The sequence below is a fragment of the Chloroflexota bacterium genome (assembly GCA_016219275.1).
Lineage (GTDB): Bacteria > Chloroflexota > Anaerolineae > UBA4142 > UBA4142 > JACRBM01.
Window position 1 is genome coordinate 1 of sequence record JACRBM010000036.1, and the last position, 56,656, is coordinate 56,656.

55 protein-coding genes are annotated in these 56,656 nt (G+C 57.5%); 21 read left to right on the forward strand and 34 right to left on the reverse strand.

Annotated features, from left to right (window positions below):
• Positions 1-515: 515 nt before the first annotated feature.
• The 8 genes from HY868_07575 to HY868_07610 all read left to right on the forward strand — a co-directional run bounded on the left by HY868_07575 (position 516) and on the right by HY868_07610 (position 8,297).
• Positions 516-1,916: an efflux RND transporter periplasmic adaptor subunit gene (locus tag HY868_07575; GenBank protein ID MBI5301981.1), complete on the forward strand. Its 1,401-nt coding sequence runs from the start codon at positions 516-518 to the stop codon at positions 1,914-1,916.
• Between the two features lies 1 nt (position 1,917).
• Positions 1,918-2,586: an ABC transporter ATP-binding protein gene (locus tag HY868_07580; protein MBI5301982.1), complete on the forward strand. Its 669-nt coding sequence runs from the start codon at positions 1,918-1,920 to the stop codon at positions 2,584-2,586.
• Positions 2,587-2,734: 148 nt separating this feature from the next.
• The gene (locus tag HY868_07585) at positions 2,735-3,970 is read left to right on the forward strand and encodes an ABC transporter permease (protein ID MBI5301983.1); all 1,236 of its coding nucleotides are present in this window, start codon (positions 2,735-2,737) and stop codon (positions 3,968-3,970) included.
• 118 nt (positions 3,971-4,088) lie between these two features.
• Complete coding sequence (locus HY868_07590; protein ID MBI5301984.1) at positions 4,089-4,787, forward strand: hypothetical protein; 699 nt, start codon at positions 4,089-4,091, stop codon at positions 4,785-4,787.
• 83 nt (positions 4,788-4,870) lie between these two features.
• Positions 4,871-5,347: a hypothetical protein gene (locus tag HY868_07595; protein ID MBI5301985.1), complete on the forward strand. Its 477-nt coding sequence runs from the start codon at positions 4,871-4,873 to the stop codon at positions 5,345-5,347.
• A gap of 73 nt (positions 5,348-5,420) precedes the next feature.
• Positions 5,421-5,798 carry a response regulator transcription factor gene (locus HY868_07600; protein ID MBI5301986.1) on the forward strand — a complete coding sequence of 126 codons (378 nt, stop codon included), beginning with the start codon at positions 5,421-5,423 and terminating at the stop codon, positions 5,796-5,798.
• A gap of 10 nt (positions 5,799-5,808) precedes the next feature.
• A complete protein-coding gene (locus HY868_07605; GenBank protein MBI5301987.1) occupies positions 5,809-6,783 on the forward strand; it encodes a hypothetical protein in 975 nt (324 codons plus the stop codon).
• Positions 6,784-6,806: 23 nt separating this feature from the next.
• Entirely contained in the window at positions 6,807-8,297 is a 1,491-nt protein-coding gene (locus tag HY868_07610; GenBank protein MBI5301988.1) for a PD40 domain-containing protein, read from the forward strand.
• Between the two features lie 63 nt (positions 8,298-8,360).
• Here the strand turns inward: HY868_07610 and HY868_07615 are convergent, their stop codons facing one another.
• The 9 genes from HY868_07615 to HY868_07655 form a co-directional block, all read right to left on the reverse strand.
• Positions 8,361-9,050 (reverse strand): response regulator, encoded by a 690-nt coding sequence (locus HY868_07615; protein MBI5301989.1) that lies wholly within the window; start codon positions 9,048-9,050, stop codon positions 8,361-8,363.
• Positions 9,043-11,715, reverse strand: a complete 2,673-nt coding sequence (locus tag HY868_07620; GenBank protein MBI5301990.1) for a sensor histidine kinase KdpD — start codon at positions 11,713-11,715, stop codon at positions 9,043-9,045. The genes HY868_07615 and HY868_07620 overlap by 8 nt, the downstream gene beginning before the upstream one ends.
• Positions 11,716-11,909: 194 nt before the next feature.
• Positions 11,910-14,018 carry an APC family permease gene (locus HY868_07625; protein MBI5301991.1) on the reverse strand — a complete coding sequence of 703 codons (2,109 nt, stop codon included), beginning with the start codon at positions 14,016-14,018 and terminating at the stop codon, positions 11,910-11,912.
• Positions 14,019-14,271: 253 nt separating this feature from the next.
• Complete coding sequence (locus HY868_07630; protein MBI5301992.1) at positions 14,272-15,159, reverse strand: dihydrodipicolinate synthase family protein; 888 nt, start codon at positions 15,157-15,159, stop codon at positions 14,272-14,274.
• A gap of 260 nt (positions 15,160-15,419) precedes the next feature.
• Positions 15,420-16,262: a class I SAM-dependent methyltransferase gene (locus HY868_07635; GenBank protein MBI5301993.1), complete on the reverse strand. Its 843-nt coding sequence runs from the start codon at positions 16,260-16,262 to the stop codon at positions 15,420-15,422.
• Between the two features lie 38 nt (positions 16,263-16,300).
• Positions 16,301-17,389 (reverse strand): ABC transporter ATP-binding protein, encoded by a 1,089-nt coding sequence (locus HY868_07640; protein MBI5301994.1) that lies wholly within the window; start codon positions 17,387-17,389, stop codon positions 16,301-16,303.
• On the reverse strand, positions 17,382-18,041 hold the full coding sequence (modB, locus tag HY868_07645; GenBank protein ID MBI5301995.1) for a molybdate ABC transporter permease subunit: 660 nt from the start codon (positions 18,039-18,041) through the stop codon (positions 17,382-17,384). The genes HY868_07640 and modB overlap by 8 nt, the downstream gene beginning before the upstream one ends.
• Positions 18,038-18,850: a molybdate ABC transporter substrate-binding protein gene (gene modA, locus HY868_07650; GenBank protein MBI5301996.1), complete on the reverse strand. Its 813-nt coding sequence runs from the start codon at positions 18,848-18,850 to the stop codon at positions 18,038-18,040. Before modA ends, modB begins: the two co-directional genes overlap by 4 nt.
• A 25-nt stretch (positions 18,851-18,875) precedes the next feature.
• Positions 18,876-19,409, reverse strand: a complete 534-nt coding sequence (locus tag HY868_07655) for a PadR family transcriptional regulator (GenBank protein MBI5301997.1) — start codon at positions 19,407-19,409, stop codon at positions 18,876-18,878.
• Positions 19,410-19,773: 364 nt separating this feature from the next.
• Here HY868_07655 and HY868_07660 point away from each other — a divergent pair, with 364 nt between their 5' ends.
• Positions 19,774-20,268: a hypothetical protein gene (locus HY868_07660; GenBank protein ID MBI5301998.1), complete on the forward strand. Its 495-nt coding sequence runs from the start codon at positions 19,774-19,776 to the stop codon at positions 20,266-20,268.
• A 103-nt stretch (positions 20,269-20,371) separates the two neighbouring features.
• Here the strand turns inward: HY868_07660 and HY868_07665 are convergent, their stop codons facing one another.
• The 15 genes from HY868_07665 to HY868_07735 all read right to left on the reverse strand — a co-directional run bounded on the left by HY868_07665 (position 20,372) and on the right by HY868_07735 (position 38,720).
• Entirely contained in the window at positions 20,372-22,036 is a 1,665-nt protein-coding gene (locus HY868_07665; GenBank protein ID MBI5301999.1) for an AAA-like domain-containing protein, read from the reverse strand.
• Positions 22,026-25,790 carry an AAA family ATPase gene (locus tag HY868_07670; GenBank protein MBI5302000.1) on the reverse strand — a complete coding sequence of 1,255 codons (3,765 nt, stop codon included), beginning with the start codon at positions 25,788-25,790 and terminating at the stop codon, positions 22,026-22,028. Before HY868_07670 ends, HY868_07665 begins: the two co-directional genes overlap by 11 nt.
• Before the next feature lie 290 nt (positions 25,791-26,080).
• Entirely contained in the window at positions 26,081-26,482 is a 402-nt protein-coding gene (locus tag HY868_07675; protein MBI5302001.1) for a Zn-ribbon domain-containing OB-fold protein, read from the reverse strand.
• A gap of 72 nt (positions 26,483-26,554) precedes the next feature.
• Entirely contained in the window at positions 26,555-27,706 is a 1,152-nt protein-coding gene (locus HY868_07680) for a thiolase domain-containing protein (protein MBI5302002.1), read from the reverse strand.
• Positions 27,707-27,761: 55 nt separating this feature from the next.
• Positions 27,762-28,820: a hydroxymethylglutaryl-CoA synthase gene (locus HY868_07685; GenBank protein ID MBI5302003.1), complete on the reverse strand. Its 1,059-nt coding sequence runs from the start codon at positions 28,818-28,820 to the stop codon at positions 27,762-27,764.
• Positions 28,821-28,911: 91 nt separating this feature from the next.
• Positions 28,912-30,165: a hydroxymethylglutaryl-CoA reductase, degradative gene (locus HY868_07690; GenBank protein ID MBI5302004.1), complete on the reverse strand. Its 1,254-nt coding sequence runs from the start codon at positions 30,163-30,165 to the stop codon at positions 28,912-28,914.
• A 176-nt stretch (positions 30,166-30,341) separates the two neighbouring features.
• Positions 30,342-30,632 (reverse strand): hypothetical protein, encoded by a 291-nt coding sequence (locus tag HY868_07695; protein MBI5302005.1) that lies wholly within the window; start codon positions 30,630-30,632, stop codon positions 30,342-30,344.
• Between the two features lie 244 nt (positions 30,633-30,876).
• Positions 30,877-32,778: a hypothetical protein gene (locus HY868_07700; GenBank protein ID MBI5302006.1), complete on the reverse strand. Its 1,902-nt coding sequence runs from the start codon at positions 32,776-32,778 to the stop codon at positions 30,877-30,879.
• A 73-nt stretch (positions 32,779-32,851) separates the two neighbouring features.
• Positions 32,852-33,640, reverse strand: a complete 789-nt coding sequence (locus tag HY868_07705; GenBank protein MBI5302007.1) for a phosphatidate cytidylyltransferase — start codon at positions 33,638-33,640, stop codon at positions 32,852-32,854.
• 18 nt (positions 33,641-33,658) lie between these two features.
• Entirely contained in the window at positions 33,659-34,378 is a 720-nt protein-coding gene (gene uppS, locus HY868_07710) for a di-trans,poly-cis-decaprenylcistransferase (GenBank protein ID MBI5302008.1), read from the reverse strand.
• Positions 34,379-34,440: 62 nt separating this feature from the next.
• Positions 34,441-34,998 (reverse strand): ribosome recycling factor, encoded by a 558-nt coding sequence (frr, locus tag HY868_07715; protein MBI5302009.1) that lies wholly within the window; start codon positions 34,996-34,998, stop codon positions 34,441-34,443.
• Between the two features lie 90 nt (positions 34,999-35,088).
• Entirely contained in the window at positions 35,089-35,808 is a 720-nt protein-coding gene (locus HY868_07720; GenBank protein MBI5302010.1) for a UMP kinase, read from the reverse strand.
• A gap of 89 nt (positions 35,809-35,897) precedes the next feature.
• Entirely contained in the window at positions 35,898-36,494 is a 597-nt protein-coding gene (locus tag HY868_07725; GenBank protein MBI5302011.1) for an elongation factor Ts, read from the reverse strand.
• A gap of 2 nt (positions 36,495-36,496) precedes the next feature.
• Positions 36,497-37,327: a 30S ribosomal protein S2 gene (gene rpsB / locus HY868_07730; protein MBI5302012.1), complete on the reverse strand. Its 831-nt coding sequence runs from the start codon at positions 37,325-37,327 to the stop codon at positions 36,497-36,499.
• A 313-nt stretch (positions 37,328-37,640) separates the two neighbouring features.
• Positions 37,641-38,720 carry a glycosyltransferase gene (locus tag HY868_07735; protein MBI5302013.1) on the reverse strand — a complete coding sequence of 360 codons (1,080 nt, stop codon included), beginning with the start codon at positions 38,718-38,720 and terminating at the stop codon, positions 37,641-37,643.
• Positions 38,721-38,962: 242 nt separating this feature from the next.
• Between HY868_07735 and HY868_07740 the strand changes: the two genes are divergently transcribed.
• The 5 genes from HY868_07740 (at position 38,963) to HY868_07760 (ending at position 43,588) form a co-directional block, all read left to right on the forward strand.
• Positions 38,963-40,429, forward strand: coding sequence for a hypothetical protein (locus tag HY868_07740; protein ID MBI5302014.1), 1,467 nt, complete (start codon positions 38,963-38,965; stop codon positions 40,427-40,429).
• Positions 40,430-40,634: 205 nt separating this feature from the next.
• Positions 40,635-41,852: a glycosyltransferase gene (locus tag HY868_07745; GenBank protein MBI5302015.1), complete on the forward strand. Its 1,218-nt coding sequence runs from the start codon at positions 40,635-40,637 to the stop codon at positions 41,850-41,852.
• A gap of 31 nt (positions 41,853-41,883) precedes the next feature.
• Positions 41,884-42,279 (forward strand): VOC family protein, encoded by a 396-nt coding sequence (locus HY868_07750; protein MBI5302016.1) that lies wholly within the window; start codon positions 41,884-41,886, stop codon positions 42,277-42,279.
• A gap of 88 nt (positions 42,280-42,367) precedes the next feature.
• Positions 42,368-42,640, forward strand: coding sequence for a hypothetical protein (locus tag HY868_07755; GenBank protein MBI5302017.1), 273 nt, complete (start codon positions 42,368-42,370; stop codon positions 42,638-42,640).
• Between the two features lie 300 nt (positions 42,641-42,940).
• On the forward strand, positions 42,941-43,588 hold the full coding sequence (locus HY868_07760; GenBank protein ID MBI5302018.1) for a hypothetical protein: 648 nt from the start codon (positions 42,941-42,943) through the stop codon (positions 43,586-43,588).
• 288 nt (positions 43,589-43,876) lie between these two features.
• Here HY868_07760 and HY868_07765 read toward each other — a convergent pair whose 3' ends face one another.
• The 4 genes from HY868_07765 to HY868_07780 form a co-directional block, all read right to left on the reverse strand.
• Positions 43,877-44,599: an ATP-binding cassette domain-containing protein gene (locus HY868_07765; protein ID MBI5302019.1), complete on the reverse strand. Its 723-nt coding sequence runs from the start codon at positions 44,597-44,599 to the stop codon at positions 43,877-43,879.
• Between the two features lie 3 nt (positions 44,600-44,602).
• On the reverse strand, positions 44,603-45,301 hold the full coding sequence (locus HY868_07770; protein ID MBI5302020.1) for an ABC transporter permease: 699 nt from the start codon (positions 45,299-45,301) through the stop codon (positions 44,603-44,605).
• Between the two features lie 26 nt (positions 45,302-45,327).
• The gene (locus HY868_07775; protein ID MBI5302021.1) at positions 45,328-46,464 is read right to left on the reverse strand and encodes a YibE/F family protein; all 1,137 of its coding nucleotides are present in this window, start codon (positions 46,462-46,464) and stop codon (positions 45,328-45,330) included.
• Between the two features lie 267 nt (positions 46,465-46,731).
• Positions 46,732-48,036, reverse strand: a complete 1,305-nt coding sequence (locus HY868_07780; protein MBI5302022.1) for a substrate-binding domain-containing protein — start codon at positions 48,034-48,036, stop codon at positions 46,732-46,734.
• Positions 48,037-48,285: 249 nt separating this feature from the next.
• On the opposite strand from HY868_07780, the gene HY868_07785 reads away from it, so the two are divergent.
• The 4 genes from HY868_07785 (at position 48,286) to HY868_07800 (ending at position 50,307) form a co-directional block, all read left to right on the forward strand.
• Positions 48,286-48,570, forward strand: a complete 285-nt coding sequence (locus HY868_07785) for a MoaD/ThiS family protein (GenBank protein ID MBI5302023.1) — start codon at positions 48,286-48,288, stop codon at positions 48,568-48,570.
• Between the two features lie 104 nt (positions 48,571-48,674).
• Positions 48,675-49,400: a FixH family protein gene (locus HY868_07790; GenBank protein MBI5302024.1), complete on the forward strand. Its 726-nt coding sequence runs from the start codon at positions 48,675-48,677 to the stop codon at positions 49,398-49,400.
• Complete coding sequence (locus HY868_07795) at positions 49,391-50,143, forward strand: sulfite exporter TauE/SafE family protein (GenBank protein ID MBI5302025.1); 753 nt, start codon at positions 49,391-49,393, stop codon at positions 50,141-50,143. Before HY868_07790 ends, HY868_07795 begins: the two co-directional genes overlap by 10 nt.
• On the forward strand, positions 50,137-50,307 hold the full coding sequence (locus HY868_07800; protein MBI5302026.1) for a heavy metal translocating P-type ATPase metal-binding domain-containing protein: 171 nt from the start codon (positions 50,137-50,139) through the stop codon (positions 50,305-50,307). Before HY868_07795 ends, HY868_07800 begins: the two co-directional genes overlap by 7 nt.
• Positions 50,308-50,407: 100 nt before the next feature.
• On the opposite strand, the gene HY868_07805 is transcribed toward HY868_07800, so the two are convergent.
• From HY868_07805 to HY868_07830, 6 genes are all read right to left on the reverse strand, one after another.
• Positions 50,408-50,839: a hypothetical protein gene (locus tag HY868_07805; protein ID MBI5302027.1), complete on the reverse strand. Its 432-nt coding sequence runs from the start codon at positions 50,837-50,839 to the stop codon at positions 50,408-50,410.
• Positions 50,840-50,841: 2 nt separating this feature from the next.
• Complete coding sequence (locus HY868_07810; GenBank protein MBI5302028.1) at positions 50,842-51,111, reverse strand: hypothetical protein; 270 nt, start codon at positions 51,109-51,111, stop codon at positions 50,842-50,844.
• 59 nt (positions 51,112-51,170) lie between these two features.
• Entirely contained in the window at positions 51,171-52,151 is a 981-nt protein-coding gene (locus tag HY868_07815; protein ID MBI5302029.1) for a GNAT family N-acetyltransferase, read from the reverse strand.
• A 184-nt stretch (positions 52,152-52,335) separates the two neighbouring features.
• Entirely contained in the window at positions 52,336-53,331 is a 996-nt protein-coding gene (locus tag HY868_07820) for a sigma-70 family RNA polymerase sigma factor (protein ID MBI5302030.1), read from the reverse strand.
• 87 nt (positions 53,332-53,418) lie between these two features.
• Positions 53,419-53,799, reverse strand: coding sequence for a cytochrome c maturation protein CcmE (locus HY868_07825; protein ID MBI5302031.1), 381 nt, complete (start codon positions 53,797-53,799; stop codon positions 53,419-53,421).
• Between the two features lie 143 nt (positions 53,800-53,942).
• The gene (locus HY868_07830) at positions 53,943-54,254 is read right to left on the reverse strand and encodes a hypothetical protein (GenBank protein ID MBI5302032.1); all 312 of its coding nucleotides are present in this window, start codon (positions 54,252-54,254) and stop codon (positions 53,943-53,945) included.
• Positions 54,255-54,442: 188 nt separating this feature from the next.
• Here HY868_07830 and HY868_07835 point away from each other — a divergent pair, with 188 nt between their 5' ends.
• The 3 genes from HY868_07835 to HY868_07845 all read left to right on the forward strand — a co-directional run bounded on the left by HY868_07835 (position 54,443) and on the right by HY868_07845 (position 56,557).
• Complete coding sequence (locus HY868_07835) at positions 54,443-55,180, forward strand: CPBP family intramembrane metalloprotease (protein MBI5302033.1); 738 nt, start codon at positions 54,443-54,445, stop codon at positions 55,178-55,180.
• A gap of 76 nt (positions 55,181-55,256) precedes the next feature.
• Positions 55,257-56,177, forward strand: a complete 921-nt coding sequence (locus tag HY868_07840; protein ID MBI5302034.1) for a 4Fe-4S binding protein — start codon at positions 55,257-55,259, stop codon at positions 56,175-56,177.
• Positions 56,178-56,209: 32 nt separating this feature from the next.
• Positions 56,210-56,557, forward strand: coding sequence for a hypothetical protein (locus HY868_07845; protein ID MBI5302035.1), 348 nt, complete (start codon positions 56,210-56,212; stop codon positions 56,555-56,557).
• The last annotated feature ends 99 nt before the right edge of the window (positions 56,558-56,656 follow it).

Sequence of the window (56,656 nt, forward strand, 5' to 3'; positions counted from 1 at the left end):
CTCGGACAAGCCGAAACCAAACAAATTATTGGACGCGGATGAACGCGGATGAACGCGGATATTTTTCTTATCCGCGAAAATCCGCGTGAATCCGCGTCCCAAAATTCTTTGCTTTTTGTACAACGATTTCATTGGATAGGTACTATCGCGTTTACGGCAGACCGGTCAGGTTCGCTTCGCGGAAACCTGACCGGTCTTGGATGCAACGCATACCGTAAATCGAATCGGAATTCGCTCTAGATGAAAATTTGTTAAGAATATTCCGGGATTCTCTCAGCATTCTCTCAGCATTGGCTTGGCTTGCTTTAAGGCGCTGCGACTAGAATGATGGTAGAATGCCATTGAGTTTTGATTTTCAATTCCGGTGATCGGTCGGCGTCGGGAACGGACGCCGTTCCGTTCCCGTATTCTAGCGCACCGATGGGAACGCTCCGGCGAGCGCGCCCTACCAGTATACCAATTTTGATCGTCACAATCCATTTGATTCGCAAGCCGAACTTTTCAGGAGGCAGAATATGAAACGACGAACTCTGATTATCGTCAGCGTAGTGGTCGTCGGACTGATCGTCGTTGGCGCGCTCGTTTGGCAGAATTTCAATTCGCGCCCGACCGCAAGCGCCGCCAGCGTTCAAACCAGCCAGGTTCGACGCGGCACGCTCGTAGCCACGATCAGCGCGGCGGGCAACGTTTCGGCGATCAATGAAGTCGCGCTGCCGTTTCAAACGAGTGGACGCGTGGCGAGTGTGCCGGTGCAGGTGGGCGATGCGGTCAAAGCCGGTCAGGTATTGATGCAATTGGACACGACCGATCTGGAGCTTGCGCTCAAGACCACGCAAACGAGTCTCGCCAGCACGCAAGCCAGTTACGATCAAACCAAAGCCGATTTGGATTATGCGCTCCGCAACACGCAATCCGCGCTGACCACGGCGAAAGCAAACCTGGACGCCGCGAAAGCCAAGAACGATCAGAATCCCAATTCGCTCATCATCGCGAAAGCGAGTTTAGATAAAGCGACAGTCACGCTGCAACAGGCCCAAGCCAACTACAATCGCATCGCGTGGCGCGGCGATGTGAGCGCTACCTCCGAAGCCGCGACGTTGCAAACCGCGACGATTGATTATCAAACCGCGCTCGCAAACTACAAAGTCACCGAAGCGACGATCAACGATTCCGCGTACAAGTCGGCGCAAGAGCAATACTCCAACGCGCAGATTTCCCTCGAACAAGCGCAAAAAAATCTCGATACGAAAATGCGTAGCGCGCAAGCGCAACTCGATAACGCCAAAGTGTCGGTCGAGCAAGCGAAACGCAATTTGGATAAAGCATTTGTCTACGCGCCGTTCGACGGCGTGGTCTCGGTCGTGAATTTCAAAAAAGGCGATACCGCCGGTACGACCACGGCGGTTACGGTCGTGGACACGTCGCGTTTGCAGATCAAGGTCTCCGTCGCCGAAGTGGATTTGCCCAAAGTCAAAGTGGGCGCAAGTTCGCAGGTGAATCTCGACGCGCTGCCCGGTAAAAATTACCAAGCCAAAGTCACAACGGTCGGTCCGGTCGGCACCGTGACCCAGGGTGTCGTCAACTATCCGGTCACGCTCGAAGTCACGAACGTAGACAAGTCGGTGAGTCCTGGGATGACCGCGAACCTGACCATCGTCGTGGAAAGTCGCGAGAATGTTTTGTACGTGCCTCTGCGCGCGGTACGAACGCAAGGCACACAGAAATCGGTGACGGTCCAGTACAAAGGACAATCTATTGCGGTGTCGGTCACGACCGGTTTGACGAACGACCAAGCCGTCGAACTTCTGAGCGGCGAATTGCAGGAGGGCGATGTCGTCGTCATCAATCAGACGACGACGCGACAAACCACCAACATTCCGGGTGGCGGACCCGGCATTCCATTTATCGGACGGTAATATGAGCGCTGTCATTCAAATTCAAGACATCAAGAAAATTTATCGGATGGGTGACATCGAAGTGCCCGCGCTGAACGGCGTGTCGCTGGAAATCCAAACGGGCGAGATGGTCGCGATTACCGGACCGTCCGGCTCCGGCAAGTCCACGCTAATGAACATTATCGGGTGTCTCGATACGCCGTCGAGCGGCACGTACATTCTCGACGGCACCGACGTATCCCAAATGACGGACGACGAGCAGGCGCTCGTCCGCAATCGGAAAATCGGTTTCGTATTTCAGCAATTCAACTTGTTGCCGCGCACGCCCGCACTCGATCAAGTTGAACTACCGATGGTGTACGCCGGCGCGCCCGATCGCAAACAACGCGCACTCGCCGCGCTCGAATCGGTCGGACTGGGCGACCGCGTACATCACCGCCCGAACGAATTGTCCGGCGGTCAGCAACAACGCGTCGCGATTGCGCGCGCGCTCGTCAACAATCCCAGCATCATTCTCGCGGACGAACCGACCGGCAATCTCGATTCGCGGTCGGGCGTCGAGATTATGAACATCTTCAAGGCGCTCAATCGCGACCAGGGCTTGACCGTGATTCTCGTCACGCACGATCCGAATATCGCCGGGCACGCGCAACGCGCGATTCGGGTGCGCGACGGAGTGCTAGTGCAATAGTTCAATAGTGCGATAGTGCGGTAGTGCGATAGTGCGATAGTTTGATAGTTCGATAGTTGAGGATGCACCTTTCAAGCATCGCACTACCGCACTAACACACTATCGCACTATCGCACTACCGCACTATCGCACTAGTATCGGAGATACGATGAACGTTTTCGAAAGTATGCGGATCGCGCTGCGGAGTATCAGTGCGAATAAATTGCGCGCCGGACTGACGATGCTGGGTATCATCATCGGCGTGATGTCGGTGATCGCGATGTTGTCCATCGGACGCGGCACGCAAGCCGCCATCACGAATCAAATCACGAGCATTGGCACGAACTTGCTCTACATTCGTCCTGGCTCAACGCAGAGCGGCGGCGTGCGCGCCGCCGAAGGTTCGGCGGCAACCTTGACGAAAGAAGACGCGACGGCGTTGGAAGAATTACCGTACATCGTCGGCGTCGCGCCGCAAGTGGAAAGTTTCGGACAGATGGCGTACCTCGGCAACAACACGAACGCGCGCGTGCTTGGCGTGACGCCGGAATATCTCGACGCGATGAACACCAAACTCGCGAACGGCGAATTCATCTCGCCGGGCAATGTCACCGCGAATTCAGCCATCGTCGTGTTGGGCGCGCAGATCGCGACGACGTTGTTCGATACGGCGGATCCCGTGGGACAATTCGTTCGCATCAACGGACAAAACTTTCGCGTGGTCGGCGTGATGGAAGCCAAGGGCGGCACCGGCTTTATGAACGTGGACACCCAGGCGTATGTGCCGATCACCACGGCGATGAGTCGTCTCAATCGCGGCGGACAATTTCGCGGGGGCAACACGGTGTCCGTCATCAATGTCAAGATCACCGATATCGCGATGCAAGATACGGTCGTGCAAGAAATCAGCGACGTGTTGCGCGAACGCCATCGCATTCAGTTCCAGGATGATTTCAGCATTCAAAGCCAGCAAGACATTTTGAACACCGCGAATCAAATAACCGGCACGTTGACGATTTTCCTGGGCGGCGTCGCGGCGATCTCGTTGATCGTCGGCGGCATCGGGATCATGAACATTATGCTCGTCTCGGTGACGGAACGGACGCGCGAGATCGGCATTCGCAAAGCCATCGGCGCGCGCAAGATTGACATTATGACCCAGTTCTTGACCGAGGCGATCATCCTAAGTCTTTCAGGCGGATTGATCGGCGTGCTACTCGGCGCGCTGGTCGCGCGCTTGATTTCGGGTGTGAACATGGGCACGACAACGTTGAACACCGTCGTTGACCCCGATTCCGTTTTGCTCGCGGTCCTGTTCTCCGCCGGGGTCGGGTTGTTCTTCGGCAGTTATCCGGCGAATCGCGCGGCAAGTTTGCATCCGATTGACGCGTTACGCTACGAATAAAACTGAACGCTCCGCATAGAACGAAAGGGGTGATCCATATCGCGGAAATCTCTTCGCATTTCGTTCGATGCACGCGGTAGAAATTGTAGATGCTCCGCAGAAACAGGAGAATGGTTCGATGAAAGGCAAGACTAGATGGATTGTGGCGGGAGTGCTCGCGTTATCGCTCCTTGCCATCGGCGTAGGCGGAACGATTGCGTTCGCGCAAGGTCCGACGCCCACGCCGCAAACCGGCAAAACGACCTGGTTTGATTTGTACCGCCAGGCGCTCGCGCAAAAGCTAGGCACCACAGTCGAGAAACTGCAACAAGCCGAAACCGACGCGCGCAAGGATTCGCTCGCGCAAGCGGTCCAGCAAGGTTTGTTGACGCAGGCGCAAGCGGACGCGCTACTGCAGCGATTGCAGAACGCGGGGACGTTCCCAGGTCTCGGTGCGGTCAACGTGTACACGACCATCGCGAACGCCGGGCTTGAGGCGGCGGCAAAGACGCTGGGCATGACCTCCGCGGATTTGACAACCGCGCTCCAGACCAAGACTCTGCTCGATCTCGCGAACGAGAAAAAAGTAGACGTCGCCAAACTGCGGACGGCAATCGCGGATGCGGAAAAAGCCGCGATTGACCAAGCCGTGAAGGATGGCAAACTGGCTCAAGCGCAAGCGGATGCGCTGAAAGCGAATCTCAAGCCGGAGAACATAGACTTGAATCGGCGCGGATTCGGTTTCGCCCCACGCGGCAATTTCGTTCCAGGCATCAACCCAAGTAACCCGCCGGGCGGATTCAGGCAACCACCTGCCGGGCGTTTCGGCAGGCGCTAAGCGCGCGCAACTCCGGAGATAGAATCCAGGTTTCTTCGAGAAACCTGGATTCTATCCACGGCATATATTTTAGGAGCAATGATATGAAACAGATCGTGTTGACCGTCATCCTCGTGATCGTTGCGGCGGCGATTGCCGGCGGCGTCGGATACACGCTCGGCACGCAAAACGGTTTGACCCAGGCGCAAAGTATTCAGGCGGAATTTTTTCGCAATCGCGGTACGGGACAACCCGGACAGGGCAGCAACAGTACCGCGCCCACCGGTCAACAAGCCCAAACCGGAACACAAGGACAACCGGGACAAGCCGGACCGCAGGGCGCGTTCGGTCAGCGCGGCGGGATTGCCGGAACGGTCAAGAGTGTCGAAGGCAACGTGATTCAATTGACCGGGCAAGACGGCAACACGGTCAAAGTGCAAGTGGATGATCGCACCGTGTATCAAAAATTCGCGCCGTCCGCGTTGTCCGATATTCGCGCGAGTACACGCATCACGGTTACCGGCGAAACGAGTGCTGGCGTCGTGAACGCGCGTATCATTCAAGTCGGCGCGAGTCAATAGTGCCGTCGGAACGCTAGTCATCGCGCCAAGCGGATTGGGCGCGTGGTGAGTGCGCCAAGTTGTAGAGATGACGATGACTCTGCAAATCCTAATTGCCGAACCTGACAAAAGCACGCGATCGGTGTTACAATCCAGTTTGCAAACCGCGGGGTTTCAGGTGATTCAGGCATCGGATGGCGATGCGGCTTGGGAATTGTTGCAAACGCAAATGCCGATGCTGATGCTGATGAGCGCGTCTTTGCCGGGACTGACCAGTCGCGATATGTTGATGCGGATCCGAACGCGACACGGAATTACGCCCCTGCCCATCATCGTGCTCGGCAACGAAATCTCCACCGAAGAAATGGTGCAATGGTTTCAACTCGGCGCTGACAACTATATCAGCAAACCTTTTTCGATGCCTGTGCTCGTCGCGCAGGTTCGTTCGCTTTTGCGACGCGTGAAAGCGTAAAGGGGGCAGAATGAAAATGATTCGGATGATTGCTTGGAGCGTACTCGTACTCATCCTGTCCGGTTTGGGTGCGCGCCTGGTCGCGGCGCAAGGACCCGATGGAATGAATCCATCCACCGTACCGTACATTGACAATCAACCGCACCCGCTCGCGGCGAACGCCAGTCAGTGGTATCGCTTCGATTATGGCAAGAGTACGGACACCGGCGAACGCGCGGTCGCGACGGTTCGCTTGGTGAATGGCAATAACAGCGGCGTCGTTTTTGAAGTGTGGCCCCCCGAAACCGTCGGCAATACCACGGACAACAAACCGGTCGGCAAAGGCACGGCGATGATGATTGATTGCGCCACCGGCAAACCGTCCGAGCAAGGTGAATGCCAAACGACCGACCTCAGTTGGAGCGGTGGGTTTGGCGCGAGTGGTTCGTACTTTGTGCGCGTCATCAACAAGAACAACAACCCAGTGAGTTTTACCTTGACGGTTGAAGGCGTGACGGTGAGCACGCCGCCCAATCCGCCGGCGGTGACGAATCCGCCGGTCGTGACGACACCACCCCCGGCAACTAATCCGCCCATCATCATCATTCCCCCGGCAGTCGTCGCGCCGCCACCGGGTCCGGTCGTGATCTCGAACGCCGATGACCCAGGTCGCGCGGCGTACATTGACAACCAACCGCACGCACTCGCTGCGAACTCGGCAGTGTGGTATCGTTTCGATTACTCGACCAACAACGATATCGGTGATCGCCTCACAACCGGGATTCGGCTCATCGAAGGCAAAGATAGCGGCGTGCGATTTGAAATCTGGACGCCGGATATGTTGACTGAGTGGTGGACGAAAGAACCGGTCGGACGCGGCACGGTGTCACCGGCTGATTCCAAAGACCTGAGTTGGCGCGGCGCGTTCCCTGCCGCCGGCACGTACTATGTGCGCGTCGTCAATGACAACAACTTTACTACCATGTTCGAATTGGTGTGGCAATAACCCACGGTGCGCGGAGCGATTTTATGAAGCGGTTGCGTTTTAGCCGAACGACGTTCGTAGTTTTCATCGCGATGTTTCTTGTTTCGCTCATCGCGTCGTCCGTATTCGCCGGCGGACCAACCGGTGGTAGTCCGAACGATCCCTTGATGGTGCCGACCGATTGGCAAAACATTCCCCCAAACACGACGCTCTGGTTCTATTTCGATTACGCGAGCGATGTCACGGGCGGGCGCTTTCGTCCGGGCAGTCGCACGACCGTCAACATCACGGTAGACACGCAGGGCATCGAGGGTTTGCAACTCGCGATTTACACGCCGGTGCAAGGAAAGGAATGGTTGCGCGATCAAACGATTGCGCCAGTTGGTCGCGGCACGCCGTATCGCAGCACCGCGACGGGCGACATCACGCGCGATTTGTACTGGTCAGGCGCGTTCAACACGTCGGGCAGATATTTCGCGGCGTTGACGAACAACTATCCGGTCGCGATTCCATTTCGCTTGACGGTGACCGGCGATACCGTGACGCTGTATCCAACTCCGCTGCCATCGCCCACGCCGACGTTGTTGATCACGCCGACGCCGGTTGCGGTCGGCGCGACGCAAGGCAGAATTGTTTTTCAAGACGCGAACGGCGGCGTGATCTACACGGTGAACGGCGATGGTACGAATCTCACGATTGTGACACGTGGCATGGAACCGGCGTGGTCGCCGGACGGCAAACAAATCGCGTTCGCGCGCTGGGATGCGCCGTACCCCGGTATTTACATCGCGAACGCGGACGGCTCGAACGAACGCCTGGTGTATGGCGTTCTGCGCGCGCGTTCGCCGCGTTGGAGTCCCGACGGCAAATTCATCGCGTTCACGCAGGACAAGACGACGAGCGATCGCAATGTGCGATGGAAACTAGGCGTCATCGAACTCGAACATACTCCGCCCGGTACCGATCAGGTAGTATCGGCGCGACTTTCCGAGCCGCAGTGTTCGGCGTTGTGCTTTGTGCCGAGTTGGAGCAACAACGGCGCGACGTTGGTGTACGATGATCCGCAGTATGGCATCATGGCGACCAACGTCATCAGCGGTCCCGCCTCCATCGTGCTCGGTCCGAGCGGCACGTACTTTGACACCGGCGCGATGATGCCGCGCCCGATTCTGCATCTCCCGCCGATCCAATCCGCGATGACGAGTCCCAACGGCACGCGCATTCTCTACACGCTCAAAGCGCACGACCGCTGGGAATTGAACATGGTCAACGCGGATGGCACGAACCAGGTCGCGCTGACCAATCCCGACCCGATCATGTACGCGATGATCGGCTACCGATTCAACAACGTCGCGCCAATCTGGTCGCCCGATGGCAAACAAATCTTGTTCCTGTCGGATCGAAACGGCAAGTGGGAATTTTTCTTGACCGATCCAAGCGGGTCAACGATTCGCCAGGTCTTGAAGAATGTATCCGATCTCGTACCGATCCGATTTGATTTTGAGAACGAGCGAATGATGGACTGGACGAAATAACGCCGACTGCCCAAGTGATTCACACTTGGGCAGTTTTTGTAGGGCAATTTTCCGAAATTGCCCTCAATCCACTTTGAGACGATACCCCACTCCCAGCTCGGTGACGAGATAACGCGGACGCGCGGGATCGTTTTCGATTTTGTGGCGCAGTTGTCCCATGTGCACGCGGAGAATTTGTGTTTCGCTCGCGTATGCCGCGCCCCATACTTGGATGAGCAATTGACGATGCGTGACGACCTTGCCCGCGTAACGCGCGAGCGTCGTCAGCAATTTGTACTCCGTCGGCGTGAGATGCACTTGCTCCGCGCCGACGAAGACTTGGCGTTGCGCCAGGTCCACGCGCAGATCGCCCACGACGAACACGGGTTCGTCCATCGGATGCGCGTTCGCAAAATGACGCAGACCCACGCGAATGCGCGCGATCAATTCGCCAACGCCGAACGGCTTGGTGAGATAATCGTCCGCGCCGGCATCGAGCGCGGCGATCTTGTCGTTCTCTTGCCCGCGCGCGGAGAGAATGATGATCGGCGTGCGCGACCATTCGCGCAGTTGCTGGATGACGACCAAGCCGTCCACGTCCGGCAGACCGAGATCGAGAATGATGACGTCGGGCGCTTGCGTGCTCGCGAGCGCGATGCCGTCTTTGCCGGTCGCCGCATCGCTGACACGATAGCCGTGATTCGTCAACGTCGCGCGCAAAAATCGGCGAATCGGTTGTTCGTCTTCGACGATCAACACGTGCGGCTCATTCATTCGGCTTGATCTCCCGGGGCAGTTGAACGTGAAACACCGCGCCGCCCTCCGCGCGATTCGCGACCCAGATTTTTCCGTCGTGCGCTTGCACGATGCCGCGACACACCGTCAAACCCAAACCCACGCCGCCGCTATTCGTCACGCCGGGCGCGCGATAGAACTTGTCGAAGATGCGTTCTTCATCGCCGGGCGCGATGCCCGGTCCGTGATCGGCAACCTGGACGACGACGTGCTCGCCGACGACCGACGCGTTGATTTCGATGGGCGACGCGGGCGGCGTGTACTTGATCGCGTTTTCCAGCAAGTTGATGAGCACTTGCTCGATGAGCACGCTGTCGAAGGGCACGAGCGGCAACGTGTCCGGCAAACAGGTGGTGACCGTGCGCCCGCGCAAACGACTATCCAGACGCGCGAGCGCCGCGCCGATCACTTCTTCGAGCGAATTCCATTCGGGCTTGACCCGAATCGCGCCCGACTCGATGCGCGTCATATCGAGCAGGTTGCGAATCAAACGATTCAACCGTTCCGCTTCGTCGTAGATCGTCTGCGCCAATTCGCGCCGCGCGTCCGCGTCCACATCCATCTCGCCTTCGAGCAACGTGCTCGACGCGCCGGTAATCGCGGCGAGCGGTGTTCGCAAATCGTGCGAGACGGAACTGAGCAACGAATTCCTCAGGCGTTCGGTTTCGATTTGCACTTGAGCTTGGCGCGCTTGTTCCGCCAGCCGATTGCGTTCGAGCGCGAGCGCGGTTTGGTTGGCGAAGGTTTCGAGCAAATGAAATTGTTCCGGCGCGAGAAAACGTTTCGCGTCGGCGGGCTGGACGCCGATGACGCCAATCGTTTTGCGCGAGGCGGCGAGCGGCATGTACAACGCGCGCGCGCCGGGCAAGGTTTCCGTTCCCAGCCCGGCGGACTGGCTGTGTGTGAACACCCACTCGGCGACGCCTTGTTCGTTCGTATCCAGTTCGAACGCCGGCGCGCTCGTTTGCGTAGGCGTCAGCGCGCCCAGATGATCGGGCAACAGAATCGTGACCTGGCTATTAAAGACGCGGTGAACATGTTGCGTCGCGATGTGCGCCAACCGTTCCCGGCTCGACGTGCCGGCGAGATCGCGACTGAGTTCGTACAGCGCGGCGGTGCGGCGTTCGCGTTCGTGCGCGACCTCGGCGAATTGTTGATACCGCGCGGTCAGCGTGCTGATCGTCGTCGCGACGACGAGCATCACGCCAAACGTCAGCAGGTACTGCACATCGGCAACGGCGAACGATAAACGCGGATTGATAAAAAAGAAATCGAACGCGAGGACGCTGAGCACCGACGCGGTGATCGAGGGTCCTAGTCCAAAACGCGCGGCGACCAGGACGACGCCGAGTAAAAATAGCAACACGATGTTCGCTTCGCCGAAAACGTGTGAAAGCAATGCGCCCAGCGCGGTGCACACGCTCACGACCACGATTGCCCCGGCGTACGGCAGCCACGCGAGGTGCGGCGCGGCGCGCGGTCGCGCGTGCGTCTTGACCGGTTCGCCCGCGTCGGTGATGATGTACACGTCAATGTCGCCGCTCTTGCGAACCAGGTCTTGTACGACGTTGCTAAATAAAATCGAATGCCAACGCGCGCGGCGCGGTTTGCCGACCACGATTTTCGTCGCGTTGTGTTCGCGCGCAAAGCGCAGCAACTCGTCGCTCGTGTCGCGACCGGCGAGCGTGAAGGTGAGCGCGCCCAGGTCTTCGGCGAGACGCAGGTTCTGCGTGATCAGGTCGCGCGCCGCCTGAGACAGGCGCGTATGTTCCGGCGTTTCGACATACACCGCGATCCATTCCGCGCGCAACGCTTGCGCCATGCGGCTTGCCGCGCGCAACAGTTGGATCGCGAACGGGCTAGGTCCGATGCTGACGAGCAAGCGTTCGTTGATGGGCCAGGCGTGATCAATCGCGTGCGCGCGCATGTAATCTTGCACCAACTCGTCTACGTGGTCGGCGGTGCGGCGCAGCGCGAGTTCGCGCAACGCCATCAAATTGCCCTTGCGGAAAAAATGGTGTCCAGCGCGCTCGGCGGGTTGCGGCACGTACACCTTGCCTTCGCGCAAGCGTTGCAGCACGTCGTCCGGCGCGAGGTCAATCAGTTCGACTTCATCGGCGCGTTCGAGGACGGAATCGGGAATCGTTTCGCGGACGACGAAGCCGGTGATTTGCTCGACGACGTCGTTGAGACTTTCGAGGTGTTGGACGTTGACGGTGGTGTACACGTGAATGCCGGCGTCGAGCAGTTCCTCGACGTCTTGCCAGCGTTTCGCGTGGCGCGCGCCGGGCACGTTCGTGTGCGCGAGTTCGTCCACGAGGATAAGCGCCGGTTTACGCGCGAGCGCGGCGTCCAAATCCAACCCGCGTACGCGCGCGCCGTGATACTCGACGACGCGCGGCGGCAATTGCTCCAAGCCGGCGACCAGGGTTTCGGTTTCGGCGCGTCCGTGTGTTTCGACGTACCCGATCAACACGTCCGCGCCCTGCGCTTTTTGCGCGAGCGCGGCTTCGAGCATCGCGTACGTCTTGCCGACGCCGGCGACGGGACCCAAAAAAATCTTCAATTTGCCGCGCGGTTTGAGCGAATCGTCGCTATGAACTCGCGCCGGCGTTTCATCTGGGTTAGAAGGGTGGTCTTGCATAGGTTGAGTCCAATAGCCAGATGGCAGATGGCAGAAAGCAGAAAATCTGAATACTGAATACTGACGACTGGCGACTGGCGATTGACAACTGAATTCTAGCACAATCACGCACGATGCGCCAATGCCCCGAACAAAAAACGCGGGATTGACCATTGGGTCAATCCCGCGTTGAGTGTGAGGCGTGTGGGCGCGGATTATTTTTCGAGCAGGTGTGGTACGAGAACCACCGCGACGTTCGGATGCTTTTCGAATGTGCCGCGTAAACGCGCGGCAGTACGATTGTGCAAGAACCTCTCCCACCAATGCGCCGTAATAAATTCCGGCAAGACAATCGTCACGAACGCATTGGGGCGTTGACTATGGATCGCATTGACGTACGCGAGGAGCGGGCGCACGAACGCGCGATACGGCGAGTCAATCATCACGAACTTGAGATCGGGCGCATACTGCTCGGCTTTTTGGCGAATCTTGTCGGCGCGCTCGGCATTCGTCGAAATGTGGAGCAGGACCGCGTTGCGTCCAATCGTGCGCGCGAACGCGATCGCGCGCAGCGAGGCGTAGTTGATGTCGTCAATCGGTACCAACACGAGTTGGTCTACGGTGGTGGATGGCACATGCCCGGGAATGACTCGCAATTGATTTGCTACGTGCGTATAGTGCCGGTGAATGAAGAGAAAAAATCCGGTGATGGCGGGAATCAAGAGAACGACGATCCATGCGCCCAGCGCGAATTTCGTGACGGCGACGATGACCAAGATGCTGGAAGTCAAAACGGCATCCGCGCCGTTGATGATAATGCTCCGCTTCCAACCGGGTCCCCGTGTTTTCCACCAATGCACGACCATACCTGAATCCGACATGCTAAACGCGAGGAACACGCCGACCGCGTACAGGTGAATCAGATTATTCACGTCGCCGGCAAAGAGGACGACCAGCAACGCGGCGATAGTGCCCAGAGAAATAATGCCAATCGAAAAAGCCAGGCGGTCGCCGCGGAAAGAAAATTGATGCGGCATGTAATTATCGCGCGCGAGGACGGAGGACAAGCGCGGGAAATCGGCGAAGGCGGTGTTGCCCGCAATAATCAAAATGCCCATCGTCGCGATTTGGAAAATGTAGTAGACAAAACCAGTGCCCCAAACCGCGCGCGCGACCTGGGAAATGATCGTTTCCTCGCCGGGCACGAGTTCCATGTGGGTTGCCAAGTACGAGACCCCCAGAAAGAAAACGCCGAGCAAGGTTGCCATGATCGTCAGCGTCGTCGCCGCATTTTTGGATTCAGGTTTTTCAAACGCCGGCACGCCGTTCGAGATGGCTTCGGTCCCACTCATCGCGACCGACCCGGCGGAAAAGGCGCGCAAGATCAACCACAGCGTCAGCGGCTCGGTGGCAGGGATTATTTCCGGCGGTGTGGCAGGCGCGAGTGTGCCAGTGAACGCTTTGTACAAGCCAACCGCCAAAGTGACGATGAGACTGCCAATGAACAAATAAGTGGGCAACGAAAAAATCGCGCCGGATTCGCGAATGCCGCGCAAGTTGCCTAACGTCATCACGGTGATAAAGAACACACTCAACAGCACGTTGACATTCAAGTTATGCGGCAGGGTTGCGTTGATGGCGTTGATCTGATCGCCATAACCCGAAGCGATGATTGCCGAACCAATGGCGGCTGACCCGGCAACGATCGAGACGGAAACGGTCAAGACGTAATCAATCAATAGCGCCGATGCCGCGACCAAGCCCGGAATTTGTCCCAGGTTTTCGCGGCTGACGTTGTACGATCCGCCGCCGTGCGGATACGCGTAGACGGTCTGGCGATAAGAGAACGCCACCATCGAGAGCAACAGAGAAACCGCCAAGGCGAGGAAGAAGGAAATACTGAGCGCGCCGCTGCCTGCCGCGATCAAAACCAACATCGCCTCTTCGGTGGCATAGGCGCAGGATGAAATCGGGTCGGAGCCGAATACGGCGAGCGCCTTGAATTTGTTGAGCCGCTCGTGAATCTCTTCCGCGTTTTCGAGCGGATGCCCGATCAACACTTTTTTGACGGCGCGATAACTTTTTTCGAGTGCGCTCGACGGGCGGTCCGATTCGGGCGTCGCGACAAAATGACCGGGACCGACCCAGCGGAGAAATCGTTCGTGCAGATGCGCTTTGCGAACATAGACATCGCCCGGACGTGTGCCGCGCCGAAATTCGGTGACGGTCAAATCGGGATTGAGTTTCTCGGATCGCGGATCGGATGTTGCGTCTGAAAAATGATTGTCGCTATCCGGGAAAGGTGAAGCATCGCGTTTGTTCATTTGAGTGCCTTTGAAATCGGATCTCTGCGCGTTCGCGAAAAACAGAGTGGGAACTACTCGAAATAAAACGAACGCGCGCGCCTTAACGGAAAAAGCATAATGCGAGAAGCCATCAAATTGCGATAAGGAATTTGCAAGCCGCATAAAGATCGTATAAAGATTCGACTGTCAGGTGAATGCCAACCGCCAAGACGCAAAGAGCGCCAAGAAAAAATAATTTCTTGGCGCTCTTTACAGTTTGGCGATCCGTTTATTACATCGCGGCTAGATCGAAAAAGCCGTCGGCTTGCAATGCCGCGCGTAGCTCGGCGCGTTGCACCGCGGTGAGCGCGAGGTTGGGCGTGCGCGGTTCGCCGCAATCGAAACCCAGGAATTGGAACGTCGCTTTGAACGCGCCGGGAAAACCGAAACTGATCCAGGTTGCGATCGGGCGGTTCAACTTTTTCTGTAGATCGAGTGCGCGCGCCCATTCGTTCGCATAAAAACACCGATGCAGTTCCACGAACACGCCCGGCATCAAATTAACAGTCGAGCCGATGTTGGCGCGCGCGCCGAACATCAGACCGAACAACAACTGCTCGTCCATTCCGGCAAAAATCGTCCAGTCCTGGTCCTTGAGCGCGGCGAGATGACTGAGTTCGTACATGTTTGGTCCGGTGTACTTGGTGCCGGCGAGATTCGGAATGTGAATCAGGTCGCGCAACAACGCCACCGCGTCGCGCGCGCCACCGAACAAGTACGGAAAGAATGCCAAGTCGGGAACCGCGCACGCGATAGTTTCATAGTACGGCACGATGCCGCGTGGATCGTACAACACCGGCGGCAAGATGCTACTGACGCCCGCCGCGCCATGCGCGCGCGCGTGCTGCGCGAGCCGCGCCGCATCGCCGACCGCCGCCGCGCCGACGTGCACCAGAATCGGCACGCGACCATTCACGCGCGCCGCGACGGTTTCGACGACGAGTTGCCGTTCTTCCATTGACATGAACGCGCCTTCGCCCGTGCTCCCACACAGATAAAATCCGTTGACCTGTTTCGCTAACAAATGATCTACCAACTCGCGCAGAACCGTCACATTCACTTGATTGTCGCGCGTGAACGGCGTGACGAGCGCGGGTAGCGTGCCTTGAAATGTGGTCATTCTACTTTCCTCTGTTTCAATCCCTTCGTCTATTTTTTTATCCGCGAGAATCATCCCAGAAAGCACACAGAGCACAGAGATTATTTCGCCCATCCTTGCGAAGGTTATCAATCACTTATCCGAGGAATCGCGCGACGACAACAAATCCGATTCCTGGAGAATGACGCCTTCAAACCTTCGCAAGGATGAGCAGTCACGACTATTTTTATAAACTCTCTGCGCTCTCCGCGCGCTCTACGGTGAAATTCCAACTTGTGTAATCAGTCGTCACGGTTTGAATCAGCCACCGACCAATACAGCAGCGCGGTGCGAACGGCGGGGGGCCAAACATATTTACCCTCCACAACAGTCAGTCGGCGCTGCGCGAGGTCTAGCAGAAAAGCGTCATGCTGGTCAATCTGATCTAGCCCCATCCGATGCTTGATCTGTTGGACGGCGTCTGCCAAACTATCGTTTGACCACGGTTCCCACAAGCCGGAATCTTCCATCAACACGTTCGGAAAAATTCCCATTTGAAGCAAGGCATTGAACGCGACCTGAAAATTCGGACTATCGTGCGGATGTCCCCAGATGTGCTGGGCGGCTTCCGCCATCACGCCATCTATCGTCGGCGCGCGCAAAAGTAGAAAACACATTTGCCGCGTGACCGCCTGCATCCGCTCGATGAACAATCGAAAATCCGGCGCGCCGTACATCGCATGCGCGCACAATGTAAAATCGTGCGTAGCGACTTGCGCGTGGGGCCATGCATCTTGCGCCATGTCCACGTTCGTGATGTTTGCGTCGGCGAGGTTCTGTCGCATTCGTTCGATCATGCCGGGCGAGGGTTCGAGCGCGGTGATGCGACGCGCGTGCGGCGCGAGCAGAACCGCCCATTTGCCAGTGCCCGCGCCGATGTCGAGCACGGTCGCGTTGGGAAATCGGTCTAACGTCGCCACGATGAATGCGCGGCTCGAATCGTTTTTCGTCCAGCGCCGCCGCACTTGCGCGTCAAAGTCGTGCGCGCGGTTGCGCCAACGATCCTGGCTCTCCGCGGGTTGGTTCGCTTGGTGCGTCCACGCGTGGACTTGCGCCAATTCACTCCAGAGTTCTAGCCAATCCATCAGCATCTATCCTCGGTAAAAAATGCGCGAGCAACCGGCTATCCAAGCAAGTGCATCGCGTTCTTTCGCAACGATACCGTCCACACGCGTTGTTGCGCGAGATTCAAGCGCTCGAAAATGTACACCGGCAATTCGATCTGTAAATCATAATCCTGGTCTGGCACGAGACGCGACTCGGTCGCGCGAAAGAACAAGGTTGCCATCATCCCGTCGTTCATCTCGCGGACGATCTCGCCGCGCAACGCATTCTCGTCCGACGATTGGTCGGCTTGTTCGGGACGCACCAGCATGATGCGTTCTGGACGCAAGCAGATTTGCACGCGTGTGCCCGGCGCAAACGCGCATCGCGGCGCGCCGAGTACGGTCTCGCCGACGCGCACGCGCGAACCACCCGCGTGACTTGCCTCGATGACGCCGGGCAGAATGTTCTTGACGCCGATCGCGCGCGCAACCGGCAAACAACACGGGTGACTCAGGATTTCGCCGGGCGTATCTACCTGAAAAATTTTCCCGGCATCAATCACGGCGAGCCGGTCGGCGAGAAAATACGCTTCGCCCAAATCGTGCGTGACGAAGAGAATCGGAATTTTGAATTTGCGTTGCAGCTGGAGCAGTTCGTTGCGGAGTTGCATCCGCGTCGGCGCGTCGAGCGCGCTGAACGGTTCGTCGAGCAAGAGCAAACTGGGTTGCGGCGCGAGCGCGCGCGCAAGCGCGACGCGTTGTTGTTGTCCGCCGGAAAGTTGTGCGGGGTAGTAGCGCCCAAAATCGCCAAGGTGCGTGAGCGCGAGCATCTCGTCTACACGAGTTCGCGCGGTGCTTCTATCACGCAGACCGAACGCGATATTCTCGCGCACGGTCAGGTGTGGGAAAAGCGCGTAATTCTGAAACACATACCCAATCTGCCGCTGGCGCGCCGGCACATTGATCAACGCAGAACTGTCGAACACGAGATGATCGTTCAGACGAATTTTCCCCCGCTTGGGAGTATGCAAGCCGGCGATACAATTCAGCAACAAACTTTTTCCCGCGCCGGACGGACCGAACAACACCAGCACTTGGGCGTCCATTGCGAATTGCGCATTCAACGAGAAATCGCCAATGTGCTTTGTGATGTCAACGTCAAGCATTCGGTCGCGTCTCCGCGCGGCGATTCATGTGATTGACCGCGAGCAAGCTTGCAAACGAAAGCAGACTGAGGATCGCGACCAGTATGTTGGCATCCATCCAACGTCCCGCTTGCACCGCGTCGTAAATGGCGAGCGGCGCAGTTTGGGTGCGCCCTGGGATGTTGCCGGCAACCATCAGTGTCGCGCCGAACTCGCCAAGCGCACGCGCGGATGCCAGGACGAGTCCTGCGAGAATGCCGCGCCGGGCGAGCGGCAGGGTGACTCGCCACACGACTTCGAATTCGTTCAAGCCCAGCGTCCGCGCGGCGTTTTCCAAAACAGGGTCCACGCTTTCAATTGCCGCTTTGGCGGCTTGCGCCATCAACGGCATCGCGACAACCATCGCCGCGATGACGGCGGCTTGCCACGTAAAAAGTAAATTCACATCGAACAATCGCACGAGGGGACCATCGCGTCCAAGCACGATCAGCAACAAATAACCGACCACCGTCGGCGGCAAGACGAGCGGCAGGTTGATTAGCGTCTCGAGAACGATTTTTCCGCGCAGGCGTATCCGCGCGAGAAACAGCGCGAGCGCCAGTCCGATGACGAGAACGCCAATCGTCGCCATGAGCGTCACCTGAATCGAGAGAAGAATCGCAGTCCAGTTCATTTCGGCATTCGCTTTTCTTCGTCGGGCAGAATGAATCCGTGCTTTGCCATCACCGTACGCCCGGCTGGACTGTTGACAAATTCGATAAACGCGCGTGCCCCGCGTTCGTTCTTAGCGCGTGTGACGACGCCCAGGGCTTGGTCGAGCGGGCTGTGCAATTCCTGTGGAATGAGTGTCCAGCGTCCTTTCACGCCAACGCTGAGGGATAACGCGATGATAGCGGCATCCACATTGCCGGTGTCCGCCAACTGCTTGGTCTGAGCCACGTTTTCGCCAAAGACCAGTTTGGGTTGAACCGTGTCCCACACCCCAGCATTCTGTAATGCTTCGCGCGCCGCCAAGCCATACGGCGCGTGCTCCGGGTTGGCAATCGCGACGCGTTTGACCTCGGGACGCGTGAGATCGGTGAGTGATTGCAACTGCCAAGCGCTGTCTTCACGCGTCCACAACGTAATGCGTCCCCGCGCGTAGAGTTGCACCGTATCGGAAAGGATGATGCGGCGTTTGGCTAGATCGTTGATGTATGAACGATCCGCCGCCGCGAACAGATCCACCGGCGCGCCTTGCGCGATTTGTTGCGCCAATTGCCCGGTCGAACCAAAGTTGAACATAGCGCGCGTGCCGGTTTCTTTTTCAAACGCAACGCCGATTTCGGTGAATGCGGCATGCAAATCAGCGGCGGCGGAGATGATAATTTCTCCACCTTGTTTTGCCGCTGTCGGTCCAGAGGCGGATTGAGGATTGAGCGGAAAGGATACCGACTGACAGGCAACGAGTAAACCGATGAAAAGAATTCTGGATTGTCTCATTTCCACTGACTCGGCAATTGGAATTTCAACGACGTGGCGTTGAGTTGCGGAGAGATTTGAGCCATGTTAGCGCCGCTTGAGTTTGGTTAAGGCGAAACGCGCGCACGAGTTGACCGAAATCATCCAGCGCCTCGGTTGACCGTTCGACTTGCCAGCGCGCCAATTCCGCGCGCAACGCTTGGTCTTGGCGTTCGATCAATGCGGTGACGGCACGCCGACCTTCGCGGCGAGCGAAAAACAAACGCACGATAAACTCGACGCGCATCTCGCGCAGACCGCGCGAGGGCGTTGCCATCCATTCCCGAAATGCCGCACGTCCCGCGGGCGTGAGTGCGAACACCTTCTTCGCGGGGCGGGAGTCCTGTTGCTCCACCGTCGCTTTGACAAAGTCGCTGGCTTCGAGCGTCTTGAGGTCGGCGTACATCTGGCTCATTCCCAGATGCCAGACCTGCCCCAGACCGGCGGGATCGGTGAAATGTTGATAGAGGTCGTAGCCGTGGTGTGCTTCATCCACGAGGAGTCCGAGCAGGGCAAAACGCGCCGTCTTGTCTTGGCGCATCGGGTACACCTCACTAGTTGTGTACTCAATGATTGAATATATGTAAAGAATATATCGCAAAAGCCATGCGGCGTCAAATACCCAGCCGCCCAGGGTGTGCATCAAGTTTGTGGGGCGTGAAAAAACCTTGCGAAGGTTTTGACGACAAATCAAATATGATTGCCGTTCAACCTTCGCAAGGTCGAGTGTTCCAAAATTTTGACGGACACTCGCCGCCCAAGTTTCAGAAACTAAAGTCTACACCCCGATTGGCGAAGGTACTGTTTTGACTTTCGCTTTGCATTGGTTATAATACCGCCGATTTCGCGTCGAGGAGTCGAAGGATCATTGCATCGAACAAATCTAAAGGCGAACAGCGTGCGCCGTGACTGACTACGACGACTATGAAGACAGCGTGGACGCTGACCCGCCTCCAACCATTCGCGAGTGGCTCGCGCACTTGTCGCCAGCGCGCCAGTTGGGTTATGGTTGCGCGTTCATTCTTATTCTCGGCGCGCTCACGTTGTATTGCGGCGGTACAGTTAGTTTGCTCGCGCGCCCGATGTTGTTGCAACGTCCTCCTACCGCGACATTTGTGCCCACGCCGACGCGCGCGCCCACCGCGACCCAGCCTCCGCCAACATTCCTGATTCTACCCACCGGCAGACCGCCTGCCACACCCACCCAAGCGCCGATTCCCACACGCGAACCCACGGCGACGCCGACGCTCATCGGCGATCCGACGACTGCGCCAATCACCGGGACTGTGACGATTACCGCGACGGGAACGGCGCGCCCCAGTCCATCACTAACCGGCAGAACCACGAACACCGTCACGCCCACGCGACGATTGACCGGGACAGTCGCGCCCAAGCCATAAAAGGAACGGCTCAACCTTGCGAAGGCGCTTGCGCGAAACCGTCGCAAGGTTGAGCCGGCGCAAAAAACTCTTGCGAAGACGTCTGCTCTTCGCAAGAGTTTTTTTACTGCGGAATCATCTTGAAGATTTTTTGAATTCCCCCGAGCGCGCCTTTGACTTTTTGGAGATTGCCCACCCAGGTCGTCACCAAACCAATCAAGCCGATCAAACTTACGTACACCGATTTGATGAACGCCGAATAATAATCCACTTTGAACTCGGCGCTCTGCGTCTGCGGCGGACGCCCGGGCGACTCGCTCTGAAAAATCAGATCCACGCGCCGCGTCTCGGTCGCCGGCGCAAACGGATTGTAGGGCAGTTCGCGCTGATTAAGAAAAAACGAAAAGGTTTCCGTGCGCCGCTCGGTCGCAAACCGTTTCTGATGCTCGCCGAGCACTACCATGTCCGGGGCATTTTCGCGCAACACGACCACGACCGGCGTCAGCGCGCGCGTGTGTTCCAGGTCTACCGTGATGGTCACCGGCGCATTCGGACGAAGCACGTCATCATAGCGAATCAACGTGTAGATATTCCACCCCTCCGGCGCAAATACCTGGTTGACCGGGTGCGCGCCAAGCATAACATCGCGTAGATAAAAAAACATCAACGGCACATTGATTGCAATGATCAGCGCCATCAAAACCAGCACCACGGGTTTGGCGCGCATGAACAACGTGCGCGCCGTGCGCGCGCCGCCGCCGATTTGATACAACCGCTTGAACGCTTCATCGTAGATTTGGTTCCGCACAACGCACTGACCCGCATCGCGAATCGCGCCGGTCAATTCCAGGCGCGCAAGCTGCGGATTGAGCCGGCTGAACGGCACGGCATCGCCCGCCACGATTCTGCCAAGCATATTTTTCGAGTTCGGCTCGCTCTCGATGTCCACGATCATTTTTTCGAGATGATCGTCGCCGCGCAACAAATCTTGCGCGCACCGCTCCACCATCTCTTGGCTCAACGTCTTGGGCTGACGTTCGGCAATCATCGCGCACAGTTTTTGCGTGAGGTACGGATGCCCGCCGGTGCGCGCGTGAATCCACGTGGCGGTTTCCGGCGGAATTACCAAACCGAGCCGTTGAAAATTCTCGGTGAGTTTTTCCACGCCGGCGCGCGTAAAATCCTGGAGATAGACTCGCTCGGCGATATTGAGCGGCGAGTTACTGCCGCTCGTCAAGCGGCTCAACTCCTTCGCGCCCGACAAGACGACGAGATATTTTTCGAACGCCGGTTCCTTGTGCCGCGTGGAGAACACGCTACGAAACGTGCCAAAAAATCCGTCGGATAATTTGGCAGGCACGGCTTCCACTTCGTCGAGCAACAGCAAGATGCGCATGGCGGTCACGCGGCGCGCCGTTTCGAGCATAAAGTTTTGGAACTCGACCGCGGTCGTCGGCAAGGTCGCCTTGGGATCCGCCTTGGGTAGTAATTCCTGGCGCATCGCGCGCGCCACAAAGTTGTAGAGTTGCGCTTCGGGTTGATCCTGTACACTGCCCAGATCAATCAACACGACCGCAAACCCGGGCGAGCGCAGGCACGCGGACACTTGGTACAACAGCGTCGTCTTGCCGGTTTGACGCGAACTGAGCAACGCGACGTACGCATCTACTTGCGACGCACGCGCGAAACGTAATACCTGGGTCAGTTCCGGGCGCGCGACCAAAATCGCGCCGTCTTCATCCGGGTCGAGTGGACCGCGTGTTTTGAAAATTGCCGGATCAGTTGACATGGATTGCCTCGGTGCCTTTTTGAATTTCTTCGGTGTAGCTCATCACCAAACCGTAAATGTCCTGACTGCGCCGGAGAACTTCGGGGAATGCTCTGGCAGCGAACGCGTACTTGGGTCCGTCGCGGCGTAAGATCGAAAAGAGACACAGATCGTCGAATGCCATTTCCAATTGAGCGGGCGGCACGCGCAAGTCACGCGCGCGCAACATTTCCGCCATTTCGCCCGGCGTCACTTCGGGATGTTCGAGCATCACCAACGTGATAAGCCGTTCGAGCGAACTTGCCGCGCCCCACGACACTTCGGCAAAGTACTCGGCGAATTGCGCCGACTGCGCGAGGGCGGACACATCGACGCGCGTAATGACGCGTTCGCGCCGCGCATTGATGCGCTCGACCAACTTTTGGCAGATGTACTGCACGATGTTCGGATGTCCCGCCGCCAACTCGACGATACGATCCGGCAGCGTATGTTCGTCATCCAACGCCACGCCCATATCTTGCATCGGGTCAGTGATGACGCGCCGCGCTTCATCGCGCGCGAGGTACGACAACGGCATCAAGTTGCAAAAGTTGAAAAAGACGAGGTTCGGATTGTGCAGAGCCAAGTTGAGTGTTTTCTCGCCGCAGAACACAAAACGCGTTTTCGCTTCCTGCGACAAGGCGCGCAAGATCTGGAACAACCGCTCGCCATTCGCAATGTCGTGCGCGAGCAAGTCGTCAATTTCGTCGAAGAGCATCACGATGACGCGCTGGGGGTACTGCGCGGCGACATCGCGCGCCATCGCGCGAAATCCTTCGAGATCGCGGGATGGCAGCGGCAATTGCCACATCGTGTCTACCGCGCTAAAAAACTCGGTGTGATTATGCACCGCTTGGCAATCGAGATAGAGCGGACGGTACTCGGGCGAATTCTTGAGCATGTGATGGACGCGCGCCAACACCGAGGTCTTGCCGATCTTGCGCCCGCCGACGATTGCAAAGTTCGTGTCGCGCACGGTGCGGACAATCGTCTTGAGTTCGTGTTCGCGACCGAAGAACATGTTCTCCGGCACCGGACCACTCGTGACGTACGGCGATACGACCGTCAAATCTACCTGATCGAGAATCAACTCGACGAGGCGTCGCGATGGATCGCGCGCGCCAAGCAAACGGCGAATGTCCATCCCATCGAGCACGATGAAATCGTGCGCGCCTTCGCGGACGATGCGTTTCAACGAACGGCGACTGTCGTCTGCCGGAACATCGCGTAGGTCAATCACCAACGCAAAGTAACTGACCATATTCAGGATGTTCATCATATCGCGCAATTCGTTCAAGTCGCTGGGACTGGTGTCTTGACGCGGCACAAAAATGATTGGAAAGCGCGGCGGAATTTTCAAACGCAACGCCGGCGCTTTGACCACATACCCAGCCAGTCCGTGATACGTGCGATCTTCGACGCGCGCGAAACCCAGCAGCTCGCACAGTTGGTCTACAATCTGACTCGTGACCGACAGGAACGCGTCTTCGCTTTCAACGACTTCCCAGGCGGCTTTCCAGTGACGCAGAAATTTTTGCGCGGCGGCGAAGGTTTCTAATTTGAGCGACGCCGGCGCGAGTTGCAAATCCAATGCGTCCCGGGGATGCTCTTCGGCATACCGCCGCAGCGAACGCGAAAGATAGCGGCGCGGCAATTTGCTCAGATTCGCCGCGTTCGCTTCGCCATTTTTCCATAACGCTTGCGTGATCGCGCTTTCCCATTGCGAATACTCGCGTCGCCACGATTGATCTTGCGCGACCGGCGATAGACGCGTACGCCACGCGAACGCGCCAGCGAACAACACGACGATTGCCGATACGAGCGCGCCGATCAACGCGCCGATCGCGAACACATCCGGTCCCACCACCTTGAGACGATCCACGCCGGCGACGACGCCGCTGCCATTCGTGCCGACGAACAAGCTCGTCGCGGTCTGCGGGTCTACCGCAATCGAAAGCACGTCGGCAACGACGAGACCTTCGTTCGCCGCCGCCCAGGTCGCGCCGGCATCTTCACTGCGATACAAGCCGCGGTCCGTGCCGACGTAGACCACGCCGGGCGACCCAGGATTGAGCGCGATCACTTGAAAACGCGCGCGCGCCGGGAACGCGCCGCGTCCCAGGGCTTGCCATTGCGCGCCGGCATTGTCGCCACGGTAAACGCCGGCAGAAGCAAAACCGATATAGAGCGATTGCGCGTCCGCCGCGAGCGTGCGCACTTCATCTTGCGGCAGATCCGTTCCGGTGAGCGCCTGCCACGCCGCGCCCGGTTTCGCCATGTCGAGCCGGAACAAGCCGCGTTCGGTGCCGGCGTAGAGCGTCGCCGGCGATACGAACACCAACGCGGTCACGCGCGACACGTCGCCGATCCCGTTCGTTTGCCGCGCCCAGGTTTGTCCCTTATCCGTACTCTTGAACAACCCGCGTCCTTGCGTGCCGGCGTACAACTCGGTCGTTGTCCCTGAACTGGCAAAGGCGAGACTACTGATCGGCGTATTCGGTGCGATGCTTTCGATCACGCGCGCAAACGTCGCGCCGCCATCGCGTGAAACGAACACCGCGCTGCCCCAAGTGCCGGCGTAAATCGTTTGATCGTCCGCCGGATCGCGCGCGAGCGAAATCACGTACGGATCGCTCAAACCCTGCGCGTCGCGCCAACTTGCGCCGCGATCGCGGCTGATGTGCAAACCGAAACGCGTCGCCGCGAACAGCGTCGGCGGATTCCCCGGCGCGAGCATCAACGCGTGAATACTCGTGTTGACGAGTCCAGTGTTGAGCGCCTGCCAACTCGCATTGTCGTCCGCGGTCTTCCACACGCCGCGCACCGTGCCGGCGTACACCGCGTTCTTATCGCCAAATGCAAGCGTCAACACCGGCGCATCGCCGGGGATGCTCTTGACCTGAGACCAATTCGCGCCGGCATCGGTCGAACGCCACACGGTTTGCGCGATGACCGCAAACACGCGGTCCGGCTGCCGTGGGTCACTCGCGAGCGGCTTGACCAAACCGTTCGCCAACGTGCCGGTCACCGCGCTCCACGACTTGCCGTCGCGACTGCGAAACAAACCCTGGGTCGTACCAACGAGTAATCCACTTTTTGTCGCAGCGATAGATTGGGGACGCGCACCCACCGGCAAACCGTCGGCACTGGCAAGCCAGTGCGCTCCGCGATCACGCGAGACATAGATGCCCGCGTCGGTCGCGGCAAATACGCCCTCTGCTAAAATCGCGATGCCGGAAACGCGCGCGGCGGGCAAATCGCGATTGACTTCGCTCCACGCGTCGCCATTGTTGTCGCTGCGTAACACCGTCGTCGCGGTACCCGCATAGAGCATCCCGGTCACGGGATCGCTTGCCAGCGTAAAAATAATTTGCTCCGCGATGCGCGGGTCGGTGAGCGTCCAGGTCGCACCGCCATCGTTTGTGCGATACACGCCCGTCTGTGTGCCGGCAAGAACCTGGGTCGGCTCGCGCAGAACCACGAGCGAATTCACCGTCAAATCTTCCGCCAACCCTTTAGACGCCGGGTCCCAGCGCGCGCCATCGTCGCGCGTGACAAACGCGCCGCCGTTCGTGCCGGCATACGCGACCCCCGTGGCAATTGCGAGCGCGTTGATTTGTCCACCGGCCGGTCCACCAGTCGACGACCATACGACCCCACCATTTGCGAACGCGGTGGGGGTTAAAGAAAAGAGCAAACACAGTCCAAGCAAAAATAAAACACGCCGTTGGGTCACGGCAATCCTCCAGCGTACATTACTCAATCCATCCTTGCGAAGGATGAATTACTGACCATTGTCGGGTCAATTATAAATGAAAGAGAAGGCAAAGTAAACCGGTCAATCGTACTACCTTAAGAAATTCGCGCGTCGGAAATTTCCATTCCCAGGACGATTGGTTTATTTTGCGACAAGATTCGTCAGTTGGTCTCAAAACAAATCTTTACCGCAACCATCGTGAAAATAAAGAATCCAGGTTTCTTCCCTTCGGGGAAACCTGGATTCTGGCGAAGGCATTGGGAGTCGTTTTAATTCGCGTTGGGGAGCGGTCGAAACTTGTACGCATAAACGATCAATCCGTTTTCGCCGTATTCACGCAACTTGCGCGTGACCATTTCAACGCGCTGACCGATTTTCAAATCGCTGGGATTGACATCCGTGATTTGCGCTTCGACCATCGGTCCTTCATCGAGCTTGATCATGCCGACGATGTACGGCAAATTACCCTCGTGTCCCAGCGGCGCTTGATACACCGTCGAAAACGAGTACACCTCGCCGTGTCCATCGAATTCGTGCGGCGTGAGGTTTTGCGATTTACATTCGGTGCACACCTGACGCGGCGGAAAAAATTTCGCGCCGCAATTCGCGCACACCGTACCTTCAAGCCGATATCGTTGATCCTTCAATCGCCAACTACGCGCTAAATCCATAAAAACCCCAACTGCCCGAGTTCCCTTATTTCCTTTCAGGGGAAATGAAGGAAATGAGGGAAATCGGAAAAGTCAATTCGTAAAGATATGCGTCACCGCGTTCGCCGCGACGCCACCGAGCGATTGCGTCATCGCGATGCGCGCGTTCGGAACCTGGTTCTTGCCGGCTTCGCCGCGCAGTTGCGTCACCGCTTCGACCGCTTGATACACGCCGGTCGCGCCGACCGGATGCCCGCGCGCTTTCAACCCGCCCATCGTACTCACGGGCAGTTTGCCCTTGGGCGTCAGTTCACCTTCGCGCGCGAAATTGATTCCGCGTCCGCGTTCGGCAAACCCGGACGCTTCAAGCGACATGACGCTCATGATCGAGAACGCGTCGTGTACCTCGAACAAATCAATGTCGTTCGGCGTCACGCCGGCTTGCGCGTACGCTTTCTTCGACGAAAGTTCCGCCGCGCCGAGCCACAATGGATCGCGCCGGTCATGCAACGCGAGCGAATCGGTTGCGGACGCGCTCGCCGCGATTTTTACCGCGCGCGCGCGTGTGCCGTTGAGATTGTCCGTCGCCATCAAGACGACCGCCGCAGCGCCATCGCCAATCGGCGCAGAATCCATCACGCTGATCGGGTCGGCGACGTTGCGCGAATTTTTGTACTGGTCGAGTGTGATCGGCGAACGGAACATGGCGTACGGATTGTGCGCCGCGTTCGCGTGCGCGTTCACCGAGAACATGGCGAAATCTTCCGGCACCAAGTCGTACTCGTGCATGTACCGTTTCATCAACAGCGCGTTGAGCGCGACGAATGAAATGCCGTGAATCGTTTCGTACTCCGAGTCCGCCGCCATCGCGAGCGCCGCCGTCGTGCCGCAGTTCGACAATTCGGTCAACTTTTCTGCGCCGACGACGATGACCGCGTCGAATTGTCCGGATGCGACTGCGAGGTAGCCGACGCGCAACGCGCCGCCACCGCCGCCGCACGCGGCTTCGACCTTGAGCGCCTCGATGCCGCGCAAGCCCACCTCGTCCGCAATGAGCGCGCCGAGATTTTCCTGCCCGGTCAATTCGCCGCTCAACATATTCCCGACGTAGAGCGCGTCCGCGTAATCCACGTGCGCGTCCTTCATCGCGTCGAGTACGGCTTCGGTCGCCAGATTACGCAACGACTTGTCCCAGTGTTCTTTTACTTTCGTTTGTCCGATGCCTGCAATTGAAACGCTACGCATGAGTGCCTCCGAAAAATCCGGTAATTGGTAAATGGTAATTACCACTTACCATTTTCTAATTCATAACCAACTTGCCGCGATACCGCGCGTACATCGCGTAATCAATCACCTCACGGCGTTGCACGTACCACATCGTCTTGGGCGCGTGCGCGCGCCGTTCCGCGATCTGTTCGGTCACGACCCAGATAAACGAGTCGCTGCCCGCGCCGCTACCGAACGAGCACATGAAAATCCGGTCGCCCGGTTTCGCCACGTCGAGCACGGCGGTCATGCCGATCATCGCCGCGCCGCTGTAGGTGTTTCCGATTTTACCACTCAACAGACCAACGGCGATTTGCTCTTTGGCAAATCCGAGTTGCTTTGCCACCGTGCTGGGAAATTTCACATTCGGTTGATGGAAAATCGCGTACGCGAAATCGCTCGGCTTGTAGCCGGTCGCATCGAGCAAACCGCGCGCGCTCGCGAGCGTGTGCGCGAAGTATGCTGGCTCGCCAGTAAAACGATTGCCGTGTTCAGGATAGTGCATGTGTTGTCGCCGGAAAAAGTCCGGCGTGTCGGTGACGTACGAGTGCGACGCTTCGAGGTACGCAACCGAGCGCTCTTTCGGTCCGAGGATGTACGCCGCGCCGCCCGCGCCGGCGGTATATTCGAGCGCGTCGCCGGGACGACCTTGTGCCGTGTCCATGCCAATTGCCATCGCGTACTCTGCCATCTCCGAGCCGACGAGCGCAATCGCGGCTTGCATCGCTTCGGTGCCGGCTTTGCATGCAAATTCCCAGTCGCCGGCAAGCACTGAACCCGCCGCGCCAATCGCTTCCGCGACCATTGTCGAGGACGGCTTGACCGCGTACGGATGCGACTCGCTGCCGACCCAGACCGCGCGCAATTCATTCGCCGTGATGTTTGCGCGCGCGAGCGCGTTCCGCGCCGCTTCGATACTCATCGTCACCGTATCTTCGTCCAGACCTGGGACGGCTTTTTCCTCAATCGGCAAACCTTCGTCCGCGCCGCTCCACACGCGCGCGATTTCTTCCGCGCGAATGCGAAAGCGCGGCACGTATGCGCCGTAGCCGACAATCCCCACTTCGCGTTTCGGTTTCATTACTTTTGACATTTTTTATCCACACAATATTTTTGGAGGTTGGAAATTGGAGGTTGGAGGTTAGAACCTACAAGTATGCGTTCCAACTTCTAACTTCCAACATCTAATCTCTAATCTCCAATAATTCCTTCGCCCTTGTAATCCGCACATCCTTTTCGCGCGTCATCTGTTCCGCGATGCGCTCGATCTGTTCGCCAGTCGCGCCTGCGGCAATCGCGATTTGGCGCGCGTGCAACTCCATGTGTCCGCGCTGAATGCCTTCGCCGGCGAGCGCGCGCAACGCACCCAGGTTTTGCGCGAGTCCGACCGACGCGAGCACACCCGCAAATTCCGGCGCGGTTTTCACGCCGAGAATTTTCAACGCGATTTTCGCGGACGGATGCGCGTTGACCGTGCCACCGATGATGCCACTCGGAATCGGCAATTCAATCGAGCCGATCAAATCGCCGTTCGCCGCACAGTCCCATTGCGAGAGCGCGCGGTACTGTCCATCGCGCGCGGCGTACGCGTGCGCGCCGGCTTCGACGCCGCGCCAATCGTTCGCGGTCGCCACGACGACCGCGTCAATGCCATTCATAATTCCCTTGTTGTGCGTCGCCGCGCGATACGGATCAATCTCCGCGAGCGTTTGCGCCTCAACGATGCGCGTCACAAGTTCATCGCCCAAATCGTTTTTCGAAACGCGGCACGACGCGCGCGCGAGGCGCCGGTCGGCGAGATTCGAGAGAATACGCAAGACGACATGTCCACCGGTCAGTTGTTCGAGCAGGGGAGCAATCGCTTCGCACGAGGTGTTGACCGAGTTCGCGCCCATCGCGTCGCGCACATCTACGAAAAGATGGACGACGACCATCGCGCCGACACGCGATTCGTGAAACACACGCACTTCAAAATCGCGCACGCCGCCGCCAAACTCGACGAGCGTGGATTTCGCGTTCGCGAGCGCGAGGATTTCGTCGTGTGCAGCGAGAATTTTTTCGCGCGCGGATTCAACATCGCGAACGAGCACTTGGACTTGACCGATCATCATCGGCGCGTCGGTGCTCGCAGTGAATCCGCCGGTATCGCGCACGAGTTTCGCGATGTGGCTCGCCGCGGCGACGACGGACGGCTCTTCAATCGCCATCGGAATCAAATAATCGCGTCCATTGACCATAAAATTGGCGGCAATGCCGATGGGCAAACCGTGAATACCGATTACATTCTCGACCAGCCGATTTGCCAATTCTGGCGTCAAACCGCCAGTTGCAAGCGCGCCGAGTTCGTTTTCTGTCAAATTTGCGAGCTCACCAACGAGGTTTCGTCGTTCAGCGACGCTCAAGCGAAAAAATCCAGAAAGGCGTGAATTTTGAGCCAATTTTGAACAATTCTCCGACAGGATAGCAAACGACCAGGGCGAATTATACTCTAGTGAAACTTCCAAAAACTACCAGAGTGCTTGGTTTTGCTTTCAAACTGTAGTTAGGTTGACAGAAAACGAAAACGCACCCGATTGAGATCGGATGCGCTGGTCGTTATCGGAGGAATTGGCGATTACGCCAAAGCGTGAGAGGTGTGGCGCGCAAACGAACGTTTGAGAACTTGGACGGTCTTGAGTGGAAGATCAATCAGGAGGAAGAAATCGGCGGGGTACAGATAATCCTCACCGCTTTCATCAACAACCCGCAAATCTCCGTCTGCCTCGGCTTCAATATCTGCCAAGACTGGATAGATTTTGTGCAATTCGAGTGAGGCAGGATATTCGGTGTTGTTTACACAGACGGAAAAATGTGTCGCATGTGAGTGGGGACGTTTTAGTTTTCTATTAAATTCCTTTCTGCCAATTCCGTGCGCCTCGTACCAATGAACCTCGGCACGCCGAATCAATCCATTTGAAAGCCGAACCCAAGCAATCCCTTTCATCTTACGCCATGCCCGGTTCCGTATTGCTTCCTCGGACGATTGATATCTCGAATTCCCTTACCGAGTGCAATCGTCTGAATGTCGCGGATTTCGCTGATGATCTCGAATGACATCCGAGGCATCTCCTGTCACATCGGCTGATGAAGCTATCATACAGAACTACGCGCTACTTGTCAACGTTTTCGCCCTGACTTTGCACTTCCATTGTCGCGAGCGTTTTCGCCACTTCTTGAATCGCGATTTTTTGCTTGCGGTACAAATCGGTCTCACTGATTGCGAGTTGGTACGCAATCTCGCGAATCTTTTTGCCCTGAACGAATTTAAGTTCGAGAATGTTGTACAGCACCCACTCGGGCGCGGTGAGTGAACGTTGTCCGTCCGGCTTGAGCGTCTCGATTGCGTGCGCGATTTGCGCGCGCAACGCGCGGACGCGATTCCCTTCGTGATCCGCGAGCGCGTCTTGCACGATACGCAAACGCAACAACGGACTCTCCGTCAATTTCGGTCCACCCCACAAATGATCGAGCGCGTCTTTGACCGCGCGATGGAACGCCGGCGTTTCGGGCAACAATTCTTCTTCGACGCGTTCCGCTTGGAGCGCGCCGACGTAACGCGGCTTGCTGCGCGCGCGTTGCAAGAGCGCGATTTCGCTGCTGATTTCTTCGAGGACGCTGAACACGCCTTGTTGCAACTGCCGGTCTTCGAGCGCGAGTTCGGCTTGGTCGGCGAGCGCGGCGACGAGTTTTTGTTCGTGCTCACTCAAGTCTGGCTGTGGCGCGCGCCCGGCGACCGCCATTATCCCGCGCACACCCTCGGATGATTTGGCATGTAGTCGCCAGAGCCAAAAGCCATCGCACGCGATAAACCCTTCGCCGTCTTGCTGAGTAATCACGGTCTCGAAATCGGTCGCGTCGAGGAACTGGCGCACGCGTTCGCGCGTGCCGACGACGGTTTCGATGCGCCACGCGTCGCCTTCCGGCGAAATGATGAAACCTTGTTGCACGCGCAATAGATCGCACGTCGCGCTCAAAATGTTTTCGAGCAGTTGCCGCAAATCGCTCGTCGTGAGCAGGCGGCTGTCAATTTCCTGAATGCGTTCGAGTTCAAAGCGGTCGCCCCAGAAAATCAACTTGTCGAGAAACGGCTTGGCGAGGTTGATCGCGAGTTCGAGCGCGACAATCGCGACGATGACGGTCGAAAACAAAACCGTTTCGCGCGAGAGCCCGAGCCAGCGTTCGACCGTCGGCACAGCGAGCATCAACCCGACGACCGCGGTCGCGACGAACGGACCACGCAGCAAAAAGTGGACGAGGTTGTGCTTGACCACGCGATCGGGCGCGAGCGCGCCTTGATACGCGACCGTGTACGCCATCACGGTAATCATCATCCCGACCCCGGCTTTGGCGATCAGCGTGAGCACGAGCAACAACCACAGCGAGAACTCGGCGGGAAAACTCGCAATGATGAGGTACGGAAACACGCCGAGCGCGGGCGCAATAAACGCGGTGGACAAGTAATCCATTCGTCGTCGCGTCGTCGAGGTGAGACAACGTCGCCGCGCTTTACGCAGATTGTACCAACCCCACAGCGTCAGGGTGAAGAAAAAAATCGCGAATAGAATGAACATCGGACCGGCGGCGAATTGCGCGGCTTGCGGATAGAAAAAACCCTCGCGCACGACCAGATCGGTGAGGACGACGAGAAACAGGAACGTGCCGCTCGCGATGTACGCGAGCCAGGTCGCGAGGCGGCGGCGCGGCGAGTACGCGTTCGTCGAGCGCAGAACCGCGTCGGAGAAATGCAAATACTCGGCAGGGATGAACGCGATGCCGATCCATTTGAACTTGAGCCAGAGTGTCGCGTCCATCGGTGTTTCGACGCGCGACAGAAACACATCGCCGACATAGACGATCGCGATGAACGCGAGGAGTGCGGAGAAAGAGCGCGCGACCGAATTGCGAAAATTGTTCGCGGAGAGATAGAGGAATAACGAGAAGGCGACGATGATGATCGCGGCAGAGGAAATGACGTTAGTCAGCGTCAGGGCAGAAACGATAAGGTTAAGCATACGAACTGGAAAAATTATTCAGAGGCGCAACGCGCGAATGGTAACACGTACTACAGATTGCGTATTGCGTCAATTAGACACGGACAAACCAAACGAGATACAAGTACATGAACACCGCGGCAAAAAGAAAACTATCAATCCGATCCAACATCCCACCGTGACCGGGAATGAGATTACCGGAATCTTTCGCGCCGAATTGGCGTTTGACGAGCGATTCGGCAAGATCGCCGAACGCGCCGGCAACGCCGATACCCAGACCCGCGACGATGCCGTGCAATATTGGCAAACCGAACACAAGCGCGCACAGTCCGCCGACGATGGTGGACGCGATCCAACTACCGATCGCGCCCTCGCGCGTTTTCTTGGGACTAACGTCCGGGAAAAAACGGTGCTTGCCCAGGCGCGTGCCGGCAAAGTACGCCGCCGCGTCCGACGCCCAATTCGTCAGGAACAATGTCGCGGTCCACCAAAAGCCATTGTTCGGCGACGCGCGCAGCAGAACCGCGTACGCGCCCGTGCCACCCAGGTAGAGCGCGCCCACGAGCGTCAATGCCCAACCGACAATCCAGCCCTCCGCGCGCCGAAACAGCGCGAGCGTCATCGTCACAACGCCGCCGCCAATGACAATTTCGCGCAGCAGGTTCCAGCGAAAATGCGCGTCGAGGAGCATGAGCGTGATGAGAGCGAGACCCACGATGGGTTGAGGATGGTGTCCCGCGTGGCGCGCCATCGCAAAGTACTCCCAGCCCGAAAGCAGGAGACCGGCGAGCGCAAACACGAGGAAGGGGAGATCGCCCAGAATCGTCGCCACGATGACGATGGGGATCATGATGAACGCGCTGACAAAGCGGATTTTGAGCACAGCGAGGACTCGGGTTCGCTAAACGTTTTCCAATTTGCCAAAACGCCGTTGGCGATGACTGAACGCAAGTAGTGCGTTGTACAGTTCTTGTTTGTCGAAATCGGGCCAATACGTCGGTGTGCTATAGTACTCGGCGTACGCCGCTTGCCAAATCAAAAAGTTCGACAAGCGCATTTCGCCGGCGGTACGCACGATCAGATCGGGGTCGGGCAACTCGGCGGAGTAGAGATAACTGGCGAACAACGCTTCGTCCACTTGTTCCGGCGCAATGCCCTCGCGCAGCATCCGACGAATCGCGTTGAGAATCTCGGCGCGACCGCCGTAATTGAACGCGACGTTGAGCGTGATGCGCGCATTGTGCTGGGTCAGATCAATCGCTTGCCTGACCGCGTGTTTCATTTGATCGCTGATACCATCCAGCGTGCCCAAGTGACGCAACCGGACGCCGTTCTTGTGCAGTTCGACGACCTCGCGCGAGATGACCTCTTCAAAAATACCGAGCAACCCACGCACTTCGTCATTCGGACGTCCCCAGTTTTCGGTCGAGAACGCGTAGATGGTGAGCACCTGAACGCCAAACTCGACCGCGCCTTCGAGGACGCGGCGCATGTTCTCGACGCCCGCGCGATGTCCTTCATTGCGCGGCAAACCGCGTTGCTGTGCCCAGCGTCCGTTCCCATCCATAATGATCGCAACGTGCGCCGGAATCTTAGTGAGTTGGCTTTTATCTAGTTCCATAATCTTAGTTGGATAGTGCGATAGTGCGATAGTTGCAAGCCGCCTATCGTGCTATCGAACGATCAAACTTCCATGATTTCCGCTTCTTTTTTCTTACCGATCTCATCGGTTAGCCCGATGTACTTGTCGGTCAATTCCTGCAACAGTTCCTTGCCTTTGAAATGCTGATCCTCGGAAATCATTTTTTCTTCTTCGAGGTCTTCCAAATCTTTCAGCCCATCGCGGCGAACGTTGCGCAGCGCGATGTGCGTCTCCTCGATATGTTTGCGAACGACCTTGGTCAACTCGCGGCGGCGTTCTTCGGTCAGCGCGGGAATCGCGAGCCGGATGATTTTGCCGTCGTTGTTCGGCGTCAAACCGAGATCGGATTTCAGGATCGCTTTTTCGATGACGGACAGCGTCGCGGGATCGAACGGCTTGATCGTCAACAGACGCGGTTCGGGTGCGGCGATGGACGCGAGTTGTTGCAACGGCGTCGGCGTGTTGTAATAGTCCACCTTGAGCGGCTCAACGAGCGCGGGCGACGCGCGACCGGTGCGAATGCCCACCAGTTCGCGCTTGAGCGCCTCGAGCGTTTTTTTCATTTTACTTTCGGCATCGGCTTTAACATCGTCAATCATCAGTACCTCGCGATAGGTAAATCGGTAAACAATTAAACCGGTAGACAGGTAGACACGACTTGTTTACCTGTTTACGTGTCTACTTTTTTCCTACTTGGTAATCAACGTCCCAATCGGTTCGCCCATCACCGCGCGTTCGACGGAACGCGGTTGGAAGAAATCGAACACGATGATCGGCAAATCGTTATCCATACACAGCGACAGCGCCGTGTTGTCTATGACCTGGATTTGTTCCATCATGATCGCCTGGTTGTACGAAATGCTGGCGAACTTTATCGCGTCGGGGTACTTGAGCGGGTCTTTGTCGTACACGCCGTCCACCTTGGTCACTTTCATCAAGACATCGGCGTCAATCTCTTTCGCGCGCAATGCGCCGGCGGTGTCGGTTGTGAAAAACGGATTGCCGGTGCCCGCGCCGAAGATGACGACGCGACCCTTTTCGAGGTGGCGGATCGCGCGGCGACGGATGTACGGTTCGGCAATCGCGCGCATTTCAATCGCGGACTGGACGCGGGTGTAGATGCCGCGCTTTTCGAGCGCGTCTTGCAACGCGAGCGCGTTCAACATCGTCCCCAGCATTCCCATGTAATCCGCCGTCGCGCGATCAATGCTACGCGCGTAGGGATCATTGCCGCGCCAGAAATTGCCGCCGCCGATCACAATCGCGATTTCGACGCCGTGCGCTTTGACCGCTTGCACTTCTTCCGCGAGATACGCGACACTTTGCGGATCAATGCCGGTTTGTCCTTTGCCCGACAGCGATTCTCCGCCCAGTTTGAGCAAGATGCGTTTGTATTTTGGTTCTGGCATTTCCCCTCAACACAAAGGGGAAATCAGTGGAAAGAAGGGGAAATTCGCGGAGCGTCCCTCGTTTCCACTAATTTCCCCTTCTCTATAAATTATTGTCCTAGTTCAAAGCGAGCAAAGCGCCGGATGACGATGTTTTCGCCGACCTTGGCGATGTTCGTTTGAACGAGATCGTGAATCGTCACGCTGTCGTCGCGCAGGAAGGTCTGACGTAAGAGACAATTCTCTTTGTAGAACGCTTCCATTTTGCCGGGTACGATTTTTTCGGTAACGATGTGCGCCGGCTTGCCTTCGGCAACCGCCGCGTCCGCGAAAATTTTCTTTTGCTCTTCGATCACATTCGCCGGAATATCTTCGACCGCGACGTACTTGGGATTGAACGCCGCGACTTGCAACGCGATGTTGTGCGCCAATTCGCGGAACCCCGGCGTCGCCGCAACAAAGTCGGTTTCGCACGCCACCTCGACGATGACGCCGATCTTGCCCGCGCCATGCACGTACGCTTCGATGACGCCTTGCTTGGCGACGCGTTCCGCTTTTTTCTGCGCGGCTTGCAGCCCTTTTTCTTTCAACACGGCAAGCGCCTTGTCGTAATCGCCGTTGTGTTGTTCCAGTGTCTTTTTAGCGTCAAGCACGCCGGCGCCGGTCAGTTCACGCAATTGCTTGATTTGTTCTGCTTGAGTTGCCATAGTTATGCCGTTTCGTCCGGACTAGTTTCTTCGCCGACTTCTTCTGCGTCATCTTCCATCGCGGCGACATCGAGCGGCGGCAAGTCAGCGTCCGTCATTTCAATCGCCGCGGGCGCGCCTTCTTCCGCGGCTTCGGAAGCGAGGACACCGCGAATATTCTTGCCTTCGATCACCGCATCCGCGATTTTGCCGGTCAAGAGTTTGATCGCGCGGATCGCGTCGTCGTTCGACGGAATCGGATGCGCGATCGGATTCGGGTCCGAGTTCGTGTCGCACATCGCGACGATGGGAATGGCGAGCGTGGTCGCTTCGTGAATCGCGTTTTCCTCGTGCTTGGTGTCCACGATGAAAATCGCGCGCGGCAAACGGCGCATTTCTTTCAAACCGCCCAAGCGCGTTTGCAGTTTTTGCATTTCGCGCGTCAGCAACAACGCTTCTTTTTTCGTGAGCTTGTCGAGGTCGCCGGTCGCTTGGCGCTCTTCGAGTTTGAGCAAATAGTCAATGCGACTGCGAATCGTGCGAAAGTTGGTGAGCGTGCCGCCGAGCCAACGTTCGTTGACGTACGGCATCCCGCACCGCTGCGCTTCTGCCACGACGGTCTCTTGCGCTTGACGCTTGGTGCCGACGAAGAGGATCGTCCCGCCATCCGCGACCAGATCGCGCACGGCGTTGTACGCCTCTTCGAGTTTCACCATCGTTTGTTGGAGGTCAATGATGTGGATGCCGTTGCGTTCGGTGAAGATGAACGGGCGCATCCGCGGATTCCACCGGCGCGTGCGATGCCCAAAGTGGACGCCTGCTTCGAGCAGGGACTTCATAGGTAAAACAGCCACAGTACTCCCTTGTGTTTTTGTTCCATCGTGTTGATTTTAGTTTCGCGTCGCGAAACTAGACGATGGCTTCCGCCCCCGTCGTTTTCGACGACGACCGCGTGTGCGGCACGCGTCATCGAATCGAGGGGCGTGACAAGTCGGGGCGCATTATATATCAGACTAGAGCAAAGAGCAAATCGAATTGCGCTAATGGGTGTGCGTCAAGTTTTTGGGTGGTGAAAAAACCTTGCGAAGGTTGAACGGCAATCATATTTGATTTGTCGTCAAAACCTTTGCAAGGTTGAGTGTCCAAAAATTTGACGCACACCCTGCGCTAATCTCGCACCAATCGCATCAATTTATCGCTGAACACTTGAACGCTGAATTTTTCCGCATGCCGGCGGATCGTTGGCGGATCGTACCGGCGGTCGTCGAACGCACGCAAAACCTGGACGAGCGATTGCGCGGTCGGCTCGCGAAACAGTTCGCCAGTGACGCCGGGAACAATCGTCTCCAACGCGCCGCCGCCGCCAAACGCGATCACCGGCTTGCCGCACGCGTTCGCTTCGAGCGGCGTGATGCCAAAATCCTCTTCGCCCGGAAACAGAAACGCGCGGCAACGCGCGAGCAAATCGCGCGCGTCCGCATCCGACACACGCCCGAGAAAACGCACATTCGATTTGGCTGTCGCTTCGAGCCGCGCGCGGTCGCGCCCATCGCCGGCGATGACGAGCGGCAAATCCAGTTCCGCGCACGCTTGCACGGCGAGGTCAATCCGCTTGTACGGCACGAGGCGCGAGAGAATCAAAAAGTAATCGCTGCGCTCGCGCGAAACTGTGAACCGTTCCACGTCCACAGGCGGATGAATGATGACCGAATCGCGTTGATAATAGGTGCGAATGCGTTCGCGCACGATTTCGGAAATCGCGACAAAGTGTGTCACGCGTTCCGCCGCGCGGCGATCCCACTCGCGCAATCGCGAAATCATCAACGGCAACACCAGTCGCGGCAAACGACCGATGCGTTCGCGCTCGACATAGTCGGCATAGTTCCACAGAAAACGCGCGGGCGTGAGGCAATAGCAAATGTGTCGCGCGCCCGGCGGCATTTTGATGCCGTGTGCGAACGCGCTCGTGATGCTGACGAGCGTGTCGAAGCCGGATAAATCAAGCGCTTCAAACGCGGCGGGGTAAAGCGGCAAGAGCAACCGTTGATTCGTCAACGGGAGGCGGTCGAGAAACGTCGTGCGAATGTCCCAGGTTTTGTACGATGCCGGCATCGCGGGTTGCCAGTACGTCGAGGTGAACACGGGCGCGTTGGGAAACAAATCGTGCGTCACTTCGAGGACGCGTTCCGCGCCGCCGTACTGGTTGAGCCAACTCGCGGCAAGCGCGATGTGGTGAGGGTCAGTCATCGCCACTAGTATAGCCGATTGCGCTGCGAGCGCAAAATCACCCCCCACCCCAACCCTCCCCCGCTTTCGCAGGGGAGGGAACTCGCCCCCACCCCAACCCTCCCCCGTTCGCCAAAATCGGGCGAACGGGGGAGGGAGAAAGAGTGGCTCTACTCAAACGCATGGCAATGTGGTAGAATACCTGCTACACAGCCATACAGCAAATTTGGAAATTTGCCCCACATTTCCAAAGGAGGATCGCGATGGTCGCTCCAATGACTAGAGCCGACGAGCACGGTCTGCGCGGTGTCAGTCTTGACAGCCGGTTGCGCCAGATCTTTTTCAGCATGTCCCCGGAAAAACTGAGCGCGCTCGCGCGCGAGGTGCGCGAAGAGTCCACGCGCCGCGAGTTGATCTACGTGCGCGACGGACAACAAGAGACCATCAACGTGATGCTTCGCCCCGCCGGAATTTTCTCCGAGCAGATGAACTATTTCCACTATGTCGCGCTCGCGCTCGTCGGCGCGCTCAAGCGGATGCCGGAACTCTATCTCAAGGATTTCAACATTCGCGAAGTCGTGCCGCTCGAAGAACTCGAAGCGAAGTGGTTGTGGGACACCTGGGGCGCGAGCCACAATCAATTTCACACTGTGTTCGGTCGGCTCGATGCGATTGTGGACTTGACGAGTCCGTTCTGGAAGGACACGCTCGCGTTCATCGAGCCGAACCTCGTCGGCGTCGGCGGCATCCACCTGATTCCAACCGCCGAAGGCGTCGTGCGCGATGTCGTCGTGCCCGCGCTCCAAGAAATCGCGCCCGACCTCGACCTGGAAACGAGCCAGGATTTGCGCGACTTGTTCATCCTCGAATTGATGGATCACGTCGAAGCCAGCGCGCGCAAGGGACGCACGATCTGTTTGATTGACCCCAAATATTCCAGCGATGGACCGAACGAGCTTGAAACACTGACCAATTACTATCGCGCACGCGGGTACGAAATTTATCACGCCGATCCCGCCGAACTTGTTCTCCGCAACCACGAAGTGTACTACGAAGGTCACGTCATTGACGTTGCGTATCGCGATTACGATACGCGCGATCTCGCGCAACAGGAAAAAGAGGGCGAGAACGTACGCGCGGTCAAACACCTCTTCAAGCAAAATCAAATCGTCTCTTCGATGGCGGGCGATTTCGACCACAAGAGTTGTTTCGAGGTGTTAACCGACTCGCGCTTTGCGCAGTACTTTTCGGGGGACGAGCGCAACATTTTTCGACATCACGTTTTGTGGACGCGCTTGTTGATCGAGCGACGCACGACGGACCCGCACAACGAGATCATTGACCTGTTCGAGTACACGCGCAAGAACCGCGAGATTCTCGTCATCAAACCGAATCGCGCGTACGGCGGCGAAGACATCTTGATCGGACCGTCGGTCACGGACGGCGAATGGGAAGATGCCATCGAACGCGCGACGAAAGAACCGGGCGGCTGGGTTGTGCAACGGCTCGCCAAGATCAGCGTGTACGAATTTCCCGTGCTCGCGGACGACGGCACCGTCCAAGCCGCGCCGTTCTACGTCGTCGTCGGTCTCGCGCCGACCAAGTACGGCGTAGCGGTGTTGGGTCGCGCGTCGCAAAAGCAAGTCGTCAACGTCGCGCAACGCGGCGGCTTGCTCGCGGTACTCGTCGGACGACACACGCCGCGCGTTCTGCCGCCGCGATATGGATGAGCGAGAAAAAAGTAGACACGTAGACCGGGACACAGGTAGACAGGTAACTTGTCTACCTGTGTCCTTGTGTACTCCGATACCACTTTTCCAACTTTGATGAACTTGCCGCGTTGTGATACAATAGTTCTGTTGGAAATCTTTCGCCTACCCAGAGGTCACTCACTTGAATATCGCTATGTTAAGTGTGCATACCTGCCCGCTCGCGATGCTCGGCGGCAAAGAGACGGGTGGCATGAATGTGTACGTGCGCGAACTCTCGCGCGAACTTGCCGCGCGCGGCCATTGCGTTGATATTTTCACGCGTTCGCAGGACCCGGCGGTGGCGCACGAAGTGCCCGGACTGGAAATCGGCGCGCGCGTTTTTCATGTGCCCGCCGGTCCCGAAGCGCCGTACAACAAACATCGCCTCTTCGACTATCTGCCCCAGTTCACGCAAGGCGTTCGGCACATCGCCGAAACCGAAGGCATTCGCTACGACGTGTATCACTCGCACTATTGGCTTTCGGGCTGGGTCGCGCGCGAATTGCAGAGGACCCAACCGGCGCCCATCGTGCAAATGTTTCACACGCTCGGCGTGATGAAAAACCACGTCGCGCGGCGCGCGTACGACCGCGAGACCGAACGCCGCATCGAGATCGAGCGCGAGATCATGCAAGCTACGACCTGTCTCATCGCCGCGACGCCGCGCGACCGCGAGCACATGATCGAGTTGTACGACGCGCCCGGTCAAAAAATCTGCGTGATTCCGCCCGGCGTAGACACGAACCTCTTTCGACCGATCCCGCGCGCCGAAGCCAAAGCGCACGTCGGCTCACCGCCAGATCATCACACGGTGTTGTTTGTCGGGCGGATTGATCCGATCAAAGGATTGGACATTTGGTTTCACGCGATGGCGCTCGTGATTCAAGAGCAACCCGAATTGCGCGGCAAAATTTGCGTGTGCCTCGTCGGCGGCGACGCGGACGAAGAGACCGAACCGGAAGTCGAGACGGCGCGGCTCCGCGCGCTCAAAGATGAACTGGGGATTGACGACATTGTGACGTTTCACGGTCGTCGCTCGCAAGAAGAGTTGCCGTACTATTACTCGTCGGCGGACATTGTGGTGATGCCGTCGTTTTACGAATCGTTCGGCATGGCGGCGCTCGAAGCGATGGCGTGCGGCACGCCGGTCGTCGCGTCCGATGTCGGCGGCTTGTCGTTCGTCGTGCGCGATGGCGAGACCGGCTTTCTCGTCCCCGAAGGAAATCCACGCGCGCTCGCGGACACGCTCACGCATTTATTGTGCGAACCCAGGTTGCGCGCGCGCCTCGGCAAGCGCGGCGTCGAAATCGCGCAAGAGTACGCGTGGGCGCGCGTCGCCGACCGAATCGAAGACGTATACGCGCGCATCACAAACTGGCAGACGATAAAATCGCCCGCCTAAATCAGGCGCGAACCCGATACGGAGCTAGCAAATGAACAAAAATGACCATACTGCTTTTCAGGTTTCGAATTTGGACGCCGCGATCCGGTTCTATACCGAATCGCTCGGCTTACATTTGCTTTTCCGTAACGTCAACCAAGCAGAACACGAAGCGTATGCCTTTTTGGAATTGAACGGGGGAAATTTGGAGTTGATCCAAATGCTAGACGCGCCGTTTGTCAAACCTCGGATCACGCCGCCCTACTGCCCGCATTTTGCGCTCGAAGCGAAAGACATGGCGCAGATACTTGAGATGATCAACACAAAAGGGATTACGGTTGTAAAAGGTCCGCTGGAGATTCCTGGCGAAGAAAAATGGATTTATATCAGCGACCCGGATAACAACGTGATTGAATTTATCGAATGGTCGTCGAAGAAGCAGAGGTGACTACCGAGGAAACGCGTTCCCAGTCATTATTCGAATTTATGGGCGAACCAGGGACGGAAGGGGACGCTGCGAAGGGAGCGCAAAACGTATGAAGAAAAGTACGCTTAACATTCCGAACGAACTGAATGACGAATTGCGTCCGCATTACGATGTGGACTATAGCAAGTCGCGTCCCAATCCTTACGCGGGACGCGTGAAACTTACACATGGCGGCAAACGCCCAGGGTCAGGACGCAAGTCTGCACCCGAACCGATTGAACGCCACACGATCACGCTCTACAAGACGCACGCAAAATTCTTGCGCGGACTGGATACAAACCTCTCGCGGGCGATTCGGAAACTGATTGCAATGGCGCGGTGAAACGCGCGAAAAGTTCAAAGTGAAACAGAGAGATGCCGATCATGCCCATCGCTTCCGCGCGGAATATTACCACGCGCCCATGACAACCTGTGCTGAACAGACTTTGGGGGCGAAAGAAAAACGTGAGCGCGGGGCAGGTCGGAGTATCCTTGTCAGCGAAGGTTCGAGTTGATGCTACGAAGGAACATCTTTGCCCGCGAAGGTGGTTCGATAGTGCGTCCGAACGCGTAAGCTCCATGCGAAATGGTGCAATTTTGCAACAAACTTCGTACTGTTAGAATCCTTGGAGGAAAAGCAATAATGTCATCTTACACAAACTTTATTAAGGATTTTCCGACTCGCTGCCTTGAACTATTTGACAAGACCTTTGATCAGACAAGAATTAACGGCAGAGAAGTCACGCTTTTGCTTTCAATTGCTACAGTAGCATTCAATATTCCATTTGAAAGACTAAGAGCAAAACCAGAAAAGCATCCAGCCGATGACGTAACGAGATATCCAGAAGCAAAGAAGAAGTTCGACAAAGAAATAAATAAATCCTTCCGCTGTCATTGGGGTCAAGGTGACACCTGGAAGTTTATCGAAGGAGTCGACGGGAAAGACATTCGCGGATGCCAAGTGGATCAATGGGCACGCCCAGAAGCAAGGGAATCCCTCTCAAACAAGAAAGAGGCAAATTCCGTGTTTAGCCATCTGCGGAATGCCCTTGCACACGGAAGCATTTTCACATACCCCAATTATTCCGGCACAAGTGCCCCTCCACAGATAGAAACGATTGTGTTTCTCCGACAATGCAGGGAGAGAAAAGAGATTGAAAAGTGCTGCCAAGAAAGAGACGTTGATCTCGATAAGTATGATGTATTACTGGTCTCGCCTCAGGACTTTCTAGCCTTTCTAAAGAAATGGGTAGAGTTCTTGAACTCTCTGGACTTGAGTACCAGCCCTTGACCACCAGGTTAGCCCAATGCCCGTTTTTGAGTACAATTACCTTGGATTAACAAGGGGCAAATTGCACTGGGTCAAGTCCATTCACCCTAATCGAACTGACTCAATATCTCACAAGCCCTTGCTCAGTTCGACTGTCATTTGCTCTTAATCAACAAGGTCAAGTCCCTGGCGGAACATCAATTTGCACGCCAGGTTATCTACACGATAACCTGGCGTTTTTGTTTGTACCAGACCTGTAACCGAATTGATTCATCCTGGTTCCAATTTCCAACTTCCACCCTCCACCCTCTAATACACCATCTCCCCGCGCACAAACGCCGCCGTTCTTGAATCGCGCGGCGTATCAAAAAATGCCGGATTGTCCTGCACTTCGACGAGACGACCACCCAGCATCAAGCCAACGCGCTGAGCGAGCCGTTTGGCTTGGAACACGTTGTGCGTGACGACGACGACGGTCGTGCCGCGCGCGCGATTGTGTTCGCGCACGATCTCTTCGATCAAGCCGACGTTGTACGGATCGAGATTCGCGGTCGGCTCGTCGAGCAACAAGACGCGCGGTTCGATGACGAGCGCGCGCGCGAGCGCGACGCGTTGCATCTCGCCGCCGGAAAGTTTCGTCGCCGGCGCGTGCGCGAGCGCGGACAAGCCGATCGCGTCGAGCAGTTCGCTCACGCGTCCGTTCGCGTGTTCGCCGCGCAAACGCAAGCCGTACGCGATATTCTCGCGCACACTGCCGTGGAGCAACGCCGGGCGCTGAAACACGGTCGTGATTTCGCGGCGCACAGCGAGTGGCACATCACCGTTTCGCGCTTGCCCGCGATAAATCAACTGCCCGCTCGTCGGCGTTTCCAGAAAATTGAGCAAACGCAACAACGTGGATTTCCCCGCGCCGCTCGGTCCGACGAGCGCGAAAATTTCTCCCGCATGAATTTCCAGTTGCTCAAGGTCAATGACCGCGCGTCCGCCGTATTCTTTTCTAAGCTGCTCGATCTGGTAAATCGCTTCGGTCATTCGTCATCCGTCTTTCGTCGCGCCTTGCAATTGCAGCATCGCGACATTCGCAATGAACGCGAGCGCGAGCAGAACGATCCCCAGCGCGAGCGCGAGCGAGAACTCGCCGGTGCGCGTGTTCAACACAATCGCGGTCGTCAGCACGCGCGTTTTGCCTTCGATGTTGCCGCCGACGAGCATCACCGCGCCGACCTCGCTGATGATTCCGCCAAACGCGGCGACGACCGCGGCAATCACGCCGATGCGCGCCTCGCGCAAAACTGCCCAGGTCTCTTGCCAGCGCGTCGCGCCGAGCGAACGCACCTGGACGCGCAACGCCGGGTCAACGCCTTGCACCGCCGCCATCGTCAACCCGGCGACGAGTGGAAAGGCGATCACGACTTGCGCGGTAATCATCGCGCTCGGCGTGAACAACCAACTCAGCGCGCCGAACGGACCACTGCGCGAGAGCATCAAGTACACGAACAAGCCAACGACGACCGGCGGCAAGCCCATCCCGGTGTACAGCAACGCGGTGATGAACCCACGCGCGCGCAGGCGCGATAAACCGAACGCTGCGCCCGCCGGCACGCCGATCGCAACGCTGATGCCCAACGCGATGCCGCTGACGCGCAGGGACAGCCAAATAATTTCCATCAACGCGGGATCCGCGCTGATGAGTAGTTGAATCGCCTGAATGAATCCGTAAAGAATTTCTTCCATCGTGTAACCCAAACCCAAAGGGTTTATCAAACCCTTTGGGTTTTAGCGCGTAGGACACTTGCGATGAGCGTGGTGATCGGCACGGCGGAGATCAATCCGAGCGAGCCGACGAGCGTGCGCACGATTTCTTCCGCGATCAATTCGCGGTTGAGCGTGAACGACCACGGTTCGGGATAGACCTGGAACAACATCCACATCGGCATCGCCGCGCCGATGTACGCGAGCACGAGCGTGTTGATCGTCGCCGCGATGTGATCGTGCCCGATGTTCATCGCGCGGCGGTACAGTTCGCGCCAGCCGAGCGCGGGATTCGCGTCCGCGAGTTCCATCACCGCGGATGCCTGGCTCACGATCACATCATCCAACACGCCGAGCGTACCGACGATGATGCCCGCGAGGAGTAAGCCGCGCACATTGATCGCGACATTCGCGCTTTGCAAGAACACGGCTTCTTCAGCGCCGAAACCGCTCAGGCGCGCAAAGTTGATGGCGAACGCGGCGAGCATGCCAGTCAGGAGCAAACTCACGAACACGCCCGCAAGCGACGCGTGCGTTTTGAGCGACCAACCCTGGGTCAGGTACAGCGTGACCGCGAGCAAGAGGAACGAACCGGCAACGCTGATCAAAACCGGGTCGCTCCCGGCAAAAATCTGCGGCAACACAAAACCCAGGAGCACGACGAAACTGAACGCGAGACCGATCAGCGCACGCACGCCTTTCCAACCGCTGACGAGAATTGCGAACAGCACGAATCCCGCCGCGAGGAACGCAAGCGCACCGGTGCGTACCAAATCGGTGATGGTCAGTGCCATTTCTCCGTTGGCTTGTTGTATCGCCATGACTAACACGTTATCGCCGGCGCGGAGCAAGAGATCATCGCTCGACGCGCCGTACTCGGCTTCGAGCCGCGTGCTGCTCTGCGCGCCGCTTGCCAATTCGATTTCGACGCGCTGGACTGGTTGGGTTTGGTTCGGCGCGACCTCCACTGACCGCGTGTCAATCACGCGCACCACGCGCGCTTGAAGCGTTTCGGCATCCTCCTCCATCGCGCGCGGCGATGCCTGCAACTGCGTCCACACGACCAGCAACAGCGCGATCACCATGATCAGCGCGACGAACAAGGTCGCCGCGAGCATGCGTAATTTACGCGCGTCATTGAACATCTTTTCCTCTTGCGGTGAATTTGGTTCGCATTGTCGTCAACAACCGACATTTTGTCAAAGCAATCGAGGAAAAGATGTACGGCTGGCGCAAAGTCGTATTTTGTCATTGCAAGAAGGTCACGCCGCGTGCGGTGTGTGTAAGAACAGAAATACTTCTGTCATTGCGAGCGATTTTTGCCTGAAGCAATCCCCAACCAGCGAATTGGGGATTGCTTCGTCTGCACAAATCGCCTCCTCGCCATATCCCACACGCGATTTTGCCGTGTCTTACTTGATCTCGATCTTGACGACGTCGCGACTCCAAAGATTACTTGCCATCCCTGGCATCGCCGCGTTGAGTTTACCGCCGTCCGCGAACGCGATCAAACAGTCGGCGCATTTGCGCGCGTCCGCGAGCGCGAGTTCGACAGTAAAACCATCGCTCGAAATTAGCATGAGTTTCGCCGCGGCGGATGCGGGCTTGGCGGCATCGAGCAACGCGTTCAAGCGCACGCCCTGGTAATCTTGTTTGCCGCTCTTGGGATGTTCGAGATTCAACATGACGACGGGCATCGCCTTGAGCGCGTCCAAGCCCAACTTTTGTTCTTTCTCGACCGCGCCGATGAGCGCCAATGCAACCGCGCCCGACGGTGCGGCGCTACTCGATTGATTCTTCCATTCTTTCGAATCCGCGTAGAACAAGGGCGAGCCGTATTTGTCAACGCCAAAGTTGCCGATGAGTTTTTGCGTTTCGACGGACGTGATCCATTTGGCGAAATTCGTCGCCATCTCGGAATTGACGCCGGGATGTTTCACCGGATCCACCACCATCACGCCGTAGGGATTGTACAAATCCTTATCCGCGTTTTCCTTGATGTTGCCGCCGCCCACAAGCACGGTGAGGTTGGGCAATTTCGTTTGTTGCGCGAGCCAGGTCGCGCGGTCGGAAATCGTGTATGCCGGTTTTTCGTTCGAGAATAAGAGCGTTTCGCCCATACCTTGCCCGAGCGCGTTGTACCATGCCATCTCTTTCGTCGGCGTCACAGCGAGCGTCGCCCAGATGCCCAACTCTTTCGCGTTCGTGCCGCTCTTGTCGCCGCGACTTGCGAACGTGGATTTGGAATCCATGATCGCTTTCAACGCGTCTTTCGAACTTTTCATTCCGTTGATTTTCGCCGGGTCGCTTTTGGGACCGACGACGATGAAATCGTTGTACATCACGTCGAAGCGTTCTTTCGCGTGACCGTCCTTGACGAATTGATCTTCCGCTTTACGGTCGTGCACGAGCAACGCGTCCGCATCGCCCTTTTGACCGTTCGCAATCGCCTGCCCGGTGCCGACCGCGATCACATCCACTTGGCAATTGAATTTCTTTTCAAAGTCCGGCAAGATCGCGGTGAGCAAACCGGAATCCGCGGTGCTCGTCGTCGTCGAAAGTTTGAGCGCACACGCGCCGGTCGCGGCTTTCGTCGGCGCGACGATGGGCGCGGGCGCTTTGGTTGGTGAAACCGGAGTCGCCGTCGGCGCGACAGTGCACGATGCCGCAATCAGCACGGCGAAAAATGCAACGAACACAAATGGCAAGTGTTTCATACCGTTCTCCTCGATGAGTCTACACACCTTCCGAGTTCCACCGCGTTCTGATCGGGGGAGAGAGAAACGCGGTGGAACCGGCAGCGCGTGATCGCCGCGCGCGACGAGTGGACTGGCGCGCGCACGGCGAATCTATATGCAATACATATAGTAACGCGATTCGGACGGATTGTCAAAAAACGCGTTCGTGAGCTTGCAGAAGAAACGCGACGCGCGAGATGTGTTATAATGCGCGGCGGAGGCAAACGAATGCGAGTCAACTTTTACGCGACCCTGCGCCCGCTCGCGGGCGGCAAAACGATTTCGGTCGCCTTGCCAACGGCATTACCCACGCTCGCGGTGCTCCGCACCGCTAGCGAAAACCACCCGGCGCTCGCCGCCGAAATGTGGGACGCCAACGGAATTCTGCGCGAGCATATCAAGGTCTTTATCAACGGTCGTCACTCGGCGCATCTGCCGAACGGACTCGACACGCTAATCGGCGAACAAGACGAACTCGATGTGTTCCCGCCGGTTGGCGGTGGCGCGTGTTGAAATAACGGATCCGCGCGCATACATCGCTTGCCCACATCCTCTTCACATTTTCTTCACAAATTTCCTGTATCATCCTAGCAAATTCTCTCTGAAAAGGTGATCGGATGAATGCCAAAACAGTTCTGCTTGCAGTACTTATCGCGTTGGTGATCGTCGCGGCAGTGTTCGGCGTCGCGTTTGCGACGATGCCCGGTTTTTCGTACATGCTGTTGGGACAACCGGCGTCTCAACAACAATACGGTCCCGGTTATAGTCGTGGCATGATGGGCGGCGGCTACAATCAACCCGTCGCGCCGAATAATCCGCCAGCGGGCAACGCGCCCAGCCCTGCGAATACCCCGAGCGCGCCGAGCAATAACGCGCCGAGTGCGGCGAGCACGCCGGTCGCGCCGAGCAATAGCGCGCCAAGTCGCGGGCGCGGGATGATGGGCAGCGGTGGTCAACCCGCCGGTAGTCTCGTCGCGGTCACGTCGGATGGCAAGACAATTCCGGCGACGACCAAGTTGCCGGAAAACACGGCAGCGCAAACGGTCGGTAAAATGAATGTCGCGATTGCGCTCACGCCGTACCCGCCGGTCTCGTTCCAAACCGGCAATTTTGACCTGACTCTCACCGATGAAAAAGGTCAAGCGATCACGGACGCCAAAATCCGTCTGGATCTGACCATGCCGGGAATGTGGATGCCGCCGAGCAAACCGAACGCGCAAAATCTGGGCGAGGGCAAATACAAAGCATCTGCGACCTGGACGATGCGCGGCTTGTGGCGCATCGAGGTCATTATCGAACGCGGCAGTGAAAAATCCTCGGCGTTCTTCGACGTGTGGCTGTAACGATGTTGACGAGCAATTTGCTACTCGCGTTTGTCACGGGACTGATCAGTAGTTTCGGTCACTGTCTCGGAATGTGCGGCGGCTTGGTCGCGATCTACTCGGCGCGGCAAGCGACCGTCGTAACCGTGAACGGCGAGCGACCCAGCATCGTGAATCGCGCGGGCAATCTCTTGCCCTTGCACCTGGGTCGCATCCTGACCTACACCGTACTCGGCGCGATTGTCGGACTGGCTGGCTCGCTGCTCGATCAAGCAACGGGCGTGGTTGGCTGGCAAGGATTCTTTTCGATCGGCGTCGGTATCGCGATGGTCGTCGTGGCGCTCAGTTTGATGGGCGTGCTGCCGCCGATTGAAGTCGCGCTCGCGTCGCTCTCGGGCGGCGCGTCGCCGATGAAACGAATGCGCGGGCTGTTCGGTCAACGCAACATCTGGGCGACGATGTCCCTGGGAATGTTGTGGGGCATGTTGCCGTGCGGTCTGGTGTTTGCGATGCTCGTGATGGCGGCAGGCGCGCAAAGCGCGGTGGACGGCGCGCTGACAATGTTCGTGTTCGGGCTGGGCACGATCCCGACCTTGCTCGGCTTCGGTCTGGCAACCGATTTGATCAGCCCGAAATTGCGCGGACGTTTGCAGTTCTTTGCCGCGCTGCTCATCCTGCTGTTCGCGCTCCAAACGATCTTGCGCGGACTGGCGGCGGCGAATATCGTGCCGTCGCTGATCCTGGGACCGGTGATGCTATGGTAAACTGTGAACATTGCGGCGCGGAAACGAAACATCCGGTCAGCAAAGTGATGGACGGCAAGATGCTGCATTTTTGTTGCGGCGGTTGTTTGCAGGTGTACGAATTCTTGCGCGAGGAAGGACTGCTCGAACAGGTGAAGGCAGAAGAGGCGAACGATAAAAAGTGATTTGCGTTTCGCGGCGGGAAAGTCTAACCGCGCAGAACACAAAGAGCGCGAAGAAAAAAATAGACGCGGTAGCATCGCGAGGTGCTACCGCGTTTTGATTTTATTTATTAGCAGTCTGTTCCAAAAGTGATTGAATCTCTTTGAGCAGACCCGGCAAATTTGGTCGAGCAAAACTCAAGTCGGGCGCGGGGATGCGATGGTGTTTGATGTCAGGCGGAATGTGTTTATGATGGGGAAACGTCCTTGCCAACGTTTGATCGTTGGGGTGCGGGAAATCATCGTACCAGTACAGCCGTTCATCATGTTGATAGACTTCATAGCCGTACGATGTAATCAATCCTGCATCGAGGTCTAATTCTTCGCGCAGACGCAAACGGATTCCTTGCGCGAAAAAAATCTCGCCTTCGGCAATCGCCGAGTACGGGCTGGACGACCAAACCACAACCGTAGAACGCTCGACCCCAGGGCGATCAATCTGTTCGGCAATCAAATGACTGTACGCGGCAAGTGATTTCAGCGGATTGTCGCTCATGGTCAGTATGCTGGTTGAAAGCGAATGGTCTCAACCAAATCACGTTGGCTGATTTGCGCGTCGTATGCCTGCTTGCGGCGCAACCACGTTTCGTAAATACCTTTCCACCGACTGAAATCCGTACGCGTCTCATCGTGCGCATCGTAATCTGCCAATTTGCCGGCAGAGAGAGCCTGGTAAAAATCTTGACTGAGCACTCCGTACTTTTCCTCATATAACATCAGGCGACGTTCCAGTAGCTTGAGTTCGATCACTAATTCGTGGATATTCATTCGCGCTCCTTCCAATGTCTTTGAATCTTCTCCCTTGACGTTCCCTATTCTACAACCGTTTAGGGCAAAGTGGCAACCCCGTTAGTTCTTGCATCCTCCAATATCTTCAAGCACTTGAAGTACCCCGGCTCTGCTTTGTATCCCAACCTTTGATTGATCGCGAGAATCGGCGCGTTCTGCGAATCGTTGTTCGTGCGAATGTATATCGCGCCCCACTCGCGCGCGCGGCGGATCACCAGCAGTTTCAGCGCGAGTGCAATCTGGCGTCCGCGATACTCGCGCGCGACGCCGGTGTGCATGTTGTATGCCGAGTTTGTTTTTTCAAAATAACCGACCGCGCCCAAGCCGACCCAGGTATCACTTTCCACCGCGAGAATTTGCCCCTCCGCGCGAAACCACGATGCTTGGAACACGTACCGGCTGAAATCTTCAAAACTTGGGAATTCGCCTTCCCAGCCCGGGATATCCACCGCGTTGCACTGGTTCAACTCGTACAGCTTACGCTGATTTGCTTCGGTGTTGCCCGCATCCGCCAGCGTGATGAATCGAACACCTCGCGCTTGCACGGATTCGATCACACCAGCAAAACGCATCTCGTCAAACGTCGCCAGGTCGAGCGTAGATTCGAAAATGTGCCGATTAATTTGGAAGCCGCGCGTCTGCGCGAACCGCAACCAATCTGGACAATGCTCGCGCACCTCGCAGATGAAGCGCGTCGCGCCGTGTGCGCGCGCAAATGCGATAGCATCGTCGTACAGTTGCGCGCCAATCCCGCGCCGACCATAGTCCGGCGCGACGATCACCTCGATAAAAAAAGTGCCCGGCGCCATGTTCGGGCGACGCGACGCCTCGTTGCAACCGACGATGATGCCATTCTCATCGCGCGCGACGTGTTGCTGGCGAATGCCCTCGCGCGGAAAGTTGCGCGCCCATTCGCGCACACGTTCGATGGTGACCGGGTCGGGCAGAATCGTGTTGACCAACTCGACATAGCGCGGCGCGTCGGTGTCGAGATCGAGCGGGTAAAGTTGAATCGGCATCGGCTCCTTTTATTTCACCAAACGCGCAATAAATAATGCCGCGAATCGGACTCTCGAATTCGCGGCGCACAAAAATAAAAAAAGCACCGAGGCGGCGAACACGAGCCACCCCATGTCTGCCTCCCGCTGGCTGGGACGACACGTGATTGCGGAACGATTAAAACAGGTACCTGGTCTGCTTCTACTACAGCGACGCGCGCGTTTCGATATAACCAGCCAAGCGCGTCACGCGCGGCTTGGCGCGCAGTTTGACGAGTGCGTCCTTTTCGATTTGGCGCACGCGTTCGCGCGTCAAACCAAATTTCTCGCCGACCTCTTCGAGCGTTTGTTCCTGACCATCGCGCAACCCAAAACGCAAAACCAACACGCGCGCCTCGCGCGGCGTCAACGAATCAAGCGCGGCGGTCACGTCGTCGCGCATCGCGGAATCCACCGCGCAGGTCCACGGCGACGGGCTGGTTTGGTCTTCGACAAAATCCGCGAGCGTGGTTTCCGGGTCGCCGCCGACTTCCATCTCGAACGAGAGCGGCGCGGCGCCGGCTTGTTTCAACCGGCGAATCTTGGGCGTGGGCAATTTCATGCACGCGGCGAGTTCTTGGTCGGTCGGTTCGTGTCCCAGCTCCTGGGTCAAGATGCGCGTCGTGTAATCGAGGCGGCGCAACGCCTGACTGGTGTGCGCCGGCAAACGCGGCATGTGTCCGTGATTGCCGATCGCGCGCGTGATCGCCTGGCGAATCCACCACGTCGCGTGCGTCGAAAATTTGTGACCGCGCCGATGATCGAATTTTTCGACCGCGCGGATCAAACCCAGGTTGCCTTCCTGGATCAAATCGAGCAGTGACAAACCGTGACCGAGATAATGTTTGGCGAGATTGACGACGAGGCGGAGATTGGACTGAACGAGTGTGCGACGTGCGTGGTGACCGGCGTAGATGGCTTTTTGGAGGCGCAGTTCGAGTTTGGCGTCGTGACCGTTGCGGAGGAGCCGTTGCTCGGCGCTCCGTCCGCGCCACATGGTCTTGGTCAGTTGGACTTCTTGCTTGGCGTTCAGCAAGGGCGTGCGCGTGATCTCGCGCAAGTAGAGATAGACGAGATCGTTCGCGTTACTATTCGACACGTCGGGACGCGTCGTCGGATGTTGTAAAGACGCGCGGGATACGCGCGCAGGAGAACCTTTCATTCCAAATCCTCGACTCTGAGAATGATCTGACGCGGGCATCTTAACTTGTACAAGTTCAAATGCGGTCAAAACGGAGTCACGAACGCGTCAGAACCCGGCGGGCAAGTACTGGTGCGGACATTTGATCATCAGCGTCGTCGCGAGGAACGAACCATCGCCCGCCCGCGCGCCTTCGAGAATCGCCGTGACGTTATCACGAAACGCGTCCGGTACCCTGCCGCGATAAACGATCGCGAGGTTCGTCCGGTCACCGACGAGCTGAAAACGCATCGTTTGCGTCGCATTGTCCCATTTGATCGTGCCGGGCGCGATGACGCCGCCGATGCGCGTGTTGGTTGAAGCCGACCGCGCGGCGTATTCGTCCACCGTCAAATAATAGTTCGCCGCCGGCGACACGGCTATCGCGTAGACGAAATGCGCGATCACCGGAATCAATACGAGCGCGGCGACGATGAGTTTGAGTTTCACGAAATCTATTCCTCTTTCTCAAAACGTAAGCGTTCAGAACCTGGCGAAGGTTGTAAACCTTCGCCAGGTTGGCTATCTCGAAACAAGAACGCGGCAGGGTCGCCGCGTCGTGTTGCATCAAAAGTATGACAGCACGGTTCGATTCAATCGCGTCGCGTCATCGTGCGAATGTAATCCGCGTGCGGCGGCGCGATGTCGAACGCTTCCGGCGGCAGCGTCACGAACTTGCGCCAGCCCTCGCTCTGGATCGCCTCGCGATTGTCCGGCGTGATGACCAGCATACCGACGTAATGCCCCGAGCGAATCACCGCGGTCACGTTCGGCGAACCGTCTTCCCACATCCCGGTAATGCACGACCGATCGGGTGGAAAATCGCGCGCGACAAAAGTAGCGAAACATTCTTCGCACGCCGGTCCCCACGCGCCACACAAGTTACGGTCAATCGTTACTCGCATCGTTCCCTCCGTGGTACTACCGAACCTTCCGAAGGTTTCGCGCAAGCGCCTTCGCAAGGTTGAATACATTCAGATTAGTCCGAACGAGTCCAAATCGTGTCACACGCGAGTCAAAAGTCAGTCAAAAACGGGTTGCCAATCGCTGGCGCGTTTGTCACGTGTTTCGTTTGCGTTTATAATCGCGCGTGATGAATACCGAACCATCTTCGACCTATGCCGTGCCTGCCGTGCCGTGGGGCATTCGCGAATTGATCTACGCCGCACTGTTCGCGCTGGTCGGCATTATCGCGCTGAACGTCGGCGTACTGATTTTCAGTTTTATCACCGGCGCACCCCTGCGTTTAGCCGGGGAGACACTCATCGTGTTCTTGCTCGCGCAGAGCGCGATCTTTATCGGCGCGGCGTGGTGGTTCGGTCTCGCGCGCTATCGCGTTGGGTGGAGCGCGCTCGGTTGGCGACGTTTTGACGCGCCGATCGGTTGCGCGACGAGCGCGGGCGCGTTGATCGTTTCGTACGCGATCAACTTTTGTTACGCGATCTTCGTGGTCTCGCTCGGCATTCGATTTTCGACGCAAGACATCATGTCGCGTCTTGATTTGGCCGGACCGGGCGTGGTGGCGGCGTTCCTCATCGTTGCGGCGCTAGTGCCGGTCGTCGAAGAAACTTTTTTTCGCGGCTTTGTTTACAGTGGATTACGTGGACGTTTCGGCGCGCGTAGCGCGCTGATTCTCAGTACGCTCATTTTCGCGCTGCTGCATTTCAGTCTCGACCGCTTGATTCCAATTCTCGTTCTCGGCGGCGTGCTCGCGTGGCTGTACGAACGAACGGGGTCGCTCGTGCCCGGCGTGATTCTGCACGGAACGAACAACGCGTTCGCACTCGCCGCGTATTTGCTCGCCAAAGCGATGGGACTACCGCTACCGTAATGCGACCGCCGGCAGACCGCGGCAAATTCGCGGTCGGTGGGGACGCGGTCAGTGATTATTCTCAAGGAGGTGTGCGATGCAAATTATTCTCGGCATCATCGCGATCATCGTGCTCGTCCCACTTGTCACGTGGCTCGTCGGCGAACGCGGGCGCGTGATGTTGCCTTCAACCTGGAAGTTTTTGCGCGCGAGCGGCTGGCGCCGTTTCCACGACGGCACATTCCGGCATTCGTACATTTATGCTCGCTTCCCCGTTCAGTACATCGGCTACGGGACAAAAAAGGCAGTGCCAAAAATGAACACGGCGAGCCGGCAATCCGCCGCCGATCATTATCACGGCAAGGTGTTGCCCACCGCGCTCGCCGAGGCGCTCGTTACGCACGACCACGACATTGCGTTGCGCGATCTGGAGCAAGTGATTCCATATCCGGTCGCGCGCGACCTCGTCTTGCAAGGTCCGCCGGAAATCGCCGTGTTCGATTGTCCGTGCCGCGCGACGCGCGACCATCCGTGCCAGCCGACCCAGGTTTGCATGATCGTCGGTCAACCATTCGTAGATTTTATCTTGGAACATCATCCGGAAAAAAGTCGCCGCGTCACGCCGATACAAGCCGCGGAGATTTTGCGCGCCGAGCACGCGCGCGGTCACATCCACGCGGCGTACTTTAAGGACGCGATGCTCGATCGCTTTTACGCGATTTGCAACTGTTGCAAGTGTTGTTGCGGCGGCATCGAATCTATGGTCAAGCACGGCGTGCCGATGCTCACCTCGTCCGGCTATGTCGCGCAAGTGGACGAATCGCACTGCGCGGCGTGCGGTGATTGCGTCAAGGCGTGCCCGTTCGGCGCGATTTCGCTCGACGGTTTCGCGCACGTCGAATGGGCGAAATGTATGGGCTGCGGTGTGTGCGAGGGACAATGCCAGGTTGGCGGCATCGCGCTCGTGCGCGATGAACGCAAAGGCGTGCCGCTCGACGTGCGCGCGCTGACCGCGTAGCGCAAATTTCCAATTTGCGATCAGGGAACAAGATGAAATTCTTTGACCGTCTCTTCAAACGTTCAACTGCATCGCGCGACGATGAGATTGCGAATGCGGCGATGCAACTGTCGCTCGAATGGGGCACGCATTTCGGCAAGCCGATTCAAGACCGGCTGCTGCAACAGTATCCCGATCTCACACGTGAGCGCGCGGACGAACTCGACGAGTTTTGTCGCCAAGTGAAACGCTTTGCCTTCGATTTGTACTATGACGAGGTGACAAGCGGCAAGAGCACCGACATGGCAGTGCAAAAAAAGATTCATGCGCGCTATCCATTTCTCCATCGTGACACGCTCAACCGTTTGTCCACCCAGGGTATGTACTACGCGCACAAGTAGACCCGTAGGGCAAGTTTCCAACTTGCCAATCGCAAATTGGAACTTTGCGCCACGCGGAATCGTAGGGCAAGTTTCCAACTTGCCAATCGCAAATTGGAA

Bases quoted from the DNA above. Each gene is read 5' to 3' on its own strand.
- HY868_07575 (MBI5301981.1), top strand. From the start codon at position 516: ATGAAACGACGAACTCTGATTATCGTCAGCGTAGTGGTCGTCGGACTG.
- HY868_07580 (MBI5301982.1), top strand. From the start codon at position 1,918: ATGAGCGCTGTCATTCAAATTCAAGACATCAAGAAAATTTATCGGATG.
- HY868_07585 (MBI5301983.1), top strand. From the start codon at position 2,735: ATGAACGTTTTCGAAAGTATGCGGATCGCGCTGCGGAGTATCAGTGCG.
- HY868_07590 (MBI5301984.1), top strand. From the start codon at position 4,089: ATGAAAGGCAAGACTAGATGGATTGTGGCGGGAGTGCTCGCGTTATCG.
- HY868_07595 (MBI5301985.1), top strand. From the start codon at position 4,871: ATGAAACAGATCGTGTTGACCGTCATCCTCGTGATCGTTGCGGCGGCG.
- HY868_07600 (MBI5301986.1), top strand. From the start codon at position 5,421: ATGACTCTGCAAATCCTAATTGCCGAACCTGACAAAAGCACGCGATCG.
- HY868_07605 (MBI5301987.1), top strand. From the start codon at position 5,809: ATGAAAATGATTCGGATGATTGCTTGGAGCGTACTCGTACTCATCCTG.
- HY868_07610 (MBI5301988.1), top strand. From the start codon at position 6,807: ATGAAGCGGTTGCGTTTTAGCCGAACGACGTTCGTAGTTTTCATCGCG.
- HY868_07615 (MBI5301989.1), bottom strand. From the start codon at position 9,050: ATGAATGAGCCGCACGTGTTGATCGTCGAAGACGAACAACCGATTCGC.
- HY868_07620 (MBI5301990.1), bottom strand. From the start codon at position 11,715: ATGCAAGACCACCCTTCTAACCCAGATGAAACGCCGGCGCGAGTTCAT.
- HY868_07625 (MBI5301991.1), bottom strand. From the start codon at position 14,018: ATGAACAAACGCGATGCTTCACCTTTCCCGGATAGCGACAATCATTTT.
- HY868_07630 (MBI5301992.1), bottom strand. From the start codon at position 15,159: ATGACCACATTTCAAGGCACGCTACCCGCGCTCGTCACGCCGTTCACG.
- HY868_07635 (MBI5301993.1), bottom strand. From the start codon at position 16,262: ATGGATTGGCTAGAACTCTGGAGTGAATTGGCGCAAGTCCACGCGTGG.
- HY868_07640 (MBI5301994.1), bottom strand. From the start codon at position 17,389: ATGCTTGACGTTGACATCACAAAGCACATTGGCGATTTCTCGTTGAAT.
- modB (MBI5301995.1), bottom strand. From the start codon at position 18,041: ATGAACTGGACTGCGATTCTTCTCTCGATTCAGGTGACGCTCATGGCG.
- modA (MBI5301996.1), bottom strand. From the start codon at position 18,850: ATGAGACAATCCAGAATTCTTTTCATCGGTTTACTCGTTGCCTGTCAG.
- HY868_07655 (MBI5301997.1), bottom strand. From the start codon at position 19,409: ATGCGCCAAGACAAGACGGCGCGTTTTGCCCTGCTCGGACTCCTCGTG.
- HY868_07665 (MBI5301999.1), bottom strand. From the start codon at position 22,036: ATGTCAACTGATCCGGCAATTTTCAAAACACGCGGTCCACTCGACCCG.
- HY868_07675 (MBI5302001.1), bottom strand. From the start codon at position 26,482: ATGGATTTAGCGCGTAGTTGGCGATTGAAGGATCAACGATATCGGCTT.
- HY868_07680 (MBI5302002.1), bottom strand. From the start codon at position 27,706: ATGCGTAGCGTTTCAATTGCAGGCATCGGACAAACGAAAGTAAAAGAA.
- HY868_07685 (MBI5302003.1), bottom strand. From the start codon at position 28,820: ATGTCAAAAGTAATGAAACCGAAACGCGAAGTGGGGATTGTCGGCTAC.
- HY868_07700 (MBI5302006.1), bottom strand. From the start codon at position 32,778: ATGCTTAACCTTATCGTTTCTGCCCTGACGCTGACTAACGTCATTTCC.
- uppS (MBI5302008.1), bottom strand. From the start codon at position 34,378: ATGGAACTAGATAAAAGCCAACTCACTAAGATTCCGGCGCACGTTGCG.
- frr (MBI5302009.1), bottom strand. From the start codon at position 34,998: ATGATTGACGATGTTAAAGCCGATGCCGAAAGTAAAATGAAAAAAACG.
- HY868_07720 (MBI5302010.1), bottom strand. From the start codon at position 35,808: ATGCCAGAACCAAAATACAAACGCATCTTGCTCAAACTGGGCGGAGAA.
- HY868_07725 (MBI5302011.1), bottom strand. From the start codon at position 36,494: ATGGCAACTCAAGCAGAACAAATCAAGCAATTGCGTGAACTGACCGGC.
- HY868_07735 (MBI5302013.1), bottom strand. From the start codon at position 38,720: ATGACTGACCCTCACCACATCGCGCTTGCCGCGAGTTGGCTCAACCAG.
- HY868_07740 (MBI5302014.1), top strand. From the start codon at position 38,963: ATGGTCGCTCCAATGACTAGAGCCGACGAGCACGGTCTGCGCGGTGTC.
- HY868_07745 (MBI5302015.1), top strand. From the start codon at position 40,635: ATGCTCGGCGGCAAAGAGACGGGTGGCATGAATGTGTACGTGCGCGAA.
- HY868_07750 (MBI5302016.1), top strand. From the start codon at position 41,884: ATGAACAAAAATGACCATACTGCTTTTCAGGTTTCGAATTTGGACGCC.
- HY868_07755 (MBI5302017.1), top strand. From the start codon at position 42,368: ATGAAGAAAAGTACGCTTAACATTCCGAACGAACTGAATGACGAATTG.
- HY868_07760 (MBI5302018.1), top strand. From the start codon at position 42,941: ATGTCATCTTACACAAACTTTATTAAGGATTTTCCGACTCGCTGCCTT.
- HY868_07765 (MBI5302019.1), bottom strand. From the start codon at position 44,599: ATGACCGAAGCGATTTACCAGATCGAGCAGCTTAGAAAAGAATACGGC.
- HY868_07770 (MBI5302020.1), bottom strand. From the start codon at position 45,301: ATGGAAGAAATTCTTTACGGATTCATTCAGGCGATTCAACTACTCATC.
- HY868_07775 (MBI5302021.1), bottom strand. From the start codon at position 46,464: ATGTTCAATGACGCGCGTAAATTACGCATGCTCGCGGCGACCTTGTTC.
- HY868_07780 (MBI5302022.1), bottom strand. From the start codon at position 48,036: ATGAAACACTTGCCATTTGTGTTCGTTGCATTTTTCGCCGTGCTGATT.
- HY868_07785 (MBI5302023.1), top strand. From the start codon at position 48,286: ATGCGAGTCAACTTTTACGCGACCCTGCGCCCGCTCGCGGGCGGCAAA.
- HY868_07790 (MBI5302024.1), top strand. From the start codon at position 48,675: ATGAATGCCAAAACAGTTCTGCTTGCAGTACTTATCGCGTTGGTGATC.
- HY868_07800 (MBI5302026.1), top strand. From the start codon at position 50,137: ATGGTAAACTGTGAACATTGCGGCGCGGAAACGAAACATCCGGTCAGC.
- HY868_07805 (MBI5302027.1), bottom strand. From the start codon at position 50,839: ATGAGCGACAATCCGCTGAAATCACTTGCCGCGTACAGTCATTTGATT.
- HY868_07810 (MBI5302028.1), bottom strand. From the start codon at position 51,111: ATGAATATCCACGAATTAGTGATCGAACTCAAGCTACTGGAACGTCGC.
- HY868_07815 (MBI5302029.1), bottom strand. From the start codon at position 52,151: ATGCCGATTCAACTTTACCCGCTCGATCTCGACACCGACGCGCCGCGC.
- HY868_07820 (MBI5302030.1), bottom strand. From the start codon at position 53,331: ATGAAAGGTTCTCCTGCGCGCGTATCCCGCGCGTCTTTACAACATCCG.
- HY868_07830 (MBI5302032.1), bottom strand. From the start codon at position 54,254: ATGCGAGTAACGATTGACCGTAACTTGTGTGGCGCGTGGGGACCGGCG.
- HY868_07835 (MBI5302033.1), top strand. From the start codon at position 54,443: ATGAATACCGAACCATCTTCGACCTATGCCGTGCCTGCCGTGCCGTGG.
- HY868_07840 (MBI5302034.1), top strand. From the start codon at position 55,257: ATGCAAATTATTCTCGGCATCATCGCGATCATCGTGCTCGTCCCACTT.
- HY868_07845 (MBI5302035.1), top strand. From the start codon at position 56,210: ATGAAATTCTTTGACCGTCTCTTCAAACGTTCAACTGCATCGCGCGAC.